This window comes from Ignavibacteriota bacterium (genome assembly GCA_016212665.1).
Classification (GTDB): domain Bacteria; phylum Bacteroidota; class Ignavibacteria; order UBA10030; family SZUA-254; genus FW602-bin19.
The window spans coordinates 1-42,451 of the sequence record JACREZ010000012.1; the positions used below are offsets into that span (position 1 = coordinate 1).

The following is a 42,451-nucleotide window of genomic DNA, read 5'->3' on the forward strand; positions in this document are numbered from 1 at the left end:
ATTCTTCAATCCGAACGTAACCAACACCTTCAACCTCGGTGGTGGTGGTACCTGCAATCTTCGCCTCGGTTATGTGTTCACAGTTCCTGCGAACACAAACATCGCTGGTGATGCATATGTTGGTCAAATTCTCACCAATGCATACTACACAGGTCTATAATTAACACTTGTAGTAATTCAACCCCGCATGTGAACAACATGCGGGGTTTTTTATTAAAAAACTTTTTTTGTTTCATTTTCACAACTACTTTAGTATATTTGCACTACTAAAATTTGTTGAGCTGTCAAATTGTAATAAATATCTAAACATTCTATTCCTTAAGATTACCAGTATAATATTATGAAACATTTGATTTTGATTGCATTAACTTTATCAATAATAACAAGCGCAAGTTTCGCACAGCTGACTGTTGCCGCTTCTGATGGCGGAGTTGATGGCGTACTTCGCGGTATTACTTATACTTTGGTTTATGACCCCTTTGCTGGAACAAGCACAGTATCACCAAATAATAACGGTGAAGCACCCAACGGCGACGTCGGTGTAGATATTTCCGGGAACATCAATTCCAACGTGACTGTTGAAATGAGTCTTCCCGACCATTTACTTGGGAGCGGCGGTACTTCGATGGCAATAACATTTCCTTCTTCCGGTCCAGGTTCCGGAGTTCGTGTTGAAACTGCAGGATTCTTCAACCCGAACATTACAAATACATTTAATCTCGGCGGAGGAGGAACAAGCAACCTACGACTTGGATATACGTTTACAGTTCCTCCCAACACCAATATTTCCGGTGATGCTATGGTGGGACAGATTCTCATCAACGTATATTATACTGGACTATAATTACAATCTTCCTTTTTTTAGCCCTACGTTTTTGTAATAACGTAGGGTTTTTTATTTTCATCAATTTTATGGAATCATTGTTTACCGGTTATGGCTACTAAAGACAAACGTGTTGATGCATACATTGCAAACTCTGCAGATTTTGCTAAACCTATTCTAACACATTTACGAAACCTTGTTCATCAGGCATGTCCTGATGTTGAAGAAACGATGAAGTGGAGTTTTCCTCACTTCGATTATAAGGGAATGATGTGCAGTATGGCTTCATTCAAACAACATTGTGCTTTCAGTTTCTGGAAGGCATCGCTAATGAAGGATAGAACATTGATGGAAAATGCAAAGTCGGAAAAAGCAATGGGTCATCTGGGAAAGATTACTTCTTTAGCAGACCTTCCGAAAGACAAACTACTACTCAACTATATCAAGGAAGCCGCACGATTGAATGACGATGGAGTGAAACTACCACAGAAACCAAAATCGTCTTTAAAGAAAGACTTAAAGATACCGGATTACTTCCTTCATGCGTTAAAGAAAGATAAGAAAGCAATTCAAACATTCAATGAATTTTCTTACTCGCACAAGAAGGAATATGTTGAATGGATTACAGAGGCAAAAACTGAAGAAACAAAATTGAAACGATTGGAAACTGCTGTGCAATGGATGGCGGAAGGGAAACCCAAAAATTGGAAATACCTGAAGAAATAAGAAACCTCAGTAATAAATTAACAGAATTAACAGGTTGAATTGTTCAAACACGCCTCTCATACTCACTCAATGTCGTTATGGTGAGGTGAATTACTTTTAAAATCCCTCCTCCCGTAAATACACTTCCGTAAGTGAACTCTTCATTTTCTTTTCCCCTGTTGTTTCACTCATCATCCTCTCAATATACTTTCCAATCAAATCAAACTCAAGATTCACCATCGTTCCGTTCTTATATTGTTGGAAAATTGTATTCTCAAGTGTGTGAGGAATAATTGAAACCCGAACAACACTTTCTTCTATCTCAGCAATTGTCAAACTCACTCCATCAATAGCAATCGAACCGACAGGGATGATGTAGTTCTTGAATTGTTCAGGAATTTCAATCGAATACATCGTACTGTTTCCACGCTGTACTATCGTCTTTATCGTTCCGACTGTATCAACATGTCCAAGGACAAGATGACCGCCGAGACGTTCATTCAAACGCATCGGCAATTCAAGATTCACCCGGCTTCCTGTTTGAAGCGAACCAAGCGTTGTTTTCTTCAACGTCTCTTCTACGCTTTCAACATCAAACGTATCGTTACTTCGCCACACAACCGTATGACACGCGCCGTTAATCGAAACGCTATCGTTTACTTTCAACTCCGGCGAATACTTCGGCGCAGAAACCCGGAAGCGAATTCCTCCACCCTGTCTCTGAACGCTTTGAATCGTTCCTACTTCTTCAATAATTCCTGTAAACATTCTCAGTTAAAAATTAAAAATGAAAAGTTAAAAATTCATTGGTGATTGATGTCTAACAAATAACCTAAAACTAAAACCAATAACTAAAAACCAGAAACTATCTCAGTTATCTACAATAAGATTCAATCAAAAAATCACTTCCAATCGCCCGGACGGATACATCTTGAAGTTTGATTTCATTTCCGAGCAATCGCTTCGGAAGTTCTTCAAACACGTTCAATCCCTGACCGAGAATTTTCGGAGCGATGAAACACATCATCTTATCGGCAAGATTTCGTTCGAGAAAATGGCTGAATGTTGTCGCTCCTCCTTCAACCAACAGTGAAGCGATTCCTTTTTCACCCAAGACTTTCAAAATATTTTCAAGCGACATGTAACCGGGAACCGGGTCAGGCATTTCTATGATTTCAACACCGAGACTTTCCAAATACGATTTTTTATCGTTCTGCTTCCGTCCCCTCATTTTACTTGTGAAGAGAAGTGTCTTTGCAGATGTATCATGGAATATCTTTGCATCCTCCGAAAGAGAGAAGTTTCCGTCAAGAATTACCCGTACAGGATTTCTCCCTTGAACTTGTCGAACCGTCAAGAGCGAATCATCTGCTTTGATTGTCCCTGCACCGACGAGTACTGCATCATATTCCGCTCGCAACTGGTGAACATGGTGAAGCGACTCTTCCCCGGTAATCCATTTCGACTTCCTGTTTCTGTCGGCAATCTTTCCATCAAGTGTTTGTGCAATCTTCAAAGTGACGAACGGCCTGTTTGTAAGAATATATTTTGTAAATGCTTCATTCAACTTCTTCGTTTCATCTTCAAGCAGACCAAACTCAACTTCAATCCCTGCTTTCTGCAGTTGCTTGATTCCCTTGCCGCTTACTTTTGGATTCGGGTCCAACATTCCGACCACAACACGTTTAATTTTTGATTTGATAAGCAACTTTGTACATGGCGGCGTTTTGCCGAAATAATTACACGGTTCCAGATTCACATACACCGTCGCTCCGCTCACCGATTCCCTTGCGCTGTTGATTGCATTCACTTCCGCATGCGCTTCACCGAATTTCTGATGATACCCTGTTCCAATCACCTTCCCGTTCTTTACAATCACACATCCAACCATCGGATTAGGACTGACACTTCCAGCGCCCTTGCGCGCAAGTGACAAGCATTGTTTTATGTATTTAATATCAAAGTTTTTCATTTATTTAATTCCCCTCTCTTTTTAAGAGAAGGGGCAAGGGGATGAGTTATAAAATCCTCAACGAGTAACCGATAACTGATAACAGTTAACGTAACACCACTTCCTTTCCTTTCGCCGCAGACTTATACAGCGCATCCACAACTTTCATCCGTTGAACTGCTTCTTCGCCGGAAGAAATAATCGGATGAAATCCATGAACCGCTCCAACAAAATGTTTGAACTCATTCTCATAACTTTTCTTGTAGAGATGTTGCGGCGAATCTGCTTTTACGGGAGTGACATTCACCAAATTGCCATGAAGTTTCTTATGAATTCTCAGAGGATTGATTGTTGCGCTTCCTTCCGAACCATAGAATTCACAATAAAAGAAATCTTGTTCTGATTGAAACGTCCAACTCGCTTCAAAGAAAACGGAGACGCCGTACTTCATTTCAAGAAAGCCGAGACACGTATCTTCTACACTTTTCGTTTCGTGGCGATACATTTTAGCGCTCACCCGTTGCACTGCCGGAAAGCCGAGCATCCACAACGACATATCCAGCAGGACAATTCCTAAATCAAGAAACACACCACCGCCTGCTTTTTCTTTTTTTGTCAACCAAACACGGTCGGCAGTAAGTTTTTTCAACCAACCGGCTTTCACGTAATATACTTTTCCGAGTTCGCCCCCTTCAATAAAACTTTTCAGAATCATTGTGTCGGGGCGAAAGCGATTGTTCATCCCCACCATCAACTTTCGTTTGTATTCCTTCGCCGCTTCTGCCATCTTCACCGCTTCATCATAATGCCGCGCAATCGGTTTCTCGACGAAGACATCTTTCCCTGCTTGCATCGAAGCAATCGCAACAGGAAGATGCGCGTCGGTACTTGTACAAATATCAACTGCGTGAAGGTCTTCCACCTTCAACATTTCCTGATAATCGCTGTACCATCGTTTGATATTAAATTTTTCTGCAATGAGTTTTGCCCGCGACTTGTCCTTATCGCACACGGCGACAACTTCCACGTCGTCCATCTTTGTCAGAATCGGGAGATGAAAAATCTGTGCAACCCATCCCAGCCCGACTAACCCTATTCGTACTTTCTCCATAAGTTTTTATCTGTATTGATTGTGTAATGAAGGTAATGCGTTTTGTATTTGTAGAAACTCTTTCGTAGTCATCGCAATGCCATCAGCATCAAGTCCGAGCATTGCGTGCAGTTCTGCCGGTGTTCCATGTTCAACAAAATCATTTGGCAAACCATGAACTTTTACATGGACGCCGGTGATATTCCGTTGATTCATGCACTCCAACACTGCTCCCCCAAAGCCACTTGAAATGACATGGTCTTCAACCGTTACAACATATTTGAAACGATAACAAATTTCTTCAATGAGCGCGCCGTCAATTGGTTTTACGAAACGCATGTTCACAACTTCTGCTTCGATTCCTTCTTTTGAAAGTTGTTGCGCCGCTTTGATTGAAGGATATACCATGTTTCCGATTGCAAGAATTGCAACATCCTTTCCCGAACGGAGAATCTCGCCTTTGCCGATTGCCAATCTATCGAAATGTTGTTTGAGCGGAACTCCATAGACCGTTCCTCGCGGGTAACGCATCGCAATCGGTCCGTTGTACTCGACTGCCGTGTGTAACATATCCCGCATTTCATTCTCATCTTTTGGTGCCATGATGACCATATCCTGAATACATCGCAAGTACGCGAAATCCAACACGCCATGATGCGTCGGACCATCAGAACCGACCACACCTCCTCTATCCATCACGAACACAACATGCAAATGTTGAAGCGAAACATCATGCACGATTTGGTCAAATGCTCGTTGAAGAAAAGTCGAATAAATTGCAACGACCGGAATATATCCTTCAGTAGCCATTCCCGCAGCGAATGTTACCGCATGTTGCTCTGCAATGCCGACATCAAAAAATCGTTCAGGCATTTCTTGATGCAGGATAGTCAAACCGGTTCCGTCTGCCATCGCCGCTGTAATGCCGACAACTTTTTGGTTCATCTTGCAAACATCAACCATCGTCTTGCCGAAGACGGTCGTATATTGAGGAAGTTCTCCCTCTTTCTTTGGTGATTTGCCTGTAACTTTGTCGAACGGATTGACACCATGCAATCGTGTTGCATCAACTTCTGCCGGACCGTACCCTTTTCCTTTTTCACTCAACACATGAATGAAAATCGGACCATGTAAATCTTTCACATGCTGAAATATCTCGACCAACTTCACGATGTTGTGTCCATTCACCGGACCAAAATATCTGAAGCCTAATGCTTCAAACAACATTCCGGGAGTGACAATTGCTTTCACTCCTCGCTCAACTTTTTGTGCAACCGAGCGCAATCTATCGCCGAGTGCATCCAATTTCCCGGTCAAGTCCCAAACACTTGCTTTGAATTTATTGTATGCAGGATGAGTCAGCATTTCATTGAAGTAATCATGAAATGTCCAGATATTTGGATTAATGGAAGAGAGCGAACCCATCTGATTATCGTTCAACACAACAATCAAATCTTTTTTCAGGAGTCCGGCGTTGTTCATCGCTTCGTATGCCATTCCCCCGGTCATTGCTCCATCGCCGATGATGGCAACGACTTTGTAATTCTCGTTTGCAAAATCCCGTGCGGTTGCAACACCAAGTGCGGCAGAGATTGAAGTGCTTGCATGTCCCGCACCGAATACATCGTATTCGCTTTCATCGCGTTTCAAAAATCCACTCAAGCCGTGCAATTGCCGAATCGTGTGAAATCTGTCTTTTCTTCCGGTAAGAATTTTATGCGGGTATGCCTGATGTCCCGTATCCCAAATCAGTTTGTCTTTTGGTGTTTCGAAGACGTAATGCAACGCAACGGCGAGTTCAACTGCGCCAAGTCCCGCTCCCAAATGCCCACCGACTTTCGAGATTGTATCAATGATAAACTCACGTACATCCGAGCAAACTCCTTTCAACTCCGAAACGGGAAGCCGTCTTAAATGTTCCGGCAGGTCAATTTCATTCAAATATTTGTATTGATGTTCTGACATTATTCTTCTTCCGTTCCTTCTGAAAACAATTCAAAATTTCCTTTTGCATCTTTGCTCAATCGCTTTAACTTCAATTCGGCTGAATTCAATTTCTCAACACACTGTTTTGAAATCGAAATTCCTTCTTCATAAAGTTTCAGCGCATCATCAAGCGGAACATTCCCCTCTTCCAACGATTCAACAATTTCTTCCAATCGTTTCAGGGAATATTCAAATGTATCTTTTTTTTCTTTAGATGTTTTACTCACGTTTTACTAATGACAAATGACTAATGACTATTGACCAACGGTAGCGCTAATTCTTCCATCATGAAACTGCATCTCAACTTCGTCATTTAATTGAAGAGCAGATGCGTTACTTATAACTCGTCCATCCTTTTGAACCATCGCATACCCGCGCTTCAACACTTGGTGCGGGTCAACTGAAGCAAGACGATGATGAATCGAATCAAGATGTTGCTTAACAAACGTGAAGCGATGTGAAATAGTTCGCTCAAGTGTGTTTCTCAGTTCATCCGAACGCTGGGAATACTGACGTAACAAATCGAGCGGACGGTTGAACGCATAACTTTTTAATAATGATTCAATCGTTTCGCGATGCGATTGAATTGTATCTCCGAGATACTGTTCGAGTGAATAATAATAGTTGATGATATTTTCTGCTAGTTCATTTTTGTTCGGAACAACAAGTTCCGCCGCGGCAGAAGGAGTCGGCGCACGTAAATCGGCGACAAAATCTGCAATGGTAAAATCAATCTCATGTCCGACAGCGCTGACCACCGGAATTTTTGATGCAAAGATTGCCCGCGCAACAACTTCTTCATTAAATGCCCACAAATCTTCCAGCGAACCGCCGCCGCGCCCGACAATCAGAACATCAATCTCACCGAACGTATTGAAATCTTTTATTGCTTCTGCAATTTCTTCCGATGCGCCTGTCCCTTGCACTTTCACCGGAAACAAAATCACTTCGACAGATGGAAATCTTCTCGAAATAATATTCAACATGTCCTGAAGTGCCGCGCCTGTTGGTGAAGTTACAATTCCGATTCTCTCCGGATAGTGTGGAATCGGTTTCTTATTCTCTTGTTCGAACAATCCTTCTGCGGCAAGTTTCTGTTTGAGCTTTTCAAACGCAAGTTGTAGTTCACCGATCCCGAGCGGTTGTAACGAGATGCAGTCTATCTGATAATTTCCCCGTGGTTCATACACCGTGATACTTCCGCGAGCGACGACTTTCATTCCATCTTGCGGAGAAAAAAACAAATTCGCCGCACGACTTCTCCACATCACAGCCGATATTTGAGCGCTCTCATCCTTCAACGTGAAATACAAATGTCCTGACGAATGACGCTTGAAGTTTGAAATCTCGCCGCTGATAGAAACCTTCGAGAAATCTGTTTCCAGTACACTTTTAATACGTCGTGTCAGTTCACCGACTGATATTACTTGATTGCTCATGCGGTGCAAATATATGCAAAAGATTGCTGATTGCCGATTTTTGATTTCAGATTGGACGCATCATCGAAAAACTAAAAACGATAATCCAGTTGTATGCCCACCCTGTTATCCCGATTTGACGGAAGTTCATCAAGTCCGCTCCCGATTCGCTTCACATCCTCTCTTACAATGTCTGAATATTTCATCGTAAGTTGGAGTGAGTTAAGAATTTCATATTTCAAAAATGTGTACCACCGAACACCTTCGCCATAAAGTATCGGAACGGAAAGAACTCCGGGCAAATCGTTTTCGTACTCTGCAACTCCCGCATCGAATGAATCAGACCTGAAAAAAACTAAACGGAAATTAAATGATACGTTTCTTGTGGCAGTAACTCCTACATCTCCGTACGCAAGCAAACCCTTCTCTTCCACATTGTTCTTCTGAACATCAACAAACTCGACACGACCGCGTAGTTTTACATTCTTCGAGAATCTATAATCTCCGTTCATTCTGATTGATTGTTTCGTTCGTGTTGTTCCGTCTTCCTCAATTCTCTTTCCGGAATATCGAAGCGTTGTGAGAAGTTTGCTCACCAATCTCGATTCAACATTCACCATAAAATCATTTCCATGTGAAGGAAAAACTGAAGAGAATGTCGCATCCGGGAACCTGAACATGTCGAAGTATCCAGAAACATTCAACAAACGATGCAGTTTCATTTTCATTCCGAGATACCAACCCTCTTCGTTTGATAAGTCAGAGCCTTCAGCAAATCCGTTTCCGTGCAAATTAAAAAATCCTGTCCCATAATTTCGATACGAAGTGATAATATCAATTTGTTGAGTCGGTTTCAGCACCGCACTTGAATTTCCTGCGATTGCTTTTGAACTGCTTCTTCCCCACTCACCAAACAATTTCAACTTATGAAATACTAAATTATAGTTGAGCGAAACAATCGAATTCTCATCACCTGAAAATCCATTACTTAACATTAACGGGTGAGAATAACTTGAATAGTATCCGTTCAGACCAACTGTATTCGTTTCTGATAGTTTGTACGTAACCGTCCCTCCGAACAAATTTTCTGTGAATGTGCCTTGCTTCTGTTTTTCATTTTCAGTTCTGAAATAACCGGAAGTGTAAATGCTGGTAATAATTTCTTTCCAAGAAGTTGTGTCAAGCGTCCCGTCCAATTTTCGGTTTGAATAAAATCCGCTAACAGAAAACTCAGATGATTCAATTTGAAACGCACCTCCCCGGAGAAATGCATGTTCATCTGCCGAGGAATACGAGACCAACCCGCGTGGCTTTCGCTGAACAGGCGCAACGACGTTGACTCCTTTGCTCACGTCATAGCCGCGCCAGAGTGAAATGCCTTGTCCCGCTTCAACAAGAAAATCACCAGCAATAATTTTTGTGAATGGTCCGACGGAAGTTAGTTGAAGAAATCCTGAAGTAAAATTCGTGAACTGTTCCTCTCCCGCATCTTTTTCAAGCAAAAGTCCGCCCGCGATATGTTCTCCCTGATAAAATTTTAATCGCTGATAAAACTTCAACGGTGAACCAAGGTACGTCCCGTTTCGGTATCCTTCCGCTTCTTGCAATTTTTGAATGAGACGCGAACGGAATTCCGCTTTGACATTTGTAAAAAGCATCGCATCCAATTCATCCAGCAATGATGATTCGTCATCGCTCACTGATTGCTCAACTAACGATTCAAGACTATCGTTAGCATCAAGCGTATCAGTTTCTAATGAGTCTACTTCAACTTGTGCAAAAACTGCAGTTGAAAAGCAGAATAAAAGAAAAAAAAGAATAAATTTACTCTTCATCATCGAACGTAAAAAGAATTGATGCCTGATGCGTCAAACCGAAATCCTGATGAGTGTAAAAAGCATAGTCAACTTCAAACATGGAATAACGAACTCCGATTCCGGTCGAGTATGATGTCGGTTCATCAGAAATTCCCGCACGAAGAGCAACCGATTCAACAAGCCAATACTCAAATCCGAATCTCGGTGATGCAGATTGCTGTATCTCTTTTACATAATCAAGCATGAGTGAAAATTCTTGGAGCGGTTGGTAAGAAACTCCAACTGAAAAGGTGCGGGCAAGTTGCTCTTTGCTTTCACCGATTGTCGGACTGCTCAGGTTTGTTGCCGAGAGTCCGATTTTCACCTGACGATGAACAGGAACAAGAAATCCGACATCAAATCCAACGGCTCCGCTTGAACCATAATTTTTGATATTCACATTCTGGTAGTTCAGATTCAAACCAACACTTATTTCAGAAATCTTTCTTGAATAACTCAATGTAAACGCAAGTTCCTTGTACAAATCAAAACCATAACTCGTTACACCAAGTCCGAAATTTCCCATAGATGTTGGAACCATTCCCGCAAGAGCGCCGTTTGATAATTCGGAAAGTCCGACGGTTTGCGGCGAATAGAACAAAGCAACCTGAATATTCTTCAGGTTCGATAAACCGGCAGGATTGTAATAGATTGACCAGACATCATCTGCCGAACCAACGAACGCACCACCAAATGCCCGTTGACGCGCACCGATGTCACGTCGTTCAAAACCTGCCTGCATTGTTTCGGACTCAAATAAAAAAAGCGCAATCAATACAGCAAATAGATAAAGTATTCTCATAATTTCTCTTGACGATAGACCGTCATTTCGTTATATTGTAAAAAAAATGATGACCATGAAAAAAATAATTCTTGTTGTTACATTCTTTCTCTGCACATTCGCACCGGTTGTCGCACAGGAAATTGAGTGTGAAGTAAAAATCAATGTCGAACAACTTACAGCCGAAGGTCGGGAAAACCTTGACGACTTTGTTCAACAATTACGGCAATATATCAACGGACACAAATGGACGAATGTTGATTTCGGTGATTTGAAAATCAAATGCAATCTGGAAATTTCGTTTCTTGGCGTCAACGATAGCAAACGATATACAGCACAGGCATTCATCGGGGCGCAACGCCCTATTCACAAAAGCGACCGAAACACCGCTACTATGCGCATCCTTGATGATAAATGGGAGTTCGAGTATGTCCGTTCGCAATCCATGATTCATGATGAATATCGTTTCGACCCGCTCTTAAGTTTTATTGATTTTTATATGTATGTCATTCTCGGTCACGATTTCGATTCATACAAAGCGTTTGATGGTACTGTCTATTTTGAAAAAGCAGTTGACATCGTGAACAAATCCCGCGGCATGAGCGGCGGAAAAGGTTGGGAATCAACTTCGCAAACAATTTATTCGCGAGGACAATTCATTGAAGAAATTCTTAATCCCAATTATCGCGACATCCGAAAAACATTTTTTACCTATCATTATAATGGTTTGGACTTGCTTCAATCCAAACATGAAAAAGCACAGAATAACATCATCACCGCGCTGGAAAGTATAGGGAAACTTCGTGAGAAAATCAACCAGCAAACATTGTTAATGCGACTTTTTTTTGATACAAAGTATCTTGAAATTGCAGAAACATTTCTTGATTACCCCGACCGAAGTGTCTATGAAAAGTTAGTAAAGATTGACCCTTCACATCAAAAAACGTATGAGGAATACGCCTACAAGCCCCGTTAGTTAATTTCCTGACACTGAGAGTATCATGCTCTTAAAGAATCTTATTCTGTTTTTCTGCTTTCTCGGCATTTCTCCATCCTTTTCATTTTCACAAAATCCATATTCATGGAGAACTCTTCCCAAGCCCACAATACAAACACTAAGTTCTGTTTTTTTTATTGATAGTGTCACGGGTTGGGTGGCTGGAAAAGAAGGAGTCGTTTTCAAAACAACAAACAGTGGCACAAGTTGGCTTCAACAAACTTCCGGCACTACCTCGGAGATTGTAGAAATATTTATGCTCAACCACATGCGCGGTTGGATGCTCGCCCCAAAGTACGCCACACAACCGGGCGAGTGGTATGGGACATTCTATTTGCAAACAACAAACGGTGGAACAACCTGGTCACTGACTGAATATCCCGAAATATTCCTCTACTCAATCGCATTCAATGATTCATTGAACGGTCTCGTTGGTGGTGAACAGGGGTTGCTTCTCCGGACTGATGATGGCGGGGAGACATGGAAAGTGACCGATATTGAAAGTACGTTGGTGTCATACCGTCCATTGAGAAAAATCAGATATTATTCAGATGATTTTGTTATGGCAGTAGGTGGGCAAGCGGAATTTGCCGGTCCAATTTGGCGTTCGACAAACGGAGGTCAATCATGGCGTGTATTTCTGACGGCAGATAAACTTGACGATTTCCAGTTTATTGATTCACTCAACATTGTTGCAGTGGGAGGTGGACTTGATGACGGCGCGGCTGCGGCGCGTAGCACCGATGGCGGGTGGACTTGGAACTTTCAATATATCGGTATGTTCGGAACAGCGAAAGCAATTGCGTTCAGAACTCCTTCTGAAGCATTTACTCCGCTTACAAATACAGGAACATTTATCTACACTGGAGATTCAGGCATATCATGGACTGAAAAGTTTACTCCCGATAGTTCATACGTCAACGATGTTTTTTTTACCGATGAGCGACACGGATATATGGTCGGCAAAAACGGTTCTGTGTTCAAGTATAATCATCCGAGAAGTTTTCAAGTCAACCAGCAGTGGAACATAATCTCGATTCCTGTTTTAAGAACAATTTCCCTTAAGGATTCCCTCTTTCCTACTGCAAGTTCAAGTGTGTTTATATTTTCTCCTACAGGATATGAAATAAGAGATACGCTAACCAACGGCACAGGCTATTGGTTGAAATTCCCAACGGCACAAACAATTCAACTCGAAGGTTATCCAATCCAAAGCGATACTATTGCAATTTTGGAGGGATGGAATATGGTCGGTTCGATTACTGAGCCGGTTTCTGTTTCAGCGATTACCTCTCAACCTGCTGAACTTACACTTTCTCAATTTTTTGGGTATTCATCCGGCTACTCAGTCGCCGATACAATTCAACCCGGAAAAGGTTACTGGGTGAAATCGAATGTTGCGGGAAACATTATTTTGAACACAGAATCTGTTCTTGTGAAATAGAACCTTTATTGATACGGTTAGTGGTTACTGGTTTGTGGTTTCAGTTTTTTGTTTTTGGTTTCCCGCCTCCGTAACATGTATCAAGCATCAAGAATCAAGTATTTAATTTATGGCATTATTATTAAATGAAATTGAAGTCCGAGTTCTCGGCTCCCTTATTGAAAAAGAAATTTGCACACCGGATTATTATCCGATGACACTCAACGCTCTCGCAAATGCGTGCAACCAAAAAAATAATCGTGACCCGATTGTAAATTATGAAGAGACAACCGTAGTACGTGGCTTGGATTCATTGCGGGATAAAAGTCTCGTTGCAATGGTAACGGGCGCAGGAATGAGAGTTCCCAAATACCGGCAGAAAATTACCGAAGTACTTGCACTTACTGAACAACAAGTGGCTGTGATGGATATTCTTATGTTACGCGGACCTCAAACAGTCGGTGAATTACGAAATCGCGGTTCTGTTCTTTTTGCATTTCAGAGTTTGGATGAAGTGGAAGCAGTGTTGCAAACGTTGATGGAAAGAACTCCGGATGTACTCGTTGCAACACTTCCCAGACTTGCGGGACAAAAAGAAACTCGTTTCGCTCATCTCCTGTGTGGTGAACCTCAAATCGTTCAAAGTAATGTAACGCTTCCGCCGGAACCGGCTCGTGTTCAGGTTCTTTCGGAGAATGAACGAATCACGAAACTTGAAACGACAGTGCTTTCGCTTCAAACTCAGATGGAAGAATTGAAGAACCAGTTTGCTAATTTCAGAAAACAATTCGAGTGAACACCATTGAATCATTTTCGATTGATTCATTGATGATTGCTTCATCAAAATGGCTCAATGATTCAATCGTCAATCATCAATAACTATATGTCGAGACTTAAAATCAAAATAGAATACGAAGGGACGCGTTACTCCGGCTGGCAAATTCAGAAAAATGCCAGAACCATTCAGGGCGAACTCATGTCGGCGGTGAAAACCGTTTTTCAAACCACCGATTTTGAATTTTATGGTTCCGGAAGAACCGATGCAGGAGTTCATGCGCTCGAACAGGTTGCACACTTAGATGTTCACACCGTACTCGCTCCCCATATTATCCGCATGAAACTCAACGATGAACTCCCTGCCGACATAAATATTCTTGATGTCGAAAAAACTTCGAAAACCTTTCACGCACGCCACGATGCCGAAGCACGGAGTTATCTCTATCAAATATCAAAGAGAAGAACAGCGTTCGGCAAACGATTTGTGTGGTGGATTAAAGATAGATTGAACGTTCAACAGATGCAGACCTCCTCTCAACTCTTCATCGGATTGAAAAACCTTCAATCGTTCACCGCTGACGACCCGGAAGAGAAATCAACCAAAGCATTAATTGATGAAATCAGAATTCTGGAAGATGACAATTTGATTCTGCTCCGCATTACAAGTTCTCATTTCCTCTGGAAAATGGTTCGACAGATTGTCGGCGTTCTAGCGGAAGTTGGTCGTGGAAGTCTTTCAATTCAGGATGTGGAACGGTTCCTCAAAATCAAATCAGGTGAACCGGCAAAGTTTACCGCGCCTCCTTCGGGATTGTTTTTAGAAAAAATCTATTACAAGGGAGACGAACGACTTACTGAAATGCTACCGACTCTCAGAATGTAATCTCTTCTCGGCTTTGTAAATCAGCCCATTCTTCGTATATTTGCAAGCCTTTATGGCGGGGTAGCTCAGCAGGTTAGAGCAACGGAATCATAATCCGTGTGTCGGGGGTTCGACTCCCTCCCCCGCTACTATCATCCGTCCCTTTGAATTGCGAATTCAAAGGGATTTCTTTATTCTGTATTACTATGCTGAAAGAATCATTCCTCCATACATTCCAGCAACACGCCACTCGTGAACACCTTCTCAACGAAGGAGACAGCATCGTTGTGGCTGTTAGCGGTGGAATTGATTCGATGACGTTGCTGAATATTCTTGTTCGATTACAAAAAGATTGGAATTTTCAACTTTGCGTCGCGCATTTCAATCATAAATTAAGGGAGGAAGAATCCGAAGAGGACGAAGCGTTTGTCAAACAAACTGCCGAACGATTAAATCTCCCGTTTTATTCAAAAAGTGCTAAAACTAATGAACTTTCTGAGGGAAACGGAAAATCCATTCAAGTAGTAGCCCGTGAACTCCGCTACGATTTTTTTCAACAACTTCGACTCTCGCTTGGATATCATAAAATTGCAACCGCTCATAACGCAAATGATAATGCTGAAACAGTTCTGTTCAATTTGCTCAGAGGAAGCGGTGTAAAAGGTTTATGCGGGATTCCTTCAGCCCGTTCGGAGGCGGGAATTATTCGTCCGTTACTGTTTGCAACACGCGAACAAATCCGTCACTTCGTGGAGGAGCATTCCATCACGTACCGGGAAGATTCATCAAACAAGAAAACAGATTACTCAAGAAATCTTCTTCGACATCATATTTTCCCGATTCTCCATCAAACCATCAATCCTAATTTGACGGAAACACTGAACCGGAATTCTGAACTTTTCTCGATGCTTGAGAGTTATCTGACTGTTCAATCCGTTGAATGGAAAAAACAACTTCTTACATCAGTTTCTGGCGAAGAAATTATCGTTGACCGTGAATTGTTGTCAAAGCAACATGAATTTGTTCAATACCAATTTCTTCACACTCTTGCAAAGGAATTTTCTCATTCTGAAGTTTCATTTGAAACGGTGAGAGAAATGTTGGCAATCGCATCATCGGAGACCGGTTCGTGGTGCCCGATTGATGAACACTCGATGTTCTATCGCGATAGAAATCATGTAGTGGTAGCACGGCAGCCGAACAGCGAGAATTTTCAAGTCCTTGTTTCTCCTCCTGAGCATATTCATCGAGACGAATTTGATTTTGTAACATCGTTCGTCCCGGAAGCGAATTTTTCCGCGAACCGCTCAATTGAATTTATTGATGCAAGCAAGTTGGGAAAAGACATTCTCCTCAGAAATTGGAAGAACGGCGATTGGTTCATCCCGCTCGGCATGAACGAAAAGAAAAAGTTAAGCGATTATTTTATCGAACAAAAAGTACCCCGCTTCAAGAAACAATCCATCCCGATTCTCACATCAGACGAAAATATCGTTTGGGTGTGCGGTCAGCGGTTGGATGAGCGGTACAAAGTAACATCATCAACCACATCAATCCTTAAAATGGAATACGAGCCGATTCATGGCTAAATCAAAAAAAGAAACACTTCAACTCGGCAACGATACTTTTGAACTGTATCTTAGTGAAGAACGGATTCAACAGCGTGTGCAACAACTTGCCAGAAAAATCAGTAAAGACTACAAAGGTCACGTCCCAATCTTCATCGGTGTACTGAATGGTGCATTTATTTTCATGTCCGATTTAATTCGGAATGTCACGATTGATTGTGAAGTGGACTTTCTCAAACTTTCAAGTTACGGCGATGCAAAAATCAGTTCCGGCAAAGTTACACTGTTGAAAGAACTCAACTGCGATGTTAAAGGTCGCGACATTATTGTTGTCGAAGATATCATTGACTCAGGATTATCAATTGATTTTATGAAGCGCCTCATCACCGTATTGAAACCGCGCTCGGTCAACATCGCTTCATTGTTATACAAAAAGAAAGCAATTAAAATTCATACGCCTATTAAATACATAGGATTCAAAATAACTAACGATTTTGTCATCGGCTACGGATTAGATTACGCGCAGAAAGAAAGAAATTTAAGAGCCGTCTATCGGCTGAAAAAAAAGAAGTAACAATTCCGTCGTTCCTGCGAACGTAGGATGTAATTTAATGAATGAGACAAATGTCGGAATATGTCCGGCATGACGTGAACAATACTATCGAATTAGAATTTATGGAAGAACAAAAACAAGATAAGCAAACCTCAAAACCGTCAAGGAAGTTTCCGAAACCGAAGAAGAATCGTCCGACGATGCCTCAACGACCGGATGATGATTTCAATTGGAACCGAGTTGTCCGTGTTGTGTTGAGTTGGTCGGCAATCATTCTCGGCGTCTTCATCATCATGACGCTTTTTCGCGCTACCGAAGAGCAGGAAACCGATATCGGATTTAACCAGTATCAGGAATTGCTTCGCGCAGGGAAAATCAAAGAAGCAACTATCAAAAAGACTGACATAGAAAATTTCGATTTTCATGGCATCCTCAAAACACCGGAAGAATTTCAGTCCACTTCCGGCAAAAAAGTGATGGTGGAAAAATTCCATGTTACCCTTCCGTTCGTTGATGGAACTGTAATCAACGAATGGAATCAGATGGAATTGAAATTTAATATCGTGAAAGAAGATAACACGTGGATGAGCGCGTTGATAAGCGCCCTCCCTTGGATTCTGATTCTCGCCGTCTGGCTAATCTTCATGCGAAGAATGCAAGGTGTCGGAACGAAAGGTATTTTTTCCTTTGGAAAAAGCCGCGCAAAATTAATGACCGAAGCCTCTCCCAAAGTTACCTTTGCCGATGTTGCAGGGGCAGATGAAGCAAAATATGAGTTACAGGAAATCATCGAATTCCTGAAAGAACCATCAAAGTTTCAACGCCTTGGTGGAAAAATTCCCCGCGGTGTATTATTACTTGGTCCTCCCGGAACAGGAAAGACTTTACTCGCACGTGCAGTCGCTGGCGAAGCGGGCGTCCCCTTCTTCTCCATCTCCGGCGCTGATTTCGTTGAAATGTTTGTCGGTGTCGGTGCAAGTCGTGTTCGCGATTTATTCGAGACAGGAAAAAAGAACGCGCCTGCAATTATTTTCATTGATGAAATTGACGCAGTCGGTCGTCATCGCGGCTCAGGACTCGGCGGCGGACATGACGAACGTGAACAAACATTAAACGCACTGCTTGTAGAGATGGATGGATTTGACCAAAACAGTGGCGTCATTATCATCGCCGCAACAAACCGTCCCGACGTACTTGACCCGGCGTTGTTACGTCCCGGAAGATTTGACCGACAAGTTGTCGTTGACCGTCCTGACGTAAAAGGACGTGAAGGAATCTTCAAAGTTCACACACGACAAATTCCTCTTTCTCCCGATGTTTCATTAGAAACATTGGCAAAAGGAACTCCCGGTCTTTCCGGGGCAGATATTGCCAATCTCGTAAATGAGGCAGCGTTGCTTGCCGCAAGACGAAATGAAAAATTTGTTTCCATGCATCATTTTGAAGAAGCAAAAGATAAAGTCATGATGGGTGTGGAACGTAAGAGTTTAATTATTACCGATGAAGAGAAGAAGATTACCTCTTATCACGAATGTGGACATGTGTTGGTCGCCAGAAAGATACCGCAGGCAGACCCCGTCCATAAAGTCACTATCATTCCACGCGGTCGTGCGCTGGGAGTAACAACCTATCTTCCTATTGATGAGAAACATACATACTCCAAAGAATATCTCGAAGCGATGATTGCCTATGCACTTGGCGGTCGAGCGGCAGAGAAGTTGGTGTTCAATCAATTCACCACCGGAGCGGGAAATGATATTGAACGCGCATCCAACATCGCGCGGAAAATGGTCTGTGAATGGGGCATGAGCGAAAAACTCGGTCCACTTGCCTACGGCGCAAAAGAAGAAGAACTCTTCCTCGGTAGAGAAATTACTCGTTCACAAAATTACTCGGAAGATACAGCCGTTGCAATTGATGAAGAAGTAAAGCGAATTATCATGCACGGCATGGAACGAGCAGAAACTATTCTTGCCGAAAACATGGAAACACTTCATCGTATCTCTGCGGCTCTGCTCGAACGGGAAACGCTCGATGGAGATGAAATTGATATTTTGATTGCTGGCGGAGAACTTCCTCCATCACTCAGGAAGAACGGTCAGAGTAACACAGCAACACCGGAAGCAACTACATCCTCACAAGAAAGTACAACGTAAGTATGGAAGTCGGGCTATCGCAACATGATGGCTCTTACCGTGTTGAACTCGCTCGAAAGGCAATTCATTTCTGTTCCCTTTTGATCCCGGTTCTCTACTTTTTCCTGAATAAAGAAAACGCTCTGCTTCTCCTTGTTCCGGTAACTACTCTCTTTATCGGCGTTGATGTTGCACGTTACTATTCTCAGCCGCTTCAACAATGGTTCCTCCAAATGTTCGGTTGGATGTTACGGAAACACGAAACAGACGAAAAACGAAAACGACTCAACGGCGCTTCGTATGTTCTCATTTCAGCAACGATTTGCGTCATTGTCTTTCCAAAAGTTATTATGCTCAGTTGTTTCTCTGTTTTGATTATTTCCGATTTAACCGCCGCTCTTGTCGGCAAACGATTCGGACGTCATCGTTTCCTTTCTAAATCTCTTGAAGGAAGTCTCGCATTTCTCGTCAGCGGAATCATTGTCATTCTCCTCACTCCAAAAGTAGAACATCATTTCACAGAATATCTCATCGGGGTTATTGCCGTTGCCGTCGGAATGGTCATCGAAGCACTTCCAACATCGGTGGATGATAATCTGTCAATCCCACTCACGGTTGGCGCAACCATGTGGCTTCTCTATTTCCTCTTTTTACCATCATCAAACATTTTTATTTTAGGATGAAACAACAACGAGTCTATTTATCCGGCGGAATGGAATATGCCGACGGCGAAGGCGCAAGTTGGCGCCAAACAATGCAACTGTGGCTCGAGACAGAACTCGGACATTCTGTTTTTAATCCCAACGTCGAGAGCGACATGTTCTTCGCATCGAAATACCCTGATGTTGATTTCCGGAAAGCAAAGATAGAAAACATTACCTTGTATCAGGAAATCGTCCGGCATCTTGTCGAAATTGATTGCAAAGAAATCGCCGAACATTCCGATTACGTCATTTGCTATTGGGATGACGGAGCGGCAAAAGGCGCAGGCACGAAAGGCGAACTCACGATGGCAAAATATTTCAACAAGCCAGTCTATCTCGTAACAACATTCAAACTTCACGACATACCGGGATGGGTGCTTGGTTGTACGACGAAATTTTTCCAATCTTTCGATGAACTCAGAACCTTTCTAAAAGCATTGTAGAGTGTTGGTCGAAATATGATTTCTTCATTCATTATTTGTTATTCATCATTCGACATTTTTCTGAATAATGAATATCGAATTTTCAATTCCGAATGTTGAAAGATTTTTGAGGGCAACCTCAACTTAATAATTTTGCAATGACAAAAACCATCTTCACATATCTCCTCCACCTCGGACTCTTCATCCTCACATTCATCACGGTGACAATTGCCGGAGTGCAATGGCTGAACAAAAACCCGTTCGAACTCCTGTACTTTGCCGACGGACTTCCCTACTCCCTTTCGCTCCTTGCAATCATCTCTGCGCACGAATTCGGACATTACTTTGCGGCGAAGGCGCACAACATAAAAACAACGCTCCCCTTTTACATTCCCGCTCCATCGTTCCTCGTCAATCCCTTCGGCACAATGGGCGCAGTCATTCGTGTCCGAGAACCACTAAAAACACGAAAAGCATTATTCGATATTGGCATCGCCGGTCCCGTTGCAGGGCTTGTCGTAACAATACCAATTCTCTTCTACGGATTTGCAACACTCCCGCCAAAGGAATTCCTCTACACACTTCATCCTGAATACATGAATCTCGAAACCCTCCCGACACAAGGCATGACATTCGGAACATCCATCTATTTTTGGTTAATGAAAGAATGGTTCTCCTATCAACCATTCATCCCCCCGATGAACGAAATCTATCACTATCCATATCTCTGCGCGGGATGGTTCGGCTTATTCATGACAGCGCTTAATCTTCTCCCCATCGGACAGTTAGATGGCGGACATATTCTGTACGCGCTCATCGGAAAAGCGCAACGACACGTTGCATACATTTTCTTTCTCCTCTTAATTCTCACAGGATTTGCAAGCGTCTATTCATTATTCATCTGGAAAGTACAACTCGGTTCTATTGGCTGGCTCTTGTGGGCAGTAGTATTATACTTCATCATCAAAATCGAACACCCCCCAATCAACGATGAAGAACCCCTCACACCCGGAAGAAAATACCTCGGCTGGATTATTTTAATCTTCTTCCTCCTCACCTTCCCACCCATTCCCTTCTATGATTTCACACCATTCTAATTAGTTAATTGGTGATTGGTGATTAGTGAATTGCCCTTAGCAACTCAGGGTTGCTGACTAATTAATTAGTTCTTGATGAAACCCGCATGATCAAAATAAAAAAGTAGCCGCAGACTTCATGTCTGCGTCTTTAATGAGCCTCTCGCCAAATAGACATTGCGAGCGAAGCGAAGCAATCTCACTATCGAAAGTTAGACGAAATGCCGGGTTGAGAGCGCCGTGCGCCATCCCCTCGGGACCTCGTCGCTTCGCTTCTTGCAAAGACACTTTTCAGTATTCGGCAACCGCCCTTCAAAACTGTGGAACTGTTTGTCTAACTCCGAATTTTTCTCTATATTTTGCCGCTTTTTCAAGCCATCATTTTCAAGTTCTTACTTTTAGTTAATTCATTTTTTAGGAATGGAAACACAAAACGGGTCAGTGACAGAACCCCAATCTGTCAATTCTCCTACAGTCGCCGCTCCTGCGCCGACTGAAACTCAACCTGCAAAGACTGCAACTCCTGCGGCTCCTAAACCTGTCGCCAAAGCCGCGTCTCCAGCCCCTGCTGTTAAAAAACCAAAACAAGACCGTCCTCCGGAAAACGACCACGGCATTTGGCGTATCAGCCGACGAAACTTCTTTTCTGTTGCCGGTTGGGCGGCATTCTTTGTCTTTATTGCAACATCTACCGTTGCTTCGCTTCGTATGATGTTCCCTCGTATTCTTTTTGAACCCCCATCGACATTTAAAGCAGGCATCCCCGACGATTATCTCATCGGAGAAGTAAGTGAAAAGTATAAAGACGATTACCGGGTGTGGATTGTTCGTGAAGTTGAAGGATTCTATGCTCTCTCTGCAATCTGCACACATTTAGGTTGTACTCCCCGATGGCTCGCGGCAGAAAGTAAATTCAAATGTCCCTGCCACGGAAGCGGCTTCCGGCAAACAGGAATCAACTTTGAAGGTCCAGCTCCGCGTCCACTTGAACGGTTAAAAATTTCCCTTGCCGAAGATGGTCAGATTCTGATTGACCGGAACATCAAGTTCTTATTTGAAAAAGGAGATTGGATTAAACCGGACGCATTCCTCAAATACTCTTAGATTCAAATTTTAGGATTCATGATTTGAGATTTGAGTTTTGTGATTTGTTGAAGACTCATTGCCTTCTATCAAACATAAAATATTTTTTGATTTACAATTCGACTCATGTTAAAATTACGAGAAAAATTACAACAAACTGAAGTTTGGAAGTCAATCTTCCGACATAATTATCAAGACACCAATCGTAACCGCGCGTTACAGATTGTGGACAACGTGTTTCTACACCTCCACCCCGTCCGCATTTCACGTCACGCAACGAACATCGGTTTCACTTGGGGAATGGGTGGAATTACATTTCTCCTTTTTCTTGTACTCACAATCACCGGCGTCATTCTTATGTTCTACTATCGCCCCGCGGCAGAGTATGCTTATGAAGATATGAAGTACTTGATGAACGACGTTGCATTCGGTCCCCTCATGCGGAACATGCACAGATGGTCGGCGCACGCGATGGTCATTACTGTCATGCTTCACATGTTCAGGGTGTTTCTTACCGGTTCGTACAAGCCACCAAGACAATTCAACTGGGTTGTCGGTGTGATTCTTCTCGTATTAACATTGCTTCTTAGTTTCACAGGATATTTACTTCCGTGGGACCAACTTGCAATCTGGGCTGTCACTGTCGGAACGAACATGGCGCGTGCTACTCCCATCCTCGGACACGAAGGTCCATTCGGTCCTGAATTAGGAATGAGAATTGACAACGACATTCGTTTCGTTTTGCTCGGCGGAACACAAGTCGGACCGCCAACATTGCTTCGGTTCTATGTCGGTCATTGTATTTTCTTACCAATCATTGCTTCCATCTTTATGATTGTCCACTTCTGGAGAATCAGAAAAGACGGAGGGATTTCCGGTCCAACCTCAACCGGTAAAGAGTAACAAATCAATTTAATAACGTCATGCATAATTTTTGGGAAATAGTTTCTAAGCCGGACAATATTCCGATTGTCCTTTTACTTGTTTTAGTCGTAGGATATACATGGTGGTATTTCAAAAAGGCTTTGAAAAATGACAATCAAGGCTTTCTCGATGAAGAAAAACTGAGTGAGAAAGTGCAGGTGTGGCCCAATCTCGTTCGTGTAGAGTTTTTGGCAACCTTATTCGTCATGGTTATCCTTGTCTTCTGGTCATTCCTGCTCGATGCGCCGCTTGAACAACCTGCAAACCCGACACTCACACCGAATCCATCGAAAGCCCCTTGGTACTTTCTCGGTCTTCAGGAAATGCTCGTCTATTTCGACCCGTGGATTGCAGGCGTCGTTCTTCCTACTATTATCATTATCGGATTGATGGCAATCCCCTACATCGATATTAATAAAAAAGGGAACGGATACTATACATACAAAGAACGGAAGTTTGCCATTCTCACCTACTGTTTCGGGTTTCTTATTCTTTGGGTTGCGTTAATTGTTCTTGGAACATTTTGGCGCGGACCGGGATGGTACTTTTTCCATCCGTGGGAAGAATGGGATACGCATCGCGTTGTCGCATTAACAAACATAGATTTATCAGAACTCTTTGGTATTCATACTCGCAATGCAGATAGCAGTCTCAATCCCGTTGCCGTTATCTTCGGTGTCGTTTTGATTGCCGGCTATTTTGCTCTCGCTCCCTTGTATTGGCTCTGGAAGAAAAATACTGACGTCATGAAAGCGCTCGGTGTTGTTAAATATAACATCGTCGCCTTTCTCTTCCTGTCAATGATGTCTCTTCCGATTAAAATGGTGCTTCGCATCTTTCTGAACATCAAATACATTCTCGTCACTCCTTGGTTCAACATCTAAGAAGAATTATAAGCGCATGAAAGGTTTGTTTGATTTATTTAGTAAGCGGGCAAATACACCCGTTGAATCACGTGATTACGGAAAGATTTACTTTGCTCTTTCCGCGTTACTCTTCCTCGGCACAATGTGGGCAGTCTTAGATGAAGTAACTGCGCGTCGTCCGTGGAAAGAATATCAGGATGAATACTTTACCCTGAGCGAACAAAAGTGGAACGAACGACTTCAACAAGCGTACGCCAACTTTGATTCTGCCGCGTTTAATGAACTTCAAAAAGAACTTGAAGCGGCTCAGGCAAAACTTCAATCGCCTGAATACAAAACTGCTTCGGCAGAAATGTTGAAGATTGATGAACAATTACTCGATGCCAACCGCGAGTACACCTTTGCGAAAAGCCGCGCCGATGAAGCATACTACTTCTGGAAAAAATCTCTCCATGAAGGAGAGGAAAGTGCGAGTGCAAAGAAATCATACGATGATGAAGTTGCGTTGATGGCAAAGTATAATGCAATCGTTACCGAACTTGAAGCAAAGAAAAAAGTACACGATGAACTCATCAAATCCTATGCTCTCGCTATCAAGGATGTTCAGGCGAAAATTAAACCGCTTCGTGCGGAAATTGATAATGCGATGATGAAAATTGAGCGCGTTCAGGCATCAACAATAAATATCCGTCAAGTCATGTCGAACAATTTCGATAAGACGAACTTCGGAACTCCGAAAGTTCGCATTGACCGTTGCCAAACATGCCACCTCGGTTGGAATGATGAGACGATGGATAGCGTCGCTCAGCCGTTCACCCGTCATCCTGTACCGGAACTTCTCAAACTCCATAATCCTGAGTCGTTCGGTTGTACACCGTGCCATCGTGGTCAGGGTACTGCGCTTACTGCCGGTTTCGCACACGGTGAAGACGACCATTACTGGGAATGGCCCCTTCTCAAAGGGAAAGAAGTCTATGCTTCCTGCAATGGATGTCACACCAATGAAATGTATTTAAAAGGCGGAGAGCAATTCAACAAATCAAAGCAAATCGTATTTGAAGCCGGATGTTTTGGTTGCCATGAAATCAAGGGCTTTACGGATATTCCGAAGATTGGTCCTGAAATAAATCAACTTGCGGCGAAGACGAGCGCAGAATGGCTCTTCCGTTGGGTACGTAACCCGAAGGACCATAATCCGCACACACGAATGCCGAACTTCCGTTTCGATGATGAACAAGCGGAAGCAATCACCGCATATTTAACAAGCGTAAGTAAGCAAACGAATTATTCACTTCCAACCGGAAGTGCCTCAGGTGGAAATTCCGTAAAAGGAAAACAACTTGTTGAAACGGTCGGTTGTACAGGTTGCCATGTCGTTGGTGAAGATACACGAATGAGACAAGCACGCGGGTTAAGTTTCGACATTGCCCCCGAACTTACGAGAGTCGGTAGCAAAGTTGATGCTGATTGGGCGTTCCATTGGATAAAGAATCCCCGCCAATATCGCCCCGATGCCCGGATGCCAAGTCTTCGTCTCTCCGATGCAGAAGCAAAAGATATCGTTGCATATCTGATGACATTAAAAGACGACAGAACCTTCGAGCAAAAGTCGCTTGACCTCGATAACCCTGAAAAGATTAAACGAGGTGATAAGTTGATTCGTGAGTTTGGTTGCGCAGGTTGTCACGCCATTAAAGGAATGGAACGCGAAGGAAAAGTCTCCGTCGCTCTCTCCAACTTTGGTCGCAAACGCGTAGATGAACTTGATTTCGGCGATACAAAAGTTCCGCACACATGGGATGATTGGACATTCAACAAAATTAAAGATGCCCGTGTCTATACGACCGATAAAATTATTTCCAAGATGCCTGTCTTTGCATTTTCTGATAGCGAAATAGTCGCAATCCGTACGCTTCTTCGCGGCATGACGAAAGAACAACCCGAACCAAATTATCAGCGCGCATTCGATAAGAACATGCAATCTATCGAAGCAGGACGACGAATGACCGGATATTACAATTGCATCAACTGCCATCAGATTGAAGAACTCGGCGGCTCAATCAAAGCGATGCTGGAAGATGAAGGTCTCGCTCCTCCCCTTCTCCGTCCCGAAGGCGCGAAGGTGCAGGAACCTTGGTTACATGAGTTCCTCAAATCACCTTCAACAATCCGTCCTTGGTTGAATATCAGGATGCCATCATTTTCATTGAATGATAGTGAGGTAACAGTCATCTCGAAATACTTCCTTGCTATCCACAAGAAAGAATTAGAGTTGCGCGACTACAAAGGATTTGAACGCAATCCCGAATTAATCGCAGGCGGAAAGAAACTCTTTGATGATTTCCAATGCTTGAGTTGCCACACAACCGGAACAATTCCCGAAGGAAAATCCCCGGCAGAACTCGCGCCGAATTTACTCTTGGCGAAGAACCGATTGAAGCCCGAATGGATTGCAGAGTGGTTAAAGAACCCCGAAGCAATTCAACCCGGAACACGAATGCCCGGTTACTTCCCCGACTTGCTCTCCCCCGACCCGGAAACATTCGGCGGCGATGCAATTAAACAAATGCACGCCTTGCGCGACCACGTGATGACATTACAAAAGTAATTTTCCAAAAACCCTTGTAGATGGAGTCCACCTGCAGGTGGACTCCATCTTTTACTTTCGACCCATCTTATTAAACATAAGATGGGTTTTTTATTTGCCACGCACCTTGTAGATGCGTGGCAAGTCAACCTCCTCTACTCCATAACTCCTCTACTCCATAACTCCTCCACTCCATAACTCCTCTACTCCATAACTCCTCTACTCCATAACTCCTCTACTCCATAACTCCTCTACTCCATAACTCCTCCACTCCATAACTCCTCTACTCCATTACTCCTCTACTCCATTACTCCTACACTCCATTACTCTCAACTACTCAACTACTCAACTACTCAACTTCTTAAATACTCAACTACTCAACAAAATTTTGATTTTTAAAAAACAATTAGTAAGTTCACAAAGACGATATAGGCAATAGTAACAATGGGAAGACGGACTTAACATTCGCAGTCGCAAGCCCGCCCTTATGAACAGGATGACAAGTTATACAGTTGGTTGGTAACGTTATTTGAATGGGACGATAGATGGGAATAATTCGATAACATAATTATTACTTGTGAAGTTAGTAAACAGAAATACCTGCATAAGCAACAGACCGCTTTTGCAGAACAAATACAAGACATTTTTCGAGCAACTGCTTCTCCGTTTCGAGAAAATGTATCTCCACGCTGAAAATCCAATTCTCAGCACAGGAATCGTGCGTCCCCAAACAGAAATCCCAATCCTCCACAATAAAAACTCCATTTTCTTTGTGTTACTTTGTGTTCCCTTTGTGAACTTCGTGGTTAAATTTTTTACAATCAACTATTTAGAACCACAATCTGCCCAAAATAGACAAAAAACAAACCTAAACACCAAAGAAATCAATATTTCTGGACATCCAATCAACTTTTCTGGTTCTCCGAACGACTTTTCAAGTCCTCCAATCAACTTTTCTGGACATCCGAACGACTTTTCGAGACCTCCAATCAACTTCTCCGGTTCTCCGAACAACTTTTCTGGACATCCGAACGACTTTTCGAGACCTCCAATCAACTTCTCTGATTCTCCAAACGACCGTTCGACTCCATCAATCAACTTCGCCGGACATCCAAACAACTTCACGCCAGAAGAAAACGATTATAAACAACATCCGAACCACGCAATCCCAAAACCAATCAACCAATTAACCAATCAACCAGTTAACCAATTAACCAGTTAACCAATTAACCAATTAACCATTTAACCAATATGAACAAAACATTCATCAACAAAGTCACCATGTACAGCGTCGTACATCAACTATTGGTAGATAACCCGACCATCACGGCGCTCATCAAAGCATTTGCCAACGCAATCATCCTGCTGGGCGAAAACATCCTCCTCCTCGGGGGAAAAGAACAAGAACGCACATCCGCAGCAAAAGGAAAGTCGGCGGTAAAAGAAAACGTAGAAGCCACACTCAAAGATACCGTCATCTCCATTTCCTCCGCTATCTTTTCCTATGCGGCAGATATAAAAGATGCAGAACTCAAAGTCAAATCAAAAGTCACCAAAACTGCTCTCGATAAAATCAGGGACAACGACCTCATCACCCTTGCAAAAAATATCAGAGAACTTGCAATCACTCACAGCGTCGCACTCGCCGACTACGATATCACCGCGCAAGACATCACAGACTTCGACTCATTAATTAACTCCTACGGTACCGCAAAAGTAAACATCGGCACCGGAATCTCCCAGCGAAAAAGCGTCGGACAAACACAAAAAGAAATCATCACAGAAACCGACGCGCTCCTCAAAGAGCGACTCGATAAATACGTAGAACGACTCAAGAAAAAGCACCCCGACTTCTACAGACAATACAAAGCCGCCCGCGTCATCCGCGATATCGGCGGCACCGGTCCCAAAACTCCGCCCCCTCCCACTCCCTAAAAATGAATGAGCATTCCACTGGTAGAGGCTGTCTCATAAGTGCAATCGTCTTGGGTGTCATTCCTGCGAAAGCAGGAATCCATTTCACTCTCGACGATTCTGGATTCCCGTTTGCACGGGAATGACAAGTGTAAAGACTTTTGAGACAGCCCCTTTCCGGACTTCAGAACTACAAAAAAAGAATTCCCCCTTTTTCCTCGGCTGTCATGGTCCATACCATGACAGAGCGCTCCATAACCACCAAGAACAAATTTGATTCACAAAATGAATGATGTATATTTACAGAAAATAAAACGGAACCAATATTACTTTACCACAAACTCGATTCAGAAGACAAAAATAAATCACACAGTAGATTATTATTATGGAAATAACCGCTAATCACTTCATCGTAAACATGCGTAATACTGCACTATGTGTGTTGGATTTGCGCTACTTTGGGAAGTGCGGATAGCGTATATTTAAATGTTATTGGTAACTCTATTGGCGACCGTGCGGACATCAAACTAACGAACATTATACAATTTGAAACAGTCCAAAAACATATCAGATAGGCACCGCTTAGAACGAACGTATAACGCTTCGTGTTTATTTTTTTTACAAACGCACAATACACATCAATTTTTTAACCTACTTTTAAAAATCTAATAAAGGGAATTTCAGATGATAAAGAAAGAAATCAATTTTTCAGACCTTGTGGACTTCTTCAAAAAGAATGATGCCCAAACATTTGACAAAGAAATAGATGAGTTCGGAGGTTATTTTATTACAGCGGCACGAATAGCTGCAATTATTATTGCTCCTGACCCTATTTCTAAAATCAGTGTGTTTTGCGCCAGTATTGATGCTGCATCATTAAGGGCCTCAAAACTTTTTTCTTGGCTTCCTGATAAATTCAAATATAAGGATAGAGAAAAAACAGCATTACAGAAATATGAACTTTCTTCTTATGTAAATTTTATTCTGTTACAGATTGCGATTAAGAATGGTGTGAAGGAAATAATAATGCCTCATCTTCAGACAGTATTGAAAAATATTGAGCTTTCGGAAGAGGATAAAAATGAATTGGAAAAAAAGTCAACAGAATGTGATAAAGAAAGAATCACATTGAATCTGCCAAATAACTGTGCTTTATCTAAAGAGGATATAAGTAATCAGGCAATCAAAATTATTGACCCAATATTTTCTGTCCTTAACAGGTGTATTGACAAGGTAAAAGACACTACTCAAGCGCAAGCATTGAAGGGAATTGATTCGGCTAGGGCGAAAGAAACCTTCTTAGAGAATGTATCACTCCAATATCAAGCATTCCTGATTAATTTCTCTAGTGAGTTTCCTGAATTCGCCTTGTGGGCTGATGTAACACAAAAAGAAAAAATCTTAACTGAACTTAAATCTGCTTCTAAGAGTAGTAAGGGTGAATTGAAAAAATTAAACGATGAGTTTATTTCTCAAACAGAAAAGCTGATAGAAAAAATTGAGGAGCTAAAAGAAAACTCCTTCATTAAAGAAAGCGGATTCCCTTCCTTCATGGAAACATATGATAAGATGTTCAAAACACAAGAAGAACATATTTCTAAGGTTTTAAGTGGCAGAACAATAGAAAATATAAATGCCCACCATGAACATATTAAAAATAAACTTAACAAGCCCTTATCAGACAATACTGATGTTGAAGAGATTTGCTATCCACTAGAAAAAAATATATTTATTTCTCAAAGTTTCGAAGCAATTACTTATAGGAAAAAAGTTCATAGAAGAATATTCTTAGCGAAAAGAAAACTAAGCGAACAAGCAAGAGATGTTGAAATTGGTGAAAATATAGGTAAATTTCTCCAGCAAACATTAGTTGACCCAAATACTGCAACCAAGCCAATATTACTTCTTGGTAATCCTGGAGCTGGGAAATCCATGTTGAGCAGAATGTTTGCTGGACTTCTTTGTGAAACAAATGATTTCATTCCTTTTCTTATAAGGTTAAGAGATGTGGCATCAAGTTCAGGTAATATTTCAGAGCATATAAATAAGGGTCTGGAAAGTACAATAGTTAATGTTACTGACATAAATTGGCTAGAATGGGCAAAAGAGTTTAAAGAAAGAATTCCTGTTGTGATTCTTGATGGCTTTGATGAATTAATGCAAACCGCAAATCGAGAACTTAATGGTTACGTTGACTCAATTAAGGATTTTCAGGAAAAGGCTATCAATAGCGGAATATGCGTAAGGGTAATTTTAACGAGCCGAATAAGCGTTATGCAAGATGTTTTTATTCCTGAAGAAACAAAAATTATAAAATTAGATAGCTTTGATGATAAACGAAGAGATTTATGGATTGAAAAATGGCAAGAATCCCAAAAAAACAAACCTCATAATTTTAAAATTCCGAAAAATGAAAAAATTGATCAACTAGCGGAAGAACCTTTGCTTTTATTTATGCTTGCCGTTTATGATTTTGAGAGTGGGGATCTGCAAAAAATGGCAAAAGACAAAAACTTCAATCAAAGTAAACTTTATGATTCATTACTTGAAAGGTTTATTGAAAGGCAACTTATTAAGTATAAACCATTTAAAGACTTTAGTGAATCAACAAAAGAAAAAGAAAAGGAACTTTTTAGATTGCGCTTGGGAATGATTGCACTAATGATGTTTTTGAACGATACAACAAGTAGAGATTCTCATAAGCTCTTAGATGAAATGAATGCTTTTGGAATTAATAAATCAACCATCCCAACTAATAATATTCTTGGTGGATTCTTTTTTATTCATGAAAACAAATCAACTTCTGAAGGGGAAATAGAAAAATTCAACTATGAATTTCTCCATAAAACATTTGGTGAGTTCCTGGCTGCTGATTTTATGTTAAGAGTTACAAAAAAACAATACGAGAGAATATTCGATGCCAATCAAGAGTTTATAGCAAAGAAAGAAACATTCTACTTTTGCTTTGGGTACAATTGGTTACATAAGCACAACAACATTCAAAAATTTTTATATGAGCATGCCCCGCAAATATTAAAGCCTACCAATGCTGAAGTTAAGTTTATTATTAGTTCGATTATCAAAAACGATCTAAAAGAGTTGTTTGATAAAGGGCATCAAGCCTATCCTGTTACTGACATAAGGCTTTTAGAGAAGAAAACAGTAATTGAACATTTAGGGATATATTCTCAAAATATTATTTTTCTATGGCTTGCTATTGCAAACAATGATAATCCTGTTCCGTTTGAAATCTATGATGTTAATGAATGTATCAGTGAAGCAGTTAATGAACCAAAGTACGAATCACAAGACCGTGATGAGATTAACAAAAACAAACTACTTTGGAAGCGGCTTTCCAAACTTTGGACTTTAGTTGGTAACTACAATGCAACAGCCAAACTTGCAGAATGGATTACTGTAACCGATAGCGGAAATACGATTGAATTAAGCAAGACAAAATCCAAAGTGATTCACAATTTCTCCGACTCTGCATATGTTGGATGCAACGACTTCGAACTTTTGTTATCATATTTTGACAACGAGTATAAATTTACAGATGGGCAAAGAACACTTCAAATCATTGAGAATATCATTTCAAAGAAGCCTGAACTTTTTTCATTAGCAGTTGACGTTGTGTTACACAGGTTCCATGATTTGTATTCCGCAGAAAATATGAATCTGATTGAATGGTTCAGAGTAAAAGAAATTAGTAGGAAACAACAAGTAGCTTTAATTAAGAAAACTGGCTTGCTCAAATGGCAAATTGACCCAACAGATTTCGTTGGAGTAGTTCGTTTAATAAGTGAATATATGCAGCCGATTTTTAAAGATAATATCCAGGCAACAAATGAGTTTCTGAAAATATTGGTTGACCTAAAAGCATATTTCCCTCTCACTGAAATTATCAATCCTGAAATGTTGGAAGATATGTTTCACATGTTCAACAAAGAATTTCGACGACATGACAAAGACAGTCCTTTATCTATGTTGGAATATATCCGACTTCTTAATGAGTTGAGTAAATTCTACCCATTCAGAAGAAAGTTTAAAGGAGATTTTATGGAGGAATTATTGTACCGTTTAAGCAAAGACATGAGGCATTATGTTATGGATAATCCTTCTTCAGCATTTGAATATTTAAGATTGTTTAATGAATTAAGGCAATACTACCCAATGGGGAAAATGCAACTTGAGTTCTATGATGAAGCACTGCATATTATATCTAAAGACATTAAGCACTTTGTAAGAAACAACCCACAAATAATTTTAGAATACCTGAAACTTTTTTATGATATGAATAAACACTTTCAAATTAACGAGAAAGTGCCCCAAAAGTTTATTATTGAATTATTAAGATTGATATCCGATGAATGGGAAACTGTTTTCCGAGACAATCAGTTTAATCTTTTAGAATACCTGAAAATAATCTCAGAATTTGGTATGCACTATCCAATAGAAGAAATTATTCCTCAAGCTTTGCTTCATGATATTTTTCATCGTTTATCCAAAGATTTGGTATACATCATTCGTGATAACCCTAAAGAAGCGCATCAATATCTACAAGTAGTGAAACAGTTTTACAGTCATTATTCGAGCAAGCAACGGTTCAAAGGGAAAATGATCATAGATGAACCTTTCTTTAGATTATCAAAAGAAATGGATATGGAGATTAGAGATAATCCCGATTCAACTTTAATTTACTTAGAACTGTTGCTTATCAACCGTGAATATTACCAAGGTAGTAGAGAAGCACAGATGATTGACAGCATGCTAAACACTATCCGAAAAAGCGACTACTCAAGCAACGTTTTGACTAAAGCAGCTGTTATCCTAATTCAATACGAAGCACCAAGTTATTTAATTGAACGCCTATTTAACAATCATCCAAAATTTAGAAACCTTTTTTTAAAGTCTCCTGAATTAGCAATAGAAGTTTTGAAAGCTACAGCAGAACTAAATAAAAATGAGAAATTTAATTAAAGTTTTAATTGCACTAACTTTTATTGCTGTTGCATTTTGGGTTTGCAACTACGTAGCTGATGAAAAGTGTTCAATTCAGATTAATGAACTAAACAAAAAATCTGAAGTTGACAAAAGAGTAATTCTGCAACTTCAAGACAGTTTGACTCTTTTAAAAACTGAATTGGAAGAGCAAAAAGTAATCAAACACTTTGATACAGTAAAAACAAAACAGACAATAAAACAAGGAAAGAAATAGCCAACGAACATTGCTAGTACATTTGTGTTTTCCTCGGATGTCCTCTCATTGCTACGCTCCAGCGTAGCAATGCCAAAACAGGCGCTTCGCGTCCGGCATCCTTTAGTTACGCTACTGTTAACATCGGGTTTACAATAGCATCAGTGTCGTATCTTGTCTAAACACGGGTACTAACACTCCACGCTATTGCAAACCCCCGAAACATTTTCTGTCACTCTTGCACGACTTATAAACTTCGAACTTTCGGAATTCTCATTGGCGAATATTCGGACATTTACCTTTTATCAAGATTTGCTTGTTTCCTCGGCTGTCATGGTCCATACCATGACAGAACGCTCCATAACCACCAAGAGCAAATTTGATTCACAAAATGAATGATGTATATTTACAGAAAAGAAAACAGAACCAATATTACTTTATAACAAACTCGATTCAGAAGACAAAACTAAATCACACAGCAAATTAATATTATGATAATAACCGTTATTCCCTTCATCGTAAACCTGCGCATTCCTGCACTACGTGTGTTGGATTTGCGCTACTTTGGGAACTGCGGATAGCGTATATTTAAATGTTATAGGGCATGTTAGGACAAACAGCAAACAACTAAATTGACGACAATGAAATATGTATTAATAATCACAGTGACACTATTAACCAACTTAACTTTCGGACAAGGTAAGTCGGAAAAAGACACAGCAAACTCAAACCCCAATTATGACAAAGTATTGGCGGAGAAATTGGGCGGAGACGACTATGGAATGAAAAGTTACTTTTTCGTAATCCTAAAAACAGGAACTAATAAGACCGAGGACAAAAATCTAATTAGCGAAGGTTTTAAAGGACACATGAAAAACATTGACCGATTGGTCAGAGAAAACAAATTAATTGTAGCTGGACCGTTTGGCAAAAATGACAATAATTACCGAGGGCTTTTCATTTTGAACAATATCAAGACAATGGAAGATGCCAAAGACTTGTTACAAACCGACCCTGCGATTAAAAGTGGACTATTAGACTACGAAATTTTTAATTGGTATGGTTCGGCTGCACTTCCCGAATATTTACCATTTTCCGAAAAAATCTGGAAAGCAAAACCGTAGTGATTCAAAAAACAATATTTACAATAGAACAAATACACGAATCTCGAAAGATAAACGCCCTATAACACGGGTTTGGCAAAAGTGGCGGCTCAGTGCTCCGCAGACACATTTGTGGTTAATCAAAGTTCAGTTCTCCGCATCTACATTTGTGCTGTAAATCCCGGCCACAGCAAATCTGCAAAACCTTATTCACAATTGTAAAAAAACACTATGACAGACAAAGCAAAATCAAACGCACAAAATTCAAAAAACATGAAATGTGGGATGAGAATGCCTGTTGCTCAACATACAGGCTATCCCCAAGACCACTGGAAAGATGTACTGAATATTCGTTAGCGGTAATGCTGTCAAAACCATCTACTGACAAATATTATGAGTTCTGAATATAAAGCATTATATATAAGTCCAATGATACCTTCATTCAACATGAAGGAAACAGTTCACTTTTTCAAAGACACATTAGGCTTTTTATCTGTTATGGACACGGAAACTTATGCCGTTTATCAAAAAAATAATCTGACAGTTCACGTTTTACGGGCAGGCGAAAACATAGGACAAATGGAGTTTTATTTAGAGGTTGACAACATTGACGAACTTTGGTTTTCAATCAAAGACAAGGTAAAGGGACTTAAAGTAAGAGAACCCTTTAACCGAGAATATGGAATGAGAGAACTTCACATTGAAATTCCACAGACAAAGACGCTTTTATTCATAGGGCAACAAATTGACAAATGACAAAAGAAGCACATTCCGCTAACAGCACATCTTCCTCTCGTTGCTACGCTCCTGCGTAGCAATGTCAAAACAGACGCTCTGCGTCCAGCATCTTTTTGTTACGCTACTGTTAACATCGGGTTTTCCTCGGCTGTCATGGTCCACACCATGAGAGAAATGCAACGCTGCACAACAGTCAAGAATTGCCTTGGCGACCTCAATACTTGAAACTGCCATCAACAAATTAACATACAATCATCAACCTTGCGGAAAAAATATCAATGAACAAAATAACTTTGATCACGTTCTCATTAGCAATATCATTCTTATCCGGTTTTGCTTTTAACTCAATCATGACAAACAATGGTAACGACAGCGTACCATTAAAAAGAGTAACAAGCATTGGCGGAATCTTTTTCAAATGCAAAGACCCGAAAAAAATGAGAGAATGGTATAAAACGCACTTGGGTCTTACCACCAACCAATACGGGTCGGTGTTTGAATGGCGACATGCCACGGACTCTTCTAAAAAAGGTTTTTCGCAATGGAGTCCGTTTTCCGAAAAGACAAAATATTTTGAACCTTCAACAAAAGAGTTTATGATAAATTACCGGGTTGATAATTTAGGTGCGCTTGTTGAAGAACTAAAAAAAGAAGGAATTACAATCACCGATACCATTGAAACATACGATTACGGAAAGTTTGTCCACATTATGGATATCGAAGGAAACAAAATAGAGTTGTGGGAACCGAACGATATTGAATATGAAAAATTAGGGAATCAACTCGGAGCGGAAACAACAAAATAACAGGTGGATAAGGGACATCCCCCTTTCTCCCTCCCGAAATAAATTCGGGACAAGCACTTCAAAGGGGGAATACAGTGATAATACGCTTCGTTATGCAAAGAGTAAATTTGATTGATAAATTGAATGAAGTATATTTACCGGAAGTGAAACATAGTTACCTATTGATACGTGTAAAAAGCGAAACTCCCGATAAGGAAACTTTCGCAATTCAACATCACGAATGTTGAATGAACGAAATGTATTACAAGTGAGTTTCGGATAATCACGTAGTAGCGGTATGGGTAACAAACGACATCATAAACAACAAACAATCAAACACTATGAAAAAGACATCATTAATATTTTTTGTTCTTACAGCAACGTTTCTTTCGGGTTTCGCATTTAATTCACTCATTTCACAACAACAAAATAAAAAATCAACTATGAAAAAAGTAACAGGCATTGGCGGCATCTTTTTCAAATGCAAAGACCCGGACAAAATGAAAGAATGGTATAATACACATCTGGGTATAGACGCCGGCAAGTACGGTGCAACCTTCGAATGGCGGCAAGCCGAGGATTCTTCAAAGAACGGTCAGACACAGTGGAATCTCTTTTCCGATAAAACAAAATATTTTGAACCTTCAACAAAAGATTTTATGATTAACTACCGTGTAGAAAATCTTGAAGCGCTCGTTGAAGAATTAACAAAGAACGGCGTAACCATTGTGGACACTATTGAAACGTATGACTACGGTAAGTTCGTCCATATCCTTGACGCAGAAGGTAACAAAGTTCAATTGTGGGAACCGATTGATTGAGTATTATTAAATAGTTGATTGTACTATAGGGCTGGCTACAAGTCCGGCGCTTTAAAACAGAAATTCACCGTTGACGGTTATTCCAATAACCATCTCAACTTTCATTCGTCGGAATCATGAAACAGCAGTAGGACAGACACTTGCAAACTACATCAATGTTATTTTTTAGCAACTGTTTGTCCTACCACTGATTATTGTAATGAACAACTTCATCTCAATAGTATGTTCAATCTATTTTACTTGTGCGGAAATTAATGTTACGTAATTTTCAAGATGATAATCAAGGCAAATTGAAAGAGTTCCACTCTCGTCTTTCTTGAGTTCATATTCATTGGTGAGAAACACCTGTTTATTGTCGTCATTTTCTCCTTCATTTAAAGTCACTTTCTGAAGTGAAAATACTGTAACACGCTTGAGAAGGATTTCGCGAATGGTAAGCGCAAGTGTAGTTTTGAGTTCATACTTCCCTGAAGAACGTACATAGGAATAGCTGATTTTACCGTTGATATAATACAGTGCACCTGTCGAAGGGTTTTTTGAAGTTGTATTAACCAAGATATGTGAATTAATATTTTCGGGAAGTTCTTTGGAAACCGCTTTGTAAGTCAAATCGGAGTTTCCACTTTCCACCTCCGAAATAGAAGTTTGCTCTGTGCAGCCGATAAGGAGAAGAGAAAACAGGAGAGCAAAGAAAAAGAAAAAGTATTTCATTTGTGAACCTATAGTTTATGATAAAGAACGTTAATTGATTGAATAAATAATTTATTCGTGACTACAAACACATCAATCCGTATGCCATTGATGTGCGACACTACGAAAAAGGTGAAATAGGGAAATAAAAAGAAAGACTTGAATCTAGAAGTTCTTAAAGTTCATAATTATGTGGAACCATTTCCACACTTAAGAAATGAAACGCATGTGCATTGTGGAATTAATGGGACATCACACACTCAAGATTAACACTTCAAAACTCCTTATTCCATCCCTCACATAGTAAAATCGGATGTACAGTCTGTTCAATATTTCTTCTCGTTGCTCGCTTCCTTATGCGCGTTGTAGAAATGATTTGTTAATGCAGGAATCAACATCCCCCTTTATCCTCCTGAAATAAATTCGGGACAGGCACTTCTATAGGGGAAATCAGTTATGATATGCTTCACTACTGCACCGAGTAAAGGTTGGTTCCAAAAACTCTATTATCTTTGTGCAACTTTGTGTGTTTCTTTGTGTTCTTCGTGGTTACATATTTTCAAATGAAGTTTTTAGAACTACCCTAAATTAATTGACAAAATGAATATTGTAAAAAGATTAAAATATGAACCTTAAAATTCTTGAGACAAATAGACTATTACTTACAGGACTTACTCCTGCGGATATGAAATATATTTTTGAGAATCTCCCAAAACCGGAAATAAAAAAAATATTGGGCCATCGTTCCGAAGCCGAATATTTGAAAGAAGAACAAAAACAAAAAAATGGATATTCCAGCTATAACAGAAGTTTTGTATTATTCCTGCTTACAGACAAAGAGTCTAATAAAATAATTGGACGTTGTGGACTTCATAATTGGAACGTCGAACATAATCGAGCAGAAATAGGGTATGTAATGGAAGATGAGGAATTTAAACAAAAGAAATTAATGAGTGAGGCAGTGAAGTCAATCATTCATTATGGGTTCCATCAACTACACCTCAATAGAATCGAAGCCCTTGTAGGAATTGATAATATTCCGTCCATTAAAATTTTGGAAAATAATAACTTCAGAAATGAAGGCGTTTTACGAGAACACATGTATGTTTCTAACAAATTTGTCGATTCATATGTCTATTCTCTCTTACGAAATGAATACGAATCTAATACTTGAATAAACACAACGAATCTCAAACAAACGACTTCAAGAATTTGTAGCATAATGTTTTTGTGTTGTAATTGAAATTACGAATGGCTTATTGTAATTTTCCGCGAACAGAAAAGCAAATAGAAAGAAGTTGGAATCAACAAAATTCCTTAATGAGGAACCTTTCCCGAATTAATTAGAAAGAGAGATACAGAGTTGTGTAATCAGTTGAAGGTATGTTGCAAGCGAAACTCCAGTACTCCAAAACTCCATTACTCCACTATTCATTACCTCTCACAAGACTATCCAACAACATGCTAAACTTCCTTCCGCTTCTTCCGTATCTGATGTAACCTATTTCAAATAATTTCATACATGAGCAAACAACTTTCTTTTTTCCTTGTAATTCTCGCCTTCATCATGTCGGGGAGGTCTGTCAGTCAAACAAATTCATTTCCTGATTTTGAAACGCAACCAACACTCTCATGGAAGTATCCAACCAACAGCCCGATTATCGGCTCCCCTGTCATTAATGAGCAAACGGTGTACGTCGGCAATACCGACGGAACGCTGTATGCACTCAATCTCAACGATGGAAAAGAAGTATGGAAATTCCCGACTTACGGACCAATCCGTTCAACCGTTTGCATCGAAAAGGAAAAACTCTTCCTTCTCAGCGGTGACGGAAATTTGTATTGTGTGAATAAACTAAACGGTTCATTGCTCTGGAGATTCAAAACCTTCACCGGCTACATCGGCGATAGAAAGTATGACTTTGCCGATTATTATGCCTCCTCCCCACTCCTTTATGAAAAAGCAATTTATTTCGGTTGCAGTGATGGAAGAATCTATGCACTCAATACAGAAAACGGAACACTCCTCTGGAGTTACGAGACAGGCGACATCGTGCATACAAAACCTGCAATCTCTCAAGGGAAACTCTTCGCCGGCTCGTTCGATGGAAATGTTTATGCGCTCAATATCAATACAGGCGCTTTAGTCTGGAAATTTAAATCAGTCGGGCATCGTTACTTCCCAACGGGGGAAGTAACAGGAAATCCGGCAGTAACAAACAATCTTGTGTTGATTGGCGCAAGAGATTATCACGTGTACGCCATCGAACAAAACGGCGGCTATTGCTATTGGACAAAACAATTTCCAAAAGGCTGGGCGTTGCCAATCACTGTGCTTGATACAGTTGCCTACATCGGCACATCGGATGATAGAGAACTTGTAGCAGTTGATGCTCGCACCGGAGAAACAATCTGGAAAGCGAATGCAAAGTTTAATATCTTCGGTGGTTGCTCATTTACTGCCACGATGGGATACTTCGGAACATTATCGGGAAACCTCTTCGGGTTTGATTTGAAGTCCGGCGCTGTAAAATGGAATTTCACCGTTGACGGCTATTCCAAGAACCATCTCAACTACCTCAAGGATGATGACACGTATCGGGATGATATCGGCTCAATCCTAACATCAAACGATGCAGTATTGACTATGTATAATGATTTGGGGGCAATCTTTTCCACCCCTGCTGTTACAGAAGATAAACTTGTTATCACAAGTAGTGATGGGAATGTGTATTGTTTGAGAAAATAGAATAAGCAAACTACTGTTTACTTTCATACTCCTCCCGTTGCTCACCCCCGCCTGTTTGTGGTAGAATAGGTATAACGAGACAGGAATCTACATCCCCCTTTGTCCCCCTTCTAAGGGGGAATTGTGATGTTATAAAGCTATCACGATTTGGTCCATAGCTGCAGTTTGAACTCCACTACTCGAAAACTCCAGCACTCCTCTTCTCCTGACATCTTTTCTTCTCAACTTCTAACATACTCAACTACTCTTCAGCAAATCTTTGTTCCTTATGAAACTTTCCCGTAATTTTGCAAAACATTTTTTACAACTAACCTCAAATTGACATGGAAAAACTTAAAAAACGCTCTTGGGCGGAACCCTTCAAAATAAAAGCAGTTGAACTTTTAAAAATGACTTCACGGGAAGACCGTCAACGGGCTCTCGAAGAAGCCGGGTACAACACATTCCTCCTCAAATCTGAAGACGTCTATATTGACTTGCTGACCGACAGCGGAACGAACGCTATGAGCGACGTTCAATGGGCTGGACTCATGGTCGGTGATGAAGCGTATGCAGGAAGCAAAAACTTCTATCACCTAGAAGAAAAGATTCAGCAATATTACGGCTACAAATATCTTGTCCCCACACACCAGGGACGAGGCGCGGAACACATCCTTTCTCAAATCTTAATCAAGAAGGGTGATTACATTCCGGGCAATATGTACTTCACCACAACACGCTTGCATCAGGAACTTGCAGGCGGAACATTTGTGGATGTGATTATTGATGAAGCACATGACCCGGACAATCTCTTTCCCTTCAAAGGAAATATAGATTTACAAAAATTAGAATCGCTTATCACGAAAGTAGGAGCAAACAAGATTCCATACGTTTGTGTTGCCGCAACGGTAAACATGGCTGGCGGTCAACCGATTTCGATGGAGAACCTGCGACAGGTTCATGCCCTCTGCTCGAAGCACGGAATAAAAATCTTCTTCGATGCTACGCGCGCGATGGAGAATGCATATTTTATTCAGGTTCGTGAGCCGGGCTATCAAAACAAATCAATGGCGGAGATACTCAAAGAGATGTGCAGTTACACCAACGGATGCACAATGAGCGCGAAAAAAGATTTGCTTGTCAACATCGGCGGATTTCTTGCACTGAATGATTTTGAAATCTTCGAGGAAGCGCGCAACATGGTGGTCGTGTATGAAGGTCTGCACACCTACGGCGGACTTGCTGGGCGAGACATGGAAGCAATGGCTCTCGGCATCGAAGAAGCAATCAAAGAAGACCACATGAGAGCGCGCATCGGTCAAGTGGAATATGTCGGTGAGAAATTAAAGAGCATCGGTATTCCGTTCGTGCAACCGGTTGGCGGTCATGCAATATTTCTTGATGCAAAGAAGTTCCTCCCTCACCTCAAACAGACCGAATTTCCTGCACAAACCCTCGCGGCAGAACTCTATATTGAATCAGGGATTCGTGCGATGGAACGCGGTATCGTCTCAGCAGGAAGAAACAAAGAAACAGGCGACCATTATTATCCGAAACTCGAACTTGTACGATTAACATTTCCCCGCCGCGTGTACACACAGGCACATTGCGACGTAACAGCAGAAGCAGTTGAAGCGGTGTTTGAGAATCGTAGTTCAATTAAAGGTTTGGAGATGGTGTACGAACCGAAGTATCTCCGGTTCTTTCAGGCAAGGTTTAAGAGGAAGTAAGTGGTTTTTAATAAGTGGGGGCTGTCTCAAAAGGGCAGCCCCTTTGTTTTGTTTATTGTGATTGATAGTGCAACAAGATCGAACCAGAATCGTTATTGGTGGTATGCCAACAGCAATTTTCAAACCGTATTCTCCCAATCAATTACAACTTCTTCCTC

Annotated in this window: 38 protein-coding genes and 1 tRNA gene; 29 read left to right on the forward strand and 10 right to left on the reverse strand. The window is 41.0% G+C overall.

The features are described 5' to 3' along the window. The 3 genes from HY960_03990 to HY960_04000 all read left to right on the forward strand — a co-directional run. A partial coding sequence (locus HY960_03990) for a hypothetical protein (protein ID MBI5214889.1) occupies positions 1–160 on the forward strand: 160 nt, incomplete at its 5' end. 180 nt (positions 161–340) lie between these two features. Then, positions 341–844, forward strand: coding sequence for a hypothetical protein (locus HY960_03995; protein MBI5214890.1), 504 nt, complete (start codon positions 341–343; stop codon positions 842–844). A gap of 90 nt (positions 845–934) precedes the next feature. Beyond that, positions 935–1,549 carry a YdeI/OmpD-associated family protein gene (locus tag HY960_04000; protein ID MBI5214891.1) on the forward strand — a complete coding sequence of 205 codons (615 nt, stop codon included), beginning with the start codon at positions 935–937 and terminating at the stop codon, positions 1,547–1,549. 96 nt (positions 1,550–1,645) lie between these two features. On the opposite strand, the gene HY960_04005 is transcribed toward HY960_04000, so the two are convergent. From HY960_04005 to HY960_04040, 8 genes are all read right to left on the reverse strand, one after another. Continuing rightward, on the reverse strand, positions 1,646–2,296 hold the full coding sequence (locus tag HY960_04005; GenBank protein ID MBI5214892.1) for a riboflavin synthase: 651 nt from the start codon (positions 2,294–2,296) through the stop codon (positions 1,646–1,648). A gap of 106 nt (positions 2,297–2,402) precedes the next feature. Beyond that, the gene (gene ribD, locus HY960_04010; GenBank protein MBI5214893.1) at positions 2,403–3,500 is read right to left on the reverse strand and encodes a bifunctional diaminohydroxyphosphoribosylaminopyrimidine deaminase/5-amino-6-(5-phosphoribosylamino)uracil reductase RibD; all 1,098 of its coding nucleotides are present in this window, start codon (positions 3,498–3,500) and stop codon (positions 2,403–2,405) included. 85 nt (positions 3,501–3,585) lie between these two features. After that, entirely contained in the window at positions 3,586–4,590 is a 1,005-nt protein-coding gene (locus HY960_04015; GenBank protein MBI5214894.1) for a Gfo/Idh/MocA family oxidoreductase, read from the reverse strand. A 6-nt stretch (positions 4,591–4,596) separates the two neighbouring features. Continuing rightward, a complete protein-coding gene (locus HY960_04020; protein ID MBI5214895.1) occupies positions 4,597–6,534 on the reverse strand; it encodes a 1-deoxy-D-xylulose-5-phosphate synthase in 1,938 nt (645 codons plus the stop codon). Next, a complete protein-coding gene (locus HY960_04025) occupies positions 6,534–6,782 on the reverse strand; it encodes an exodeoxyribonuclease VII small subunit (GenBank protein ID MBI5214896.1) in 249 nt (82 codons plus the stop codon). Before HY960_04025 ends, HY960_04020 begins: the two co-directional genes overlap by 1 nt. Before the next feature lie 27 nt (positions 6,783–6,809). Continuing rightward, positions 6,810–7,994, reverse strand: a complete 1,185-nt coding sequence (locus tag HY960_04030) for an exodeoxyribonuclease VII large subunit (protein MBI5214897.1) — start codon at positions 7,992–7,994, stop codon at positions 6,810–6,812. Between the two features lie 71 nt (positions 7,995–8,065). Beyond that, positions 8,066–9,811 carry a hypothetical protein gene (locus HY960_04035; protein MBI5214898.1) on the reverse strand — a complete coding sequence of 582 codons (1,746 nt, stop codon included), beginning with the start codon at positions 9,809–9,811 and terminating at the stop codon, positions 8,066–8,068. Beyond that, a complete protein-coding gene (locus tag HY960_04040) occupies positions 9,798–10,631 on the reverse strand; it encodes a hypothetical protein (protein MBI5214899.1) in 834 nt (277 codons plus the stop codon). The genes HY960_04035 and HY960_04040 overlap by 14 nt, the downstream gene beginning before the upstream one ends. Before the next feature lie 55 nt (positions 10,632–10,686). Here HY960_04040 and HY960_04045 point away from each other — a divergent pair, with 55 nt between their 5' ends. The 11 genes from HY960_04045 (at position 10,687) to HY960_04095 (ending at position 21,148) form a co-directional block, all read left to right on the forward strand. Beyond that, complete coding sequence (locus HY960_04045; protein MBI5214900.1) at positions 10,687–11,586, forward strand: DUF4835 family protein; 900 nt, start codon at positions 10,687–10,689, stop codon at positions 11,584–11,586. Between the two features lie 25 nt (positions 11,587–11,611). Continuing rightward, positions 11,612–13,051 carry a hypothetical protein gene (locus HY960_04050; GenBank protein MBI5214901.1) on the forward strand — a complete coding sequence of 480 codons (1,440 nt, stop codon included), beginning with the start codon at positions 11,612–11,614 and terminating at the stop codon, positions 13,049–13,051. Positions 13,052–13,160: 109 nt separating this feature from the next. Further along, positions 13,161–13,826 carry a YceH family protein gene (locus tag HY960_04055; protein ID MBI5214902.1) on the forward strand — a complete coding sequence of 222 codons (666 nt, stop codon included), beginning with the start codon at positions 13,161–13,163 and terminating at the stop codon, positions 13,824–13,826. Positions 13,827–13,913: 87 nt separating this feature from the next. Further along, complete coding sequence (gene truA, locus HY960_04060; protein MBI5214903.1) at positions 13,914–14,690, forward strand: tRNA pseudouridine(38-40) synthase TruA; 777 nt, start codon at positions 13,914–13,916, stop codon at positions 14,688–14,690. 54 nt (positions 14,691–14,744) lie between these two features. Beyond that, positions 14,745–14,818, forward strand: a tRNA-Met gene (locus HY960_04065). Positions 14,819–14,875: 57 nt separating this feature from the next. Beyond that, positions 14,876–16,258 carry a tRNA lysidine(34) synthetase TilS gene (tilS, locus tag HY960_04070; GenBank protein MBI5214904.1) on the forward strand — a complete coding sequence of 461 codons (1,383 nt, stop codon included), beginning with the start codon at positions 14,876–14,878 and terminating at the stop codon, positions 16,256–16,258. After that, positions 16,251–16,811 (forward strand): hypoxanthine phosphoribosyltransferase, encoded by a 561-nt coding sequence (gene hpt, locus HY960_04075; protein ID MBI5214905.1) that lies wholly within the window; start codon positions 16,251–16,253, stop codon positions 16,809–16,811. The genes tilS and hpt overlap by 8 nt, the downstream gene beginning before the upstream one ends. 179 nt (positions 16,812–16,990) lie before the next feature. Next, positions 16,991–18,946 (forward strand): ATP-dependent metallopeptidase FtsH/Yme1/Tma family protein, encoded by a 1,956-nt coding sequence (locus HY960_04080; GenBank protein ID MBI5214906.1) that lies wholly within the window; start codon positions 16,991–16,993, stop codon positions 18,944–18,946. Between the two features lie 2 nt (positions 18,947–18,948). Then, the gene (locus tag HY960_04085; GenBank protein MBI5214907.1) at positions 18,949–19,608 is read left to right on the forward strand and encodes a dolichol kinase; all 660 of its coding nucleotides are present in this window, start codon (positions 18,949–18,951) and stop codon (positions 19,606–19,608) included. Then, entirely contained in the window at positions 19,605–20,072 is a 468-nt protein-coding gene (locus HY960_04090; protein ID MBI5214908.1) for a hypothetical protein, read from the forward strand. The genes HY960_04085 and HY960_04090 overlap by 4 nt, the downstream gene beginning before the upstream one ends. Positions 20,073–20,287: 215 nt before the next feature. Further along, positions 20,288–21,148 (forward strand): site-2 protease family protein, encoded by an 861-nt coding sequence (locus HY960_04095; protein ID MBI5214909.1) that lies wholly within the window; start codon positions 20,288–20,290, stop codon positions 21,146–21,148. A 90-nt stretch (positions 21,149–21,238) separates the two neighbouring features. On the opposite strand, the gene HY960_04100 is transcribed toward HY960_04095, so the two are convergent. Then, entirely contained in the window at positions 21,239–21,415 is a 177-nt protein-coding gene (locus tag HY960_04100) for a hypothetical protein (GenBank protein MBI5214910.1), read from the reverse strand. 132 nt (positions 21,416–21,547) lie between these two features. On the opposite strand from HY960_04100, the gene HY960_04105 reads away from it, so the two are divergent. From HY960_04105 to HY960_04160, 12 genes are all read left to right on the forward strand, one after another. Further along, positions 21,548–22,231: a Rieske 2Fe-2S domain-containing protein gene (locus tag HY960_04105; GenBank protein ID MBI5214911.1), complete on the forward strand. Its 684-nt coding sequence runs from the start codon at positions 21,548–21,550 to the stop codon at positions 22,229–22,231. Between the two features lie 105 nt (positions 22,232–22,336). After that, positions 22,337–23,113, forward strand: coding sequence for a cytochrome b N-terminal domain-containing protein (locus HY960_04110; GenBank protein ID MBI5214912.1), 777 nt, complete (start codon positions 22,337–22,339; stop codon positions 23,111–23,113). A gap of 20 nt (positions 23,114–23,133) precedes the next feature. Beyond that, positions 23,134–24,018, forward strand: coding sequence for a cytochrome C (locus HY960_04115; protein MBI5214913.1), 885 nt, complete (start codon positions 23,134–23,136; stop codon positions 24,016–24,018). 16 nt (positions 24,019–24,034) lie between these two features. Further along, complete coding sequence (locus tag HY960_04120; protein ID MBI5214914.1) at positions 24,035–26,608, forward strand: c-type cytochrome; 2,574 nt, start codon at positions 24,035–24,037, stop codon at positions 26,606–26,608. A gap of 601 nt (positions 26,609–27,209) precedes the next feature. After that, positions 27,210–27,809 (forward strand): hypothetical protein, encoded by a 600-nt coding sequence (locus HY960_04125; protein MBI5214915.1) that lies wholly within the window; start codon positions 27,210–27,212, stop codon positions 27,807–27,809. 29 nt (positions 27,810–27,838) lie between these two features. Then, positions 27,839–28,522 (forward strand): hypothetical protein, encoded by a 684-nt coding sequence (locus tag HY960_04130; GenBank protein MBI5214916.1) that lies wholly within the window; start codon positions 27,839–27,841, stop codon positions 28,520–28,522. Positions 28,523–29,185: 663 nt separating this feature from the next. Beyond that, positions 29,186–33,481, forward strand: a complete 4,296-nt coding sequence (locus HY960_04135) for a hypothetical protein (protein MBI5214917.1) — start codon at positions 29,186–29,188, stop codon at positions 33,479–33,481. Continuing rightward, positions 33,465–33,719 (forward strand): hypothetical protein, encoded by a 255-nt coding sequence (locus HY960_04140; GenBank protein ID MBI5214918.1) that lies wholly within the window; start codon positions 33,465–33,467, stop codon positions 33,717–33,719. The genes HY960_04135 and HY960_04140 overlap by 17 nt, the downstream gene beginning before the upstream one ends. Before the next feature lie 620 nt (positions 33,720–34,339). Further along, entirely contained in the window at positions 34,340–34,822 is a 483-nt protein-coding gene (locus HY960_04145) for a hypothetical protein (GenBank protein ID MBI5214919.1), read from the forward strand. Positions 34,823–35,248: 426 nt separating this feature from the next. Then, positions 35,249–35,557, forward strand: coding sequence for a hypothetical protein (locus HY960_04150; protein MBI5214920.1), 309 nt, complete (start codon positions 35,249–35,251; stop codon positions 35,555–35,557). 332 nt (positions 35,558–35,889) lie between these two features. Further along, entirely contained in the window at positions 35,890–36,345 is a 456-nt protein-coding gene (locus HY960_04155; GenBank protein ID MBI5214921.1) for a VOC family protein, read from the forward strand. Between the two features lie 422 nt (positions 36,346–36,767). After that, positions 36,768–37,145 (forward strand): VOC family protein, encoded by a 378-nt coding sequence (locus HY960_04160; protein MBI5214922.1) that lies wholly within the window; start codon positions 36,768–36,770, stop codon positions 37,143–37,145. Between the two features lie 231 nt (positions 37,146–37,376). Here the strand turns inward: HY960_04160 and HY960_04165 are convergent, their stop codons facing one another. Then, positions 37,377–37,856 (reverse strand): hypothetical protein, encoded by a 480-nt coding sequence (locus HY960_04165; GenBank protein ID MBI5214923.1) that lies wholly within the window; start codon positions 37,854–37,856, stop codon positions 37,377–37,379. A 604-nt stretch (positions 37,857–38,460) separates the two neighbouring features. Between HY960_04165 and HY960_04170 the strand changes: the two genes are divergently transcribed. The 3 genes from HY960_04170 to HY960_04180 all read left to right on the forward strand — a co-directional run bounded on the left by HY960_04170 (position 38,461) and on the right by HY960_04180 (position 42,293). Continuing rightward, positions 38,461–39,009, forward strand: coding sequence for a GNAT family N-acetyltransferase (locus HY960_04170; GenBank protein MBI5214924.1), 549 nt, complete (start codon positions 38,461–38,463; stop codon positions 39,007–39,009). Positions 39,010–39,357: 348 nt separating this feature from the next. Beyond that, positions 39,358–40,584: a PQQ-binding-like beta-propeller repeat protein gene (locus HY960_04175; protein ID MBI5214925.1), complete on the forward strand. Its 1,227-nt coding sequence runs from the start codon at positions 39,358–39,360 to the stop codon at positions 40,582–40,584. Between the two features lie 323 nt (positions 40,585–40,907). After that, the gene (locus HY960_04180; GenBank protein ID MBI5214926.1) at positions 40,908–42,293 is read left to right on the forward strand and encodes a tyrosine phenol-lyase; all 1,386 of its coding nucleotides are present in this window, start codon (positions 40,908–40,910) and stop codon (positions 42,291–42,293) included. The last annotated feature ends 158 nt before the right edge of the window (positions 42,294–42,451 follow it).

Excerpts from the sequence above, each read along its gene's own strand:
- HY960_04085 (MBI5214907.1), top strand. The coding sequence starts at position 18,949 with ATGGAAGTCGGGCTATCGCAACATGATGGCTCTTACCGTGTTGAACTC.
- HY960_04090 (MBI5214908.1), top strand. The coding sequence starts at position 19,605 with ATGAAACAACAACGAGTCTATTTATCCGGCGGAATGGAATATGCCGAC.
- tilS (MBI5214904.1), top strand. The coding sequence starts at position 14,876 with ATGCTGAAAGAATCATTCCTCCATACATTCCAGCAACACGCCACTCGT.
- ribD (MBI5214893.1), bottom strand. The coding sequence starts at position 3,500 with ATGAAAAACTTTGATATTAAATACATAAAACAATGCTTGTCACTTGCG.
- HY960_04020 (MBI5214895.1), bottom strand. The coding sequence starts at position 6,534 with ATGTCAGAACATCAATACAAATATTTGAATGAAATTGACCTGCCGGAA.
- HY960_04170 (MBI5214924.1), top strand. The coding sequence starts at position 38,461 with ATGAACCTTAAAATTCTTGAGACAAATAGACTATTACTTACAGGACTT.
- HY960_03995 (MBI5214890.1), top strand. The coding sequence starts at position 341 with ATGAAACATTTGATTTTGATTGCATTAACTTTATCAATAATAACAAGC.
- HY960_04135 (MBI5214917.1), top strand. The coding sequence starts at position 29,186 with ATGATAAAGAAAGAAATCAATTTTTCAGACCTTGTGGACTTCTTCAAA.
- HY960_04015 (MBI5214894.1), bottom strand. The coding sequence starts at position 4,590 with ATGGAGAAAGTACGAATAGGGTTAGTCGGGCTGGGATGGGTTGCACAG.
- HY960_04130 (MBI5214916.1), top strand. The coding sequence starts at position 27,839 with ATGAACAAAACATTCATCAACAAAGTCACCATGTACAGCGTCGTACAT.
- HY960_04115 (MBI5214913.1), top strand. The coding sequence starts at position 23,134 with ATGCATAATTTTTGGGAAATAGTTTCTAAGCCGGACAATATTCCGATT.
- HY960_04030 (MBI5214897.1), bottom strand. The coding sequence starts at position 7,994 with ATGAGCAATCAAGTAATATCAGTCGGTGAACTGACACGACGTATTAAA.
- HY960_04175 (MBI5214925.1), top strand. The coding sequence starts at position 39,358 with ATGAGCAAACAACTTTCTTTTTTCCTTGTAATTCTCGCCTTCATCATG.
- HY960_04140 (MBI5214918.1), top strand. The coding sequence starts at position 33,465 with ATGAGAAATTTAATTAAAGTTTTAATTGCACTAACTTTTATTGCTGTT.
- HY960_04080 (MBI5214906.1), top strand. The coding sequence starts at position 16,991 with ATGCCTCAACGACCGGATGATGATTTCAATTGGAACCGAGTTGTCCGT.
- hpt (MBI5214905.1), top strand. The coding sequence starts at position 16,251 with ATGGCTAAATCAAAAAAAGAAACACTTCAACTCGGCAACGATACTTTT.
- HY960_04120 (MBI5214914.1), top strand. The coding sequence starts at position 24,035 with ATGAAAGGTTTGTTTGATTTATTTAGTAAGCGGGCAAATACACCCGTT.
- truA (MBI5214903.1), top strand. The coding sequence starts at position 13,914 with ATGTCGAGACTTAAAATCAAAATAGAATACGAAGGGACGCGTTACTCC.
- HY960_04000 (MBI5214891.1), top strand. The coding sequence starts at position 935 with ATGGCTACTAAAGACAAACGTGTTGATGCATACATTGCAAACTCTGCA.
- HY960_04180 (MBI5214926.1), top strand. The coding sequence starts at position 40,908 with ATGGAAAAACTTAAAAAACGCTCTTGGGCGGAACCCTTCAAAATAAAA.
- HY960_04160 (MBI5214922.1), top strand. The coding sequence starts at position 36,768 with ATGAAAAAAGTAACAGGCATTGGCGGCATCTTTTTCAAATGCAAAGAC.
- HY960_04045 (MBI5214900.1), top strand. The coding sequence starts at position 10,687 with ATGAAAAAAATAATTCTTGTTGTTACATTCTTTCTCTGCACATTCGCA.
- HY960_04105 (MBI5214911.1), top strand. The coding sequence starts at position 21,548 with ATGGAAACACAAAACGGGTCAGTGACAGAACCCCAATCTGTCAATTCT.
- HY960_04145 (MBI5214919.1), top strand. The coding sequence starts at position 34,340 with ATGAAATATGTATTAATAATCACAGTGACACTATTAACCAACTTAACT.
- HY960_04155 (MBI5214921.1), top strand. The coding sequence starts at position 35,890 with ATGACAAACAATGGTAACGACAGCGTACCATTAAAAAGAGTAACAAGC.
- HY960_04040 (MBI5214899.1), bottom strand. The coding sequence starts at position 10,631 with ATGAGAATACTTTATCTATTTGCTGTATTGATTGCGCTTTTTTTATTT.
- HY960_04005 (MBI5214892.1), bottom strand. The coding sequence starts at position 2,296 with ATGTTTACAGGAATTATTGAAGAAGTAGGAACGATTCAAAGCGTTCAG.
- HY960_04035 (MBI5214898.1), bottom strand. The coding sequence starts at position 9,811 with ATGATGAAGAGTAAATTTATTCTTTTTTTTCTTTTATTCTGCTTTTCA.
- HY960_04055 (MBI5214902.1), top strand. The coding sequence starts at position 13,161 with ATGGCATTATTATTAAATGAAATTGAAGTCCGAGTTCTCGGCTCCCTT.
- HY960_04050 (MBI5214901.1), top strand. The coding sequence starts at position 11,612 with ATGCTCTTAAAGAATCTTATTCTGTTTTTCTGCTTTCTCGGCATTTCT.
- HY960_04165 (MBI5214923.1), bottom strand. The coding sequence starts at position 37,856 with ATGAAATACTTTTTCTTTTTCTTTGCTCTCCTGTTTTCTCTTCTCCTT.
- HY960_04150 (MBI5214920.1), top strand. The coding sequence starts at position 35,249 with ATGAAGGAAACAGTTCACTTTTTCAAAGACACATTAGGCTTTTTATCT.
- HY960_04110 (MBI5214912.1), top strand. The coding sequence starts at position 22,337 with ATGTTAAAATTACGAGAAAAATTACAACAAACTGAAGTTTGGAAGTCA.